Annotated in this window: 48 protein-coding genes and 1 riboswitch (1 of these 49 cut by a window edge); of the genes, 12 read left to right on the forward strand and 36 right to left on the reverse strand. The window is 73.3% G+C overall.

Annotated elements, in window-relative coordinates:
• Positions 1 to 140 precede the first annotated feature (140 nt).
• The 7 genes from mnhG to OG990_RS21845 form a co-directional block, all read right to left on the reverse strand.
• Positions 141 to 500 (reverse strand): monovalent cation/H(+) antiporter subunit G, encoded by a 360-nt coding sequence (mnhG, locus tag OG990_RS21815; protein WP_355608492.1) that lies wholly within the window; start codon positions 498 to 500, stop codon positions 141 to 143.
• Positions 500 to 763 carry a monovalent cation/H+ antiporter complex subunit F gene (locus OG990_RS21820; protein WP_355608247.1) on the reverse strand — a complete coding sequence of 88 codons (264 nt, stop codon included), beginning with the start codon at positions 761 to 763 and terminating at the stop codon, positions 500 to 502. The genes mnhG and OG990_RS21820 overlap by 1 nt, the downstream gene beginning before the upstream one ends.
• Positions 760 to 1,368: a Na+/H+ antiporter subunit E gene (locus OG990_RS21825; protein ID WP_406076990.1), complete on the reverse strand. Its 609-nt coding sequence runs from the start codon at positions 1,366 to 1,368 to the stop codon at positions 760 to 762. The genes OG990_RS21820 and OG990_RS21825 overlap by 4 nt, the downstream gene beginning before the upstream one ends.
• On the reverse strand, positions 1,365 to 2,870 hold the full coding sequence (locus OG990_RS21830; RefSeq protein WP_355608241.1) for a Na+/H+ antiporter subunit D: 1,506 nt from the start codon (positions 2,868 to 2,870) through the stop codon (positions 1,365 to 1,367). Before OG990_RS21830 ends, OG990_RS21825 begins: the two co-directional genes overlap by 4 nt.
• The gene (locus OG990_RS21835) at positions 2,870 to 3,349 is read right to left on the reverse strand and encodes a Na(+)/H(+) antiporter subunit C (RefSeq protein ID WP_406076991.1); all 480 of its coding nucleotides are present in this window, start codon (positions 3,347 to 3,349) and stop codon (positions 2,870 to 2,872) included. Before OG990_RS21835 ends, OG990_RS21830 begins: the two co-directional genes overlap by 1 nt.
• Positions 3,346 to 6,180, reverse strand: a complete 2,835-nt coding sequence (locus tag OG990_RS21840; RefSeq protein WP_406076992.1) for a Na+/H+ antiporter subunit A — start codon at positions 6,178 to 6,180, stop codon at positions 3,346 to 3,348. Before OG990_RS21840 ends, OG990_RS21835 begins: the two co-directional genes overlap by 4 nt.
• A 170-nt stretch (positions 6,181 to 6,350) precedes the next feature.
• Complete coding sequence (locus OG990_RS21845) at positions 6,351 to 6,737, reverse strand: hypothetical protein (RefSeq protein ID WP_328424727.1); 387 nt, start codon at positions 6,735 to 6,737, stop codon at positions 6,351 to 6,353.
• A gap of 178 nt (positions 6,738 to 6,915) precedes the next feature.
• On the opposite strand from OG990_RS21845, the gene OG990_RS21850 reads away from it, so the two are divergent.
• On the forward strand, positions 6,916 to 11,598 hold the full coding sequence (locus OG990_RS21850) for a DEAD/DEAH box helicase (protein ID WP_406076993.1): 4,683 nt from the start codon (positions 6,916 to 6,918) through the stop codon (positions 11,596 to 11,598).
• A gap of 35 nt (positions 11,599 to 11,633) precedes the next feature.
• Here OG990_RS21850 and OG990_RS21855 read toward each other — a convergent pair whose 3' ends face one another.
• A complete protein-coding gene (locus OG990_RS21855) occupies positions 11,634 to 12,233 on the reverse strand; it encodes a hypothetical protein (RefSeq protein ID WP_406076994.1) in 600 nt (199 codons plus the stop codon).
• A 154-nt stretch (positions 12,234 to 12,387) separates the two neighbouring features.
• Here OG990_RS21855 and OG990_RS21860 point away from each other — a divergent pair, with 154 nt between their 5' ends.
• A complete protein-coding gene (locus OG990_RS21860; protein WP_278138018.1) occupies positions 12,388 to 12,630 on the forward strand; it encodes a CPCC family cysteine-rich protein in 243 nt (80 codons plus the stop codon).
• 25 nt (positions 12,631 to 12,655) lie between these two features.
• Here the strand turns inward: OG990_RS21860 and OG990_RS21865 are convergent, their stop codons facing one another.
• Positions 12,656 to 13,855, reverse strand: coding sequence for a hypothetical protein (locus OG990_RS21865; RefSeq protein ID WP_406076995.1), 1,200 nt, complete (start codon positions 13,853 to 13,855; stop codon positions 12,656 to 12,658).
• A gap of 109 nt (positions 13,856 to 13,964) precedes the next feature.
• Between OG990_RS21865 and OG990_RS21870 the strand changes: the two genes are divergently transcribed.
• Both OG990_RS21870 and OG990_RS21875 read left to right on the forward strand, forming a co-directional pair.
• The gene (locus OG990_RS21870; protein WP_406076996.1) at positions 13,965 to 14,843 is read left to right on the forward strand and encodes a DNA-formamidopyrimidine glycosylase family protein; all 879 of its coding nucleotides are present in this window, start codon (positions 13,965 to 13,967) and stop codon (positions 14,841 to 14,843) included.
• Positions 14,844 to 15,014: 171 nt separating this feature from the next.
• Entirely contained in the window at positions 15,015 to 18,677 is a 3,663-nt protein-coding gene (locus tag OG990_RS21875; protein ID WP_406076997.1) for a hypothetical protein, read from the forward strand.
• Positions 18,678 to 18,716: 39 nt separating this feature from the next.
• On the opposite strand, the gene OG990_RS21880 is transcribed toward OG990_RS21875, so the two are convergent.
• From OG990_RS21880 to OG990_RS21920, 9 genes are all read right to left on the reverse strand, one after another.
• Complete coding sequence (locus OG990_RS21880) at positions 18,717 to 19,529, reverse strand: hypothetical protein (protein WP_406076998.1); 813 nt, start codon at positions 19,527 to 19,529, stop codon at positions 18,717 to 18,719.
• Positions 19,530 to 19,552: 23 nt separating this feature from the next.
• Complete coding sequence (locus OG990_RS21885; RefSeq protein WP_328424704.1) at positions 19,553 to 20,443, reverse strand: PspA/IM30 family protein; 891 nt, start codon at positions 20,441 to 20,443, stop codon at positions 19,553 to 19,555.
• A gap of 198 nt (positions 20,444 to 20,641) precedes the next feature.
• Positions 20,642 to 21,103: a helix-turn-helix domain-containing protein gene (locus tag OG990_RS21890; RefSeq protein ID WP_386989612.1), complete on the reverse strand. Its 462-nt coding sequence runs from the start codon at positions 21,101 to 21,103 to the stop codon at positions 20,642 to 20,644.
• 151 nt (positions 21,104 to 21,254) lie between these two features.
• Positions 21,255 to 21,857 (reverse strand): CinA family protein, encoded by a 603-nt coding sequence (locus OG990_RS21895; RefSeq protein WP_406076999.1) that lies wholly within the window; start codon positions 21,855 to 21,857, stop codon positions 21,255 to 21,257.
• A 155-nt stretch (positions 21,858 to 22,012) separates the two neighbouring features.
• Entirely contained in the window at positions 22,013 to 22,603 is a 591-nt protein-coding gene (gene pgsA, locus OG990_RS21900) for a CDP-diacylglycerol--glycerol-3-phosphate 3-phosphatidyltransferase (RefSeq protein ID WP_328426368.1), read from the reverse strand.
• 77 nt (positions 22,604 to 22,680) lie between these two features.
• A complete protein-coding gene (gene rimO, locus OG990_RS21905; RefSeq protein WP_328424698.1) occupies positions 22,681 to 24,240 on the reverse strand; it encodes a 30S ribosomal protein S12 methylthiotransferase RimO in 1,560 nt (519 codons plus the stop codon).
• 100 nt (positions 24,241 to 24,340) lie between these two features.
• Positions 24,341 to 26,218 carry a DUF2207 family protein gene (locus tag OG990_RS21910; RefSeq protein WP_406077000.1) on the reverse strand — a complete coding sequence of 626 codons (1,878 nt, stop codon included), beginning with the start codon at positions 26,216 to 26,218 and terminating at the stop codon, positions 24,341 to 24,343.
• An 8-nt stretch (positions 26,219 to 26,226) separates the two neighbouring features.
• Complete coding sequence (locus OG990_RS21915; RefSeq protein ID WP_406077001.1) at positions 26,227 to 26,793, reverse strand: LemA family protein; 567 nt, start codon at positions 26,791 to 26,793, stop codon at positions 26,227 to 26,229.
• Positions 26,794 to 26,944: 151 nt separating this feature from the next.
• Positions 26,945 to 27,868: an ornithine cyclodeaminase family protein gene (locus OG990_RS21920; protein WP_406081842.1), complete on the reverse strand. Its 924-nt coding sequence runs from the start codon at positions 27,866 to 27,868 to the stop codon at positions 26,945 to 26,947.
• A gap of 120 nt (positions 27,869 to 27,988) precedes the next feature.
• Positions 27,989 to 28,061, forward strand: a riboswitch (guanidine-III (ykkC-III) riboswitch).
• Between the two features lie 59 nt (positions 28,062 to 28,120).
• On the opposite strand from OG990_RS21920, the gene OG990_RS21925 reads away from it, so the two are divergent.
• Positions 28,121 to 28,435 carry an SMR family transporter gene (locus tag OG990_RS21925; protein WP_328424692.1) on the forward strand — a complete coding sequence of 105 codons (315 nt, stop codon included), beginning with the start codon at positions 28,121 to 28,123 and terminating at the stop codon, positions 28,433 to 28,435.
• Positions 28,436 to 28,514: 79 nt separating this feature from the next.
• Entirely contained in the window at positions 28,515 to 28,760 is a 246-nt protein-coding gene (locus OG990_RS21930) for a hypothetical protein (RefSeq protein WP_328424690.1), read from the forward strand.
• 81 nt (positions 28,761 to 28,841) lie between these two features.
• On the opposite strand, the gene OG990_RS21935 is transcribed toward OG990_RS21930, so the two are convergent.
• Positions 28,842 to 31,298, reverse strand: coding sequence for a DNA translocase FtsK 4TM domain-containing protein (locus tag OG990_RS21935; protein WP_406077002.1), 2,457 nt, complete (start codon positions 31,296 to 31,298; stop codon positions 28,842 to 28,844).
• Positions 31,299 to 31,411: 113 nt separating this feature from the next.
• Between OG990_RS21935 and OG990_RS21940 the strand changes: the two genes are divergently transcribed.
• Positions 31,412 to 31,891 (forward strand): YbjN domain-containing protein, encoded by a 480-nt coding sequence (locus OG990_RS21940; RefSeq protein WP_328424687.1) that lies wholly within the window; start codon positions 31,412 to 31,414, stop codon positions 31,889 to 31,891.
• On the forward strand, positions 31,888 to 33,618 hold the full coding sequence (locus tag OG990_RS21945) for a YbjN domain-containing protein (RefSeq protein ID WP_406077003.1): 1,731 nt from the start codon (positions 31,888 to 31,890) through the stop codon (positions 33,616 to 33,618). Before OG990_RS21940 ends, OG990_RS21945 begins: the two co-directional genes overlap by 4 nt.
• A 99-nt stretch (positions 33,619 to 33,717) precedes the next feature.
• Here the strand turns inward: OG990_RS21945 and OG990_RS21950 are convergent, their stop codons facing one another.
• From OG990_RS21950 to OG990_RS21970, 5 genes are all read right to left on the reverse strand, one after another.
• Positions 33,718 to 35,406, reverse strand: a complete 1,689-nt coding sequence (locus OG990_RS21950; protein WP_355610930.1) for a ribonuclease J — start codon at positions 35,404 to 35,406, stop codon at positions 33,718 to 33,720.
• A gap of 52 nt (positions 35,407 to 35,458) precedes the next feature.
• Positions 35,459 to 36,385 carry a 4-hydroxy-tetrahydrodipicolinate synthase gene (gene dapA / locus OG990_RS21955; RefSeq protein ID WP_355610933.1) on the reverse strand — a complete coding sequence of 309 codons (927 nt, stop codon included), beginning with the start codon at positions 36,383 to 36,385 and terminating at the stop codon, positions 35,459 to 35,461.
• A gap of 47 nt (positions 36,386 to 36,432) precedes the next feature.
• Positions 36,433 to 37,173 (reverse strand): FAD-dependent thymidylate synthase, encoded by a 741-nt coding sequence (gene thyX, locus OG990_RS21960; protein WP_355611054.1) that lies wholly within the window; start codon positions 37,171 to 37,173, stop codon positions 36,433 to 36,435.
• 704 nt (positions 37,174 to 37,877) lie between these two features.
• The gene (locus OG990_RS21965) at positions 37,878 to 38,552 is read right to left on the reverse strand and encodes a DUF2752 domain-containing protein (protein WP_406081843.1); all 675 of its coding nucleotides are present in this window, start codon (positions 38,550 to 38,552) and stop codon (positions 37,878 to 37,880) included.
• A 43-nt stretch (positions 38,553 to 38,595) separates the two neighbouring features.
• Positions 38,596 to 39,825, reverse strand: coding sequence for a winged helix-turn-helix domain-containing protein (locus OG990_RS21970; protein WP_406077004.1), 1,230 nt, complete (start codon positions 39,823 to 39,825; stop codon positions 38,596 to 38,598).
• A gap of 79 nt (positions 39,826 to 39,904) precedes the next feature.
• Between OG990_RS21970 and OG990_RS21975 the strand changes: the two genes are divergently transcribed.
• Positions 39,905 to 40,456, forward strand: a complete 552-nt coding sequence (locus OG990_RS21975) for a GNAT family N-acetyltransferase (protein ID WP_355610939.1) — start codon at positions 39,905 to 39,907, stop codon at positions 40,454 to 40,456.
• On the opposite strand, the gene OG990_RS21980 is transcribed toward OG990_RS21975, so the two are convergent.
• Positions 40,355 to 41,629 carry a glycosyltransferase 87 family protein gene (locus OG990_RS21980; protein WP_386989635.1) on the reverse strand — a complete coding sequence of 425 codons (1,275 nt, stop codon included), beginning with the start codon at positions 41,627 to 41,629 and terminating at the stop codon, positions 40,355 to 40,357. The two genes, OG990_RS21975 and OG990_RS21980, sit on opposite strands and share 102 nt — an antisense overlap.
• Positions 41,630 to 41,664: 35 nt before the next feature.
• Between OG990_RS21980 and OG990_RS21985 the strand changes: the two genes are divergently transcribed.
• Positions 41,665 to 42,249, forward strand: coding sequence for a GNAT family N-acetyltransferase (locus OG990_RS21985; RefSeq protein ID WP_355610945.1), 585 nt, complete (start codon positions 41,665 to 41,667; stop codon positions 42,247 to 42,249).
• Between the two features lie 46 nt (positions 42,250 to 42,295).
• Here OG990_RS21985 and OG990_RS21990 read toward each other — a convergent pair whose 3' ends face one another.
• From OG990_RS21990 to OG990_RS22005, 4 genes are all read right to left on the reverse strand, one after another.
• Positions 42,296 to 43,183, reverse strand: coding sequence for a carbohydrate ABC transporter permease (locus tag OG990_RS21990; protein WP_406077005.1), 888 nt, complete (start codon positions 43,181 to 43,183; stop codon positions 42,296 to 42,298).
• Between the two features lies 1 nt (position 43,184).
• Positions 43,185 to 44,306, reverse strand: coding sequence for a carbohydrate ABC transporter permease (locus OG990_RS21995; RefSeq protein WP_406077006.1), 1,122 nt, complete (start codon positions 44,304 to 44,306; stop codon positions 43,185 to 43,187).
• 77 nt (positions 44,307 to 44,383) lie between these two features.
• Entirely contained in the window at positions 44,384 to 45,637 is a 1,254-nt protein-coding gene (locus OG990_RS22000) for an extracellular solute-binding protein (RefSeq protein WP_328424671.1), read from the reverse strand.
• Positions 45,638 to 45,662: 25 nt separating this feature from the next.
• Entirely contained in the window at positions 45,663 to 46,652 is a 990-nt protein-coding gene (locus tag OG990_RS22005) for a LacI family DNA-binding transcriptional regulator (RefSeq protein ID WP_386989641.1), read from the reverse strand.
• 146 nt (positions 46,653 to 46,798) lie between these two features.
• Between OG990_RS22005 and OG990_RS22010 the strand changes: the two genes are divergently transcribed.
• Positions 46,799 to 48,901 carry a glycogen debranching N-terminal domain-containing protein gene (locus OG990_RS22010; protein ID WP_406077007.1) on the forward strand — a complete coding sequence of 701 codons (2,103 nt, stop codon included), beginning with the start codon at positions 46,799 to 46,801 and terminating at the stop codon, positions 48,899 to 48,901.
• Positions 48,902 to 49,030: 129 nt separating this feature from the next.
• Here the strand turns inward: OG990_RS22010 and OG990_RS22015 are convergent, their stop codons facing one another.
• From OG990_RS22015 to truB, 7 genes are all read right to left on the reverse strand, one after another.
• Entirely contained in the window at positions 49,031 to 49,501 is a 471-nt protein-coding gene (locus tag OG990_RS22015) for a GNAT family N-acetyltransferase (protein ID WP_406077008.1), read from the reverse strand.
• Positions 49,502 to 49,594: 93 nt separating this feature from the next.
• Entirely contained in the window at positions 49,595 to 50,368 is a 774-nt protein-coding gene (gene dapB, locus OG990_RS22020; RefSeq protein ID WP_328424667.1) for a 4-hydroxy-tetrahydrodipicolinate reductase, read from the reverse strand.
• Positions 50,369 to 50,484: 116 nt separating this feature from the next.
• The gene (locus tag OG990_RS22025; protein ID WP_355610963.1) at positions 50,485 to 51,882 is read right to left on the reverse strand and encodes a pitrilysin family protein; all 1,398 of its coding nucleotides are present in this window, start codon (positions 51,880 to 51,882) and stop codon (positions 50,485 to 50,487) included.
• Positions 51,883 to 51,929: 47 nt separating this feature from the next.
• On the reverse strand, positions 51,930 to 54,326 hold the full coding sequence (locus tag OG990_RS22030; protein ID WP_406077009.1) for a polyribonucleotide nucleotidyltransferase: 2,397 nt from the start codon (positions 54,324 to 54,326) through the stop codon (positions 51,930 to 51,932).
• A 226-nt stretch (positions 54,327 to 54,552) separates the two neighbouring features.
• Complete coding sequence (gene rpsO / locus OG990_RS22035) at positions 54,553 to 54,822, reverse strand: 30S ribosomal protein S15 (protein WP_074317913.1); 270 nt, start codon at positions 54,820 to 54,822, stop codon at positions 54,553 to 54,555.
• A 201-nt stretch (positions 54,823 to 55,023) separates the two neighbouring features.
• Positions 55,024 to 55,953, reverse strand: coding sequence for a bifunctional riboflavin kinase/FAD synthetase (locus OG990_RS22040; protein WP_406077010.1), 930 nt, complete (start codon positions 55,951 to 55,953; stop codon positions 55,024 to 55,026).
• Positions 55,954 to 56,028: 75 nt separating this feature from the next.
• The gene (gene truB / locus OG990_RS22045; RefSeq protein ID WP_406077011.1) at positions 56,029 to 56,952 is read right to left on the reverse strand and encodes a tRNA pseudouridine(55) synthase TruB; all 924 of its coding nucleotides are present in this window, start codon (positions 56,950 to 56,952) and stop codon (positions 56,029 to 56,031) included.
• Positions 56,953 to 57,011: 59 nt separating this feature from the next.
• On the opposite strand from truB, the gene OG990_RS22050 reads away from it, so the two are divergent.
• On the forward strand, positions 57,012 to 57,671 hold the 5' portion of the coding sequence (locus OG990_RS22050) for a hypothetical protein (protein WP_406077012.1). Its footprint extends 363 nt past the window's final position; the window shows 660 of its 1,023 coding nt (coding positions 1-660); the start codon lies at positions 57,012 to 57,014; its stop codon lies beyond the right edge, outside the window.

The following is a 57,671-nucleotide window of genomic DNA, read 5'->3' on the forward strand; positions in this document are numbered from 1 at the left end:
GGGCACAACCCGGCTGGCTACTGCTGCCCTCCTGGGCAGACGAGTCGATCATGTCGCTATTTTATCGGCGCTGTCTGGGACTCCGCTGGGGGTGGGCCGAAGGGGCCTGATCGTCCGGTTCACACGCCACCGTTCGATCGTCACGCCGGTCCTGCCCGGCCGCCACCCGGGTTACGTCCGGCCAGTTCGTCCGCGTCGAGCAGATTTCGGTCCAGCCGGCCGGACCGGTACGCCGCGCGGCCGACCATCTGCGCCGCGACCGGCACGGTGGCCAACTGGAAGACCCCCACCAGCAGGATCATGCCGAGATCCGCCGGGCTACGCAGCCGCAGCGCGATGCCGAGCAGCAGCAGGAGCACCCCGAGCACCTGCGGCTTGGTGGCCGCGTGCATCCGGGACAGCGCGTCCGGAAAGCGCAGGGCGCCGATCCCGGCGGCCAGGCCGAGCAGCGCGCCGGCCACCAGGCAACCGGCACCGAGCCAGTCCGCGATCGTCCCGATCACGGCTGCTCCCGGACGGCGAAGCGGACCATTGACACCGTGCCGACGAAGCCGAGCAGGGAGAGCACCACCAGCACGGGCAGCGTGGTGGCGTGCCGGTTGACCGCCGCCTCGGCGCCCACCGCGCCGACCATGGTGGCGAGCAGCACATCCGCGGCGATCACCCGGTCCAGCAGCGATGGGCCCCGGTAGAGCCGAGCCAGCGCGAGCAGCGCGGTCACCGACAGCAGGGCGGTGAGGACGACGGCTAGGAACGTGGTCACGGGCGGGTACCCCTCTCGACGGGATCGGACTGGACGCGGCGCAGCTCGGCGGCGGAGCCCACCGCGCGGATGATCCGCCGCTCGACGGCGAGGGTGCGCTCCCGGGCGGCGGTCAGGTCCGCCGGCCCGTGGGTGTCCAGCACGTGCAGGTAGAGCGTCCCGGAATCCCGGTCGAGCTCGAGGATCAGCGTGCCGGGCACCAGCGAGACCGCCTCGGCGGTGAGCGCCAGGTTCAGGTCGGTGGGCACCCGCAGCTGAACCGCGATGATCGCCCCGCGCGGCCGGTAGCCGGGCTGCACGGCGATCCGGGCGACGTGCAGGCTCGCGCTCACCAGTTCCGTGCCGAAATTGACCGCGAACACCAGCAGCGCCCAGGGGCGCAGGCGGCCGCCGAAGGTGACCGGCGGTAGCGGGAAGAACAGCAGCACCGCACCGCCCACCAGCAGGCCGCCGGCCAGGTTGGCCCAGTTGACCTCGCCCCAGAGCAGGTTCCAGACCACCACCAGCCAGCCGAGCGCCAGCGCCTGGTCCCGCCAGCGCCCGAGCCGACCCCGCCGTGGGGGTGGGCCGGCGGCCGCCGGAGCCGTCCCGCGCGGGCCGGTCACGGTGCGCCACCCGGCAGCACGGCCCGCACGTACGGGGTACGCGAGATCAGGTCGGCGGCCGAGTCGGCGGTGACGTCGAAGATCGGGCCGGCCAGCACGGTCAGCGCCAGCCCGAACGCGACCAGGCCCCCGGTGGCCCCGAGCATCAGCGTGGGCACTCGGACGGCGGGCTCGGCGGTGGCCAGCCGGGGCGACCGCCAGAAGGCGATGTTCCACACCCGGGAGGCCACGTAGAGGGTGAGCAGGCTGGTCAGCGTGCCGGCCGCGACCAGCGCCCAGGGCAGCGGACCGCCGGCTGCCGCCCCGGCCTGGAGCAGGCCGAGCTTGCCGAGGAAGCCGGAGAACGGCGGCACCCCGGCGAGGTTCATCGCCGGGACGAAGAACAGCACGCCGAGCAGCGGCGCCATCCGGGCCAGCCCGCCGAGGCGGCGCAGGTCGGTGCTGCCGGCCCGCTCCTCGACCAGCCCGGCGACCAGGAACAGCGTGGTCTGGATGGTGATGTGGTGCACCACGTAGAAGATCGCGCCGGCGAGGCCGGCGGCCGTGCTCAACGCCACCCCGAAGATCATGTAGCCGATGTGGCTGACCAGGGTGAACGAGAGGAGCCGCTTCAGGTCCGACTGGGCCACCGCGCCGAGGATGCCGACCAGCATGGTCAGCCCGGCGACGACCATGAGCAGCCCGTCGACCTGCCCGCCCGGGAAGAGCAGCGTCTCGGTGCGGATGATCGCGTAGACGCCCACCTTGGTGAGCAACCCCGCGAAGACGGCGGTGACCGGGGCTGGCGCGGTGGGGTAGCTGTCCGGCAGCCAGGCCGACAGGGGGAAGACCGCCGCCTTGATCGCGAAGCCGAGCAGCAGCATCAGCTCCAGGGTCAGCCGGACGCTGTCCGGCAGGTCGTCGAGGCGCTGGGCGAGCTGGGCCAGGTTGAGTGTGCCGGTGGCCGCGTACACCAGCCCCACCGCGGTCAGGAAGATCATCGAGGAGAGGATGCTGACCACGACGTACGTCGAGCCGGTCCGGATCCGGGTCTCGGTGCCGCCCAGCGTGATCAGCACGAAGCTGGCGGCCAGCAGGATCTCGAAACCGACGAAGAGGTTGAACAGGTCACCGGCGAGGAACGCGTTGGTGACGCCGGCGGTGAGCACCAGGTATGTCGGGTGGAAGATGGCCACCGGCGCGGTCTCGTCCCTCTCGCTCCCGCCCTGGCCGATCGAGTAGAGCAGCACGCAGAGGGTGACCGCCGAGGAGACCACCAGCATCAGTGCGGCGAGTTGATCGGCGATCAGGACGATGCCGACCGGTGCCGGCCAGGCGCCCACCGCCATCACCACCGGCCCGTGCCGGTACGCCTGCACCAGCAGCAGAACCGCCACGGCGAGGGTGCCGCTCAGGCAGAGCGTGCTGACCGCCCGCTGGAGCCGGGGCCGGGCAGCCAGCAGCAGGGTCAGCGCCGCACCGAGCAGCGGCACCACCACCGGCAGCGGCAGCAGCGCGCTCATCACGCCTCGTCCCCGCGCCGCAGCCGACGCCGGGCGGGCTCGGGATCGACCTGCTCCGGGTCTTCGTCCGGGCCCTCCCCGCCGACGTCCATGGCGCCCGGCTCGTTGCGCTCGGCCCGGCGGATGATCTGCTGGTCCTCAAGGTCGTCGGGCACCTCGTCGTCGCCGCTGAGGTACCAGCTGCGGTACGCCACGGCGAGCAGGAACGCGGTGAACCCGAAGGTGATCACGATGGCGGTCAGCACCATGGCCTGCGGCAGCGGATCGCTCATCCGGTCCACCGGGCCGGTGCCGACGATCGGCGCCCCACCGGACCGGCCGCCCAACAGGATCAGCAGGTTGACCCCGTTGCCGATCAGGATCACGCCGAGCAGGATCCGGGTCAGGCTGCGCTCCAGCAGCAGGATCACCCCGCACCCGACCAAAACCCCGACGGCGAGCACCAGCACCAGCGTGGGCCCCGCGCCGCCGGTGGTCATGCCCGGTCCCCCTTGTCGACGGCGAGCCCGCCGGTGGCGGTTCCGGTCGCCTCGATGTGCCGGTCCACCTCGGCTCCCAGGCTGCGCAGGACGTCCAGCACCAGCCCGATCACGACCAGGTACACGCCGACGTCGAAGAAGAGCGAGGTGACCAGGTGGGTGTCGCCGACCAGCGGTAGGGACTGATCGACCTTGGCGCTCTCCAGCACCGATCCGCCGGCCAGCAGCGCCACCACGCCCGTGCCCACCGACACGGCCAGCCCGGTGCCGAGGACCGTGCCGGCGCCGACCGGGGCCGCCTCGGCCAGCTCGTACCGGCCGCCGGCCAGGTAGCGGACCACCAGGGCTAGACCCGCCACCAGCCCACCGGCGAAGCCGCCGCCCGGCGCGTTGTGCCCGGAGAAGAGCAGGAACAGGGAGAACAGCACCACGGTGTGGAAGATCAGCCGGATGACCACCTCCAGGACGATCGACCGCCGCTCCTCGTGCAGGGTGGGCCCTCCGCGCAGCCACACCGGCCGTCCGGTTCGGGTGGCCCGACTGTCCGGCCCCGGTCGGCGCGGCCGTGGCCCGCCGCGGGACCGCTCGAAGACCAGGCTGGCCACCCCGGTCGCGGCCACCACCAGCACCGACAGCTCCCCCATGGTGTCCCAGGCCCGAATGTCGACCAGGGTCACATTCACCACGTTCCGGCCGTACCCCTGGGCCACCGCCAGGTCCGGAAAGGCGGCGGAGATCTCCGGTGCCCGGCGGGCGCCCGCCGCGACGAGGGCCAGTCCGGCGGCCACCACGCCGGCCGCCACCCCGATCGCCCGGCGGGCCCACCGGCTGCGGCGCAGCGGGCGGGCCGAGAACCGTTCCGGCAGGCGGCGCAGCACCAGCACGAAGACCGCGATGGTCGCGGTCTCCACCAGGAACTGGGTGAGCGCGAGGTCGGGCGCGCCGTGCAGGACGAACAGCAGGGCGATGCCGTAGCCGGTCATCCCGACCAGCAGCATCGCGGTCAGCCGGCGGCGGGCGCCGACCGCCAGTACCGCGGCCACCGCGATCACCACCACGACCACCGGTTGCAGCGGGGAGTCCCAGAGCGGGATCCGAGCGTGCCACGGGCCTGCGGCGAGCATCGCCCCGCCGGGCAGCAGCACCAGGACGACCAGGATGATGCCCAGATACTGCGGCAGGGAGCCACGTTGGGTCGCTCCGGTGACCTCGATGGCCATCCGGTCGAACCGGCCCACGATCCACTCGTACCCCTGGCTGCCGGTGATCGGCGAGTGGGTCCGGGCCAGCACCGGGGCGAGCGGTCCGCGCAGGGCGAAGAGCAGGCCGCCGCCGGCGAGCGCCAGCACGGTCAGGCCGAGCGCCGGGCTCGGTCCGGACCAGAGCGCCAGATGCGCGTGCACCCCGCCGAGCAGATCGGCGTACGGGCGCAGCAGGCCGTCCAGCACGCTGGCGGCCGGGCCGGCGAGCAGGCTGGCGGCGGCCAGCACGGCCGGTGGGACCAGCAGCGACCCGGCGACCCGGCCTGCCTGGATCGGCTCCACGCCGGGCCGGTCGGCGAACGCGCCCCAGACGAACCGGGCGCTGTACGCGACGGTGAGCACCGTCCCGGCAACCAGACCGGCGAGGACCACCGGCTGGTCGGTGAACGCCGCGAACACCGCCTCCTTGGCTACGAAGCCGACCAGCGGCGGCACCCCGGCCATCGACGCCGCGGCCAGCACAGCGACCACGAACAGCGGCCGGGACCAGTGCCGCAGCCCGGACAACTGGCGCAGGTCGCGGGTGCCGGCGCTGTGGTCGATGACGCCCACGACCAGGAACAGCGCCGCCTTGAACAGCGCGTGCGACAGCAGCATCGCGGTGCCGGCCAGGGCGGCGTCCGGGGTGCCGGCCCCGGTCACCGTGACCAGCAGACCGAGCTGGCTGATCGTCCCGTATGCCAGCAACAGCTTCAGGTCGGTCTGCCGCAGCGCCGCCCAGCCGCCGAACAGCATGGTGGCCAGGCCGGCGACCTGCACCACGGGCCGCCACGGGCCGACCGTGGCGAGCACCGGCGCGAGCAGCCCGATCAGGTAGACGCCGGCCTTGACCATGGCGGCGGCGTGCAGGTACGCGCTGACCGGGGTGGGTGCCGCCATCGCGGCCGGCAGCCAGGTGCTGAACGGCAGCACCGCCGACTTGGACAGCGCGCCGGTCAGGATCAGCAGCACTGCGGTGACCAGGTACCCGCCGCCGGGCAGCGGCTGTGCGGCTATCTCGGACCAGCGGTAGGTGCCGGCGTGCTCGCCCAGCATGATGAACCCGACCAGCATTGCCAACCCGCCCAGCGTGGTGACGGTCAGCGCGTGCGCCGCCGCCCACCGGCTGGACCGCCGTTCGGTGCTGTGGCCGATCAACAGGTACGAGAAGATCGTGGTCAGCTCCCACCCCACGTAGAGCAGCAGCAGGTCGTCGGCGAAGACCAGAACCAGCATCGCGCCGGCGAAGGCGACCAGGACCCCGGCGAACTGCGCCAGCCCGGTCGAGCCGGCGGAGAAGTACCGGGCGCAGTAGACCAGCACCAGCGCGCCGATGCCGCCGATCAGCAGGGTCATCAGCCAGGACAGCGTGGTGAGCCGAAGCGCGATGTCGAGGCCCAACTGCCGGATCCACGGGTACGTCTCGACCACCGCCCCGCCGTGGCTGACGGCCGGGGTGCGGGCCACCGCCCAGCAGAACGCGGCGGCCGGCGCCAGCGCCAGCGGGTAGCACGCTCGTGGCCCCCACCACCGGACGAGCAGCGGCGCGGATAGGGCCGCCACGAGGTGGAGGATGAGCAGTACCAGCACTCGCGCTCCCGATCGAGGTGGCCGACGCCGGACAGCGGTGGCGCCTAGCAGCGATCAGACGTCAGTTCGTCGCTCGCCGGGCCGTTTTGCCGGAATTCGTGCGCTGTCGGCGACGGGCGGGTGCGCCAGGCGTGCGAGGTGCGGCAGCAGGCCGCGGACATCGTCGGCGGTCAGCGCAGCAGGGCGTCCTCGACGGGCACCGTGTCGTCGCTGGCCGGGCGGCCTCGTGCCAACTCGGCGAGCAGATCGACGCGACCCAGCTGACGCGCGACCTTGTCGACCACCCGCTCCGCTGCGGCCAGCGACCGCACCGAGAGCAGCCGGCCACGGCTCTCCCGGCGCAGCACGAAGTAGTGGACGGCGACGCGGACCTGGCCGCGGTCGGCGGCGCTGGCCTGGGCGGTCGAGACGACCAACTCGCGCAGGCAGCGGGCGAGGCGTTCGGCGAGCTGCAGCTCGGCACCGTGCAGGCCGCCGCGGAGCGTGGCGAGGTGGCTGTCGACCTTGCGGATCAGCACATCGGTGCCGGGTTCGACGTTGCGCTGCTCGCCGGCCATCCGATCCCCCCACCCCGGTTCGCGTTGCGAGTGAAGTTACTTTATGTTGCTCCTCAGAAGCAAGCAGTTAAGTGAGACTTAACGTATTAAGCGCGCGTTCGGTGCTTATGCCGTTCAGCCGGACACATTCCACCGTGGATCGTTCGTGGTTGTCGTACCAGCGGGGCACGATGGACCGGTGACCGGCGCAGACGCAGACACCGGCGCGGCGCTCGCCGGGTTCGGCCCGGCCACCCGCGCCTGGTTCGACGCCGCCTTCGCCGCGCCCACCGCCGCCCAGGCCGGAGCCTGGCGATCGGTCGCCGCCGGCCGCAACGCCCTCGTCGTGGCACCCACCGGCTCCGGCAAGACGCTCGCGGCCTTCCTCTGGTCGCTGGACCGGCTGGCCCGCGAGCCGGCTCCGGCCGAGGCCCGACAGCGGTGCCGGGTGCTCTACGTCAGCCCGCTCAAGGCGCTCGCCGTCGACGTGGAGCGCAACCTGCGCGCCCCGCTGGCCGGCATCCGGCAGGCGGCGACCCGGCTCGGCGTCGCCCCGCCCGACATCACCGTCGGGATGCGCACCGGCGACACCCCGGCCGACGAGCGCCGAGCCTTCGCCCGCACTCCACCGGACATCCTCATCACCACGCCCGAGTCGCTGTTCCTGCTGCTCACCTCCGCCGCCCGGGATTCACTGCGCGGCGTCCAGACGGTGATCGTCGACGAGGTGCACGCGGTGGCCGGCAGCAAACGCGGCGCCCATCTCGCCCTCTCACTGGAACGTCTCGACGAGCTGCTGCCCGCCCCGGCACAGCGGATCGGCCTCTCCGCGACCGTCCGGCCGATCGACGCCTGCGCCCGCTTCCTCGGCGGCGCCCGGCCGGTCGACGTCGTGCAGCCGGCCACGCCGAAGACCATCGAGGTCAGTGTGCAGGTCCCGGTGGAGGACATGACCCGCCTGGACGAGCAGGAGCAGCCGTCGGAGGACGCCTTCGGCGGTCCCGGGCCGCGCCGCGCCTCGATCTGGCCGGCCGTGGAGGAGCGGGTCTTCTCGCTGATCGGGGCGCACCGCTCCACCATCGTCTTCACCAACTCCCGGCGCAGCGCCGAGCGGCTCTGCGCGCGCCTCAACGAGTTGGCCGCCGAGGAGGTGGCCAGCGCGCAGGCCACCGCACAGGCAGGCGACGGCGCGGTCGGCGTACCGGACGGGTGGTCGCCGGGCGACGGCCCGGTGGGCGACGACGGCCCGGTGGGCGACGCGCCGCGGTGGGGCGGCCCGGCCGGTCCGGTCCGCAGCCGGCCGCCGGCCGAGGTCATGGCCCAGTCCGGCGCGGCCACCGGCGCGACGCCGGTGATCGCCCGGGCGCACCACGGCAGCGTCTCCCGGGAGGAGCGCAAGCACATCGAGGAGGCGCTCAAGTCCGGCCAGCTCCCGGCGGTGGTGGCCACCTCCAGCCTGGAGCTGGGCATCGACATGGGCGCGGTCGACCTGGTGGTGCAGATCGAGGCGCCGCTGAGCGTGGCCGCCGGGCTGCAACGGGTCGGCCGGGCCGGGCACCAGGTGGGCGCGGTCTCCCGCGGGGTGGTCTTTCCCAAGCACCGCGGCGACCTGCTCTCCTGCGCGGTCGTCGCCGAGCGGATGACCGACGGCGCGATCGAGGAGCTGCACTACCCGCGCAACCCGCTGGACGTGCTGGCCCAGCAGATCGTCGCCATGGTGGCACTGGAGCCGTGGCGGGTCGGCGACCTGGCCGTGCTGGTCCGCCGGGCCGCGCCCTTCGCCGAGCTGCCCGACTCCGCGCTGCACGCCGTACTGGACATGCTCTCCGGCCGCTACCCGTCCACCGCCTTCGCCGAGCTGCGCCCCAGGCTGGTCTGGGACCGGGCCACCGACTTGCTCACCGGCCGCCCCGGCGCGCAGCGGCTCGCGGTGACCAGCGGCGGCACCATCCCCGACCGGGGCCTGTTCGGGGTCTTCCTGGCCGGCGCCGAGCGCGCCGCCCGGGTCGGCGAGCTGGACGAGGAGATGGTCTACGAGTCGCGCGTCGGCGACGTCTTCCTGCTCGGCTCGTCCTCCTGGCGGATCGAGGAGATCACCCCGGACCGGGTGCTGGTCTCGCCGGCCCCCGGGCAGGCGGCCCGGATGCCGTTCTGGAAGGGCGACCAGCTGGGCCGGCCGGTCGAGCTGGGCCGCGCCATCGGCGCCCGGGTGCGCACCCTGCTGCGCCAGACCGACGAGGCGGCGCTGGCCGCGCTGCGCGCCGGCGGGCTGGACGACTGGGCAGCCGCCAACCTGATGGCGTACCTGCGCGAGCAGCGGGAAGCCACCCGCTCGCTGCCCGACGACCGGACGATCGTGGTCGAGCGGTTCCGCGACGAGCTGGGCGACTGGCGGCTGGCCGTGCACAGCGTCCTCGGCGCGCGGGTCAACGGGCCGTGGGCCCTCGCGGTGGGCCGCCGGCTGGCCGAGCGCTACGGGGTGGACGCTCAGGTGATGCCCTCCGACGACGGCATCGTCGTGCGCCTGCCGGACACCGCCGACGAGCCACCCGGCGCCGACGTGGTGGTCTTCGAGCCCGACGAGATCGCCCAGCTCGTGGAGGAGTCGGTCGGCACCTCGGCGCTGTTCGCCGCTCGATTCCGGGAGTGCGCCGCCCGGTCGCTGCTGCTGCCCCGCCGCGACCCGCGCCGCCGCCAACCGCTCTGGCAGCAGCGGCAACGTGCCGCGCAGTTGCTCGACGTGGCCCGCGAGTACGCCGACTTCCCGGTCACTCTGGAGGCCGCCCGGGAGTGCCTCCAGGACGTCTTCGACCAGCCTGCGCTGGCCGGGCTGATGCGCGACCTGGCCAACCGCAAGGTGCGGCTGGTCGAGGTGGAGACCAGCCAGCCGTCCCCGTTCGCCCGGTCACTGCTCTTCGGCTACGTCGGGGCGTTCCTCTACGAGGGCGACGCCCCGCTCGCCGAGCGGCGCGCCGCCGCGCTCGCCCTGGACTCGACGCTGCTCGGCGAGCTGCTCGGCCGGGTCGACCTCCGCGAACTGCTGGACCCGACGGTGCTCGCCGAGACCGAGCGGCAGCTGCGCTGGCTGACCGAGCAGCGCCGCCCACGCGACGCCGAGGACGTGGTCGAGCTGCTGCGGGTGCTCGGCGACCTGAGCACCGCGGAGCTGGCCGAGCGGGGCGCGCCGGAGACCTGGCTGACCGAGCTGGAGGCCGCCCGCCGGGTGCTGCGGGTCCGGATCGCCGGCCAGCAGCGCTGGGTCGGCGTCGAGGACGCCGCCCGGCTGCGCGACGCGCTCGGCGTGGCACTGCCGGTCGGGGTGGCCGAGGCGTACCTCGCCCCGGTGACCGACCCGCTCGGCGACCTGGTGGCCCGCTACGCCCGCACCCACGGGCCGTTCGCTGCGGCGAGTTGCGCGGCCCGGTTCGGCCTCGGCGTGTTCGTGGTGGAGCAGACGCTGCGCCGGCTCGGTGCCACCGGGCGGGTCGTCTCCGGGGAGTTCACCCCGGATTCGGCCGGTGCCCAGTGGTGCGACGCGGAGGTACTGCGGCTGCTACGCCGCCGCTCGCTCGCGGCGCTGCGCCGGGAGATCGAGCCGGTGCCGCCCCGCGCGCTGGCCACCTTCCTGCCCCGCTGGCAACAGGTCGGCTCGTCCGCCCGGGGGGTGGAGGCGCTCGCCGCGACCGTGGAGCAGTTGCAGGGCGCGGCGGTGCCGGCGTCCGCCCTGGAGCGGCTGGTGCTGCCCGGCCGGGTCGCCGACTACTCCCCCGCCCAGCTCGACGAGCTTTGCGCCAGCGGGGAGGTGCTCTGGGCCGGGTCGGGGGCGATCTCCGGCGGCGACGGCTGGGTCACCCTGGCGTACGCGGACTCCGCGCCGCTGCTACTCCCGCCGCCCGACGAGGCGCTGACCCGGACCCCGCTGCACGAGGCGGTGCTCGACGCACTCGGCGACGGGCAGGCGCTGTTCTTCCGGCCGCTGGCCGACCGGGTCGGCTCGACCGACGACGCGGCGCTGACCGCCGTGATCTGGGACCTGGTCTGGGCCGGTCACCTCACCAACGACACCCTCGCCCCGCTGCGCGCGGTGCTCGGCGCCGGCGGTGCGCACCGCTCCCGACCGTCCGCGCCGCGTACCCGCTACCGGCGGCCGGGTCGGGTGGCGCTGCCCAGCCGGGGCGGTCCGCCGACGGTCGCCGGCCGCTGGTCGCGGCTGCCGGAGCGGGACCTCGACCCGACCCGGCGCGCCGCAGCCCTCGCCGACGTGCTGCTGGAGCGGCACGGGGTGGTCACTCGCGGCGCGGTGATGGCCGAGCAGGTGGTCGGCGGTTTCGCCGCCGTCTACCCGGTGCTGTCGGCGTTGGAGGAGCGCGGCGCGGCCCGCCGGGGCTACTTCGTGGAAGGGCTGGGCGCAGCGCAGTTCGCGGTGCCCGGCGCGGTCGACCGGCTGCGCGCACTGGCCGAGCCTGCCGACGGCGCCCGGGGCCGGGGCACCCCGGCCACGGTGCTCGCCGCCACCGACCCGGCCAATCCGTACGGGGCGGCGCTGCCCTGGCCGGAACGGGTGGTCGACTCCGGCGACGGGGCCGTCCCCGCGACCGGGCACCGGGCCGGCCGTAAGGCGGGCGCCCTGGTGGTGCAGGTCGGCGGCGACCTGGTGCTCTACGTGGAGCGCGGCGGCCGGACGCTGCTCTCCTTCACCGACGACATCGACACGCTCGCCGCAGCCGGCAAGGCGCTCGCCGACGCTGTCCACTCCGGAGCGTTGGGCGCCATGTCGGTGGAGCGGGCCGACGGCGAGGCGGTGCGCTCGTCGGCGCTGCGCGACGCGCTGACCGCCGCCGGCTTCCGGGCCACCCCACGCGGCCTGCGCCTCCGCGGCTGACCCCGCCTGCCGAACGGCCGACGCCGGCTCGGTGCTCAGCGCAGGTTGGCGAGGACCTTCTCGTAGCGCGGGCGGTCGGCGGCCGGGGTCTTCGCCTCCAGGTAGTTGAGCACCACCGCGCCGCGCTGGTACGACTGGCCGCTCCAGGTCGCCGCGATGTCACTGGCGCTGATCTCGTCGGGGAACACGTACACCGTGACGGCGTCGGTGGCGATGAGCTCGGAACAGCCCAGGCCGAGCCCGTCCGGGCCGCAGTCGACCGAGCGGTCCTTCGGGTGCGTCGCCTTCAGACCGGCGGCGACGAACGCGTCGACGACCTGCTTCGCGCCGGGCGCCCCGGCCGGGCGCTGGGGCAGCACCACCGGCGGCGGGCTGGATCGGCGCTCAGTCGGCTCCTGCGGAGCGGCGGGCGGCGGGGCCGGCAGGACTGGCCGGGCTGACGGAGCCGACGAGGGCGCGGCACTGCCGGCGCTGGGCGCGACTGTCGAGGGCATCGGCGCCGCCGGCAGCCCGGTGGCCGCCGGAGCCGAGACGGACGAGGCGTCCGGCCGGTCGGCGTCGTCGCTGCCACAGCCGGCGGTGAGGGCGACGGCGACCATGAGTGCTCCGACGGCCGGCATGCTCCGATATGTCACCAGGGCAGTCTCCCCAACGGCACTCGGCGGCGGGAGTGGCCGGTGGGCCAGTGCGCCTGTCCCATATCCGCCAGCCGGCGGTGGGCCTTTGGGATGGCTCCGGGCGACCTCCTGCGGGTCGCCCGCTGATATTCAACTGTGGAATGCTTCCCCGGTGGGTGAACACGTAGTTCCCGTGGGTTGTCCCTGCTGCGCCTCCCGGACCGGCGGCGGGACGTGCCCGGTCTGCTTCTGGACCGACGACGGTCAGACCGATGCCGATGCCGACGCCGTCCGGGGCGGCCCCAACGGCGATCTCAGCCTCTCGCACGCCCGCCTCAACTACGCCGTCTACGGTGCCAGCCACCCGCGCTACCAGGACATGGTGCGCCAGGCCCGCCCCGACGAGCGCCCCTGACGGCGCCCGACGGAACGAACTCGGCTCAGCAGACCGGCACCGCGCCTCCGTACAAGCTGGAGATGTACGCGTGGCTGACGTACTGCCCGCTGGCCAGGCGGTTCCACCGGGTGGTGGTGCGGTAGGGGCCGGCCACCGACTGGCCGGTGACGTAGCACTGGATCGGCACGTTGGCGAACCGGGCGGCGAGGCCCCGGATCGGGGACGACGTGCTGGCGGCGGTACGGATGTTGAGCGGCCCGTCGCCCACCACCCCGCGCGGCCCGCCACCGGTCCACAGGTAGGCCACGTCCACCCAGGCGTTGGTGGTCAGCTTCAAGCCGTCCCAGAAGGTGCCGTCGGCCAGGTCGACGCCGGCCGGGTTGAGCACGGTGCGGCCGAACTGGTCCCGCCCGCCGTTGTAGCCGGACTGGTACGCGGCCTGCGCCTCGGGTCGACCCTGCGGCAGGTACGGCCCGACGTCCCAGACCGGGGCGTACTCGCACCGGGAGCCGGTGGTGGTGCAGACCCGCACCGTGTAGTCGCCGCTGTTGAGCGGCGACAGGCCACGCCGCGACGGTAGCGCCACGAAGTGGTCCCGCGGCTGCACGGTGCGACCGTTGGCGGTCTGCTCGCCGACCAGGCCGATCCGGGTGGCGTACACCCGGTAGGTGAGGCCGGGCGTGGCGGCGGAGACGGCGGCGGCCGCGTCGGCGGTGAGCTGGACACCGCGTACCGTCGCGGTGGCCCCGCCGGCCGGCGCGGTGAGCACCACCCGGGTCTGCACCCGACTGACCGGACGGTCGAAGACCGCGCCGGCGGTGGCGGCCCGCCACTCGGTCCAGCCGTTGACCCGCCAGCCCCGGACCTGCGCCTCTACGGTGGCACCGGCGGGGACCTGGGCGGTGATCTCGGCGCGGACCCGGGTTGCCGGCCGGCTGAGGGTGCGCGGGGCGGTCAGCAGCATCCCTTCGGCGACCGCGCTGCGAGGGCTGCGCCCGGCGGACCGGGCCTCGCGCAGCCGCAACCCGGCGGCGGTACGCCGGACGTTGACGTCGTCGCGGTCGACGACCGACAGATCAGCGTTCCAGCGTTCGCCGGCCGGGGCGGCGACGAGGGTGAGCGAGTGGCCGGCGGCGGAGGTGGCCGGGACTGCGGTGACGGCGGGTATGAGCGCGACGGTGAGCCCGAGGGTGAGGGTGGCGACGAGGGCGACCGATCGGATACGACAACGCGGTCCCATCATGGGCATTCTCCTCAGAACCTCCTGACCCTCGCATGTCGGGAGATCATGAGGAACCAGAGTACAAATAGCGACACATGCGAATGCCGCTCTAAAGAGGGAGAATGGCGGGGTGCCCGAAGGCGACACTGTCTGGAACACCGCGCGCGTGCTGCACCGTGCGCTGGCTGGCACGCGGCTCACCTCCAGTGACTTCCGGGTGCCGCAGTTGGCCACCACCGATCTCACCGGATGGACCGTGCGCGAGTCCGCCAGCCGGGGCAAGCACCTGCTGCTCCGCCTCACCGCCCCCGCCCGGCCGCGCGGAGCCGCCCCCGCCGACGGGCCGCGCGGAGCCGCCGCCAGCGCGAGCGCCGGGGCCGATGAGCCGCACTGGACGTTGCACTCGCACCTGCGGATGGACGGCGCCTGGCGGGCGTACGCGCCGGGGGAACGCTGGAGTGGTCGACCGGCGCACCTGATCCGGGTGGTGCTGCGCAGCCCCGGCGCGGTCGCCGTGGGCTACCACCTGCACGAGCTGGCCCTGGTGCCGACCGCCGAGGAGGACCGCCTGGTCGGCCACCTCGGCCCCGACCTGCTCGGCCCGGACTGGGATCCGGCCGAGGCGGTGCGCCGGCTCGCCACCCACCCGGAGCAGACGATCGGCGAAGCGCTGCTCGACCAGCGCAACCTGGCCGGGGTGGGCAACCTCTACAAGTCCGAGCTGCTCTTCCTGCGCGGCGTGTCACCGTGGGCGCCGGTGGGCGCGGTGCCCGACCTGGACGGGATGGTGGCCCTCGCCCAGCGACTGCTGGCCGCCAACCGGGGCCGCTGGACGCAGAGCACCACCGGATCGCTGCACCGCGGCCAGACCAGCTATGTGTACGGCCGCCGCGCCCAGCCCTGCCGCCGCTGCGGCACCGCGATCCACAAGCGGGAGCTGGGCGAACGGGTCACCTACTGGTGCCCGGTCTGCCAGCCGGAGCACCCGGCCGCCCCGTCGCCCGGCTGACCATCCCTCGTGAACCGAGGTCATCCCAGATACGGACGATTGGGTAATTCCTAACCGGCCGTCCGAGTCTCATGCTGCGGTTGGGTGCTCACCGACCGTCAGCAGAGTGCCGGGCTCGACCAGGTCGCCACGCCGGGGTGGCGGCCCTCGTGCCCCGACCCCGGGAGAGTCATGGCGATGTTCCGCAGACTCCGCTCCACCTTCTTCGAGCGGACAGCCCGCGACAACAACAGCCGCGCCAACGGCTGGACCGCGTCCGCGCCGGCCGCCCGGACCGCCGAGGAGGCCGCCCCGACGGCCAGCCTGGACCCGGCCGTCCTGCCCCGCTGCTTCGGCCCGGTGCCGAACTTCGCGCACAGCCCTCGCCCGGCGCGTGACCCCGACGGGCGCGTGGTGCGAGGCACCGGGCTGCGGAAGTTCGTCGACGCGCTGCCGATCCCGGGCCAGCAGGGCCGCACCGAGCTCGGCGGGTACCTCCCGGTGGCGGTACCGGACACGATCAGCTACCCCGGCTGCGACTACTACGAGATCGGTCTGCAGGAGTACGCCCAGCGGCTGCACCGCGACCTGCCGGCCACCCGGCTGCGCGGCTACCGCCAGCTCAACCTGGGCACCGACGCGTCGGGCCACAACACCGTGGCACCGCCGGAGCGGCCCTGGCACCTCGGTCCGATGATCCTCGCCCGCCGGGGCCGACCGGTCCGGGTGAAGTTCATCAACCAGCTCCCCACCGGCCGGGCCGGCGAGTTGTTCCTGCCGGTTGACGACACGGTCCCGGGGGCCGGCATTGGCCCGCTGGACGGCCCGGCGCCGTACCCGCAGAACCGGGCGGTGCTGCACCTGGCCGGGGCGCGGACCGGCTGGACCAGCGCCGGCAACCCGGGGCAGTGGATCACCCCGGCCGGGGAGATCACCCCGTACCCGACCGGGCCGGGCCTGACCCACGTGCCGGACATGCCGCCGCCCGGGACCGGCGCCACCACGCTCTACTACCCGAACGAGCAGAGCGGCCGGCTGCTGTGGTTCCACGACAACACCCTCGGCCTGGCCCGCCTCACGGTCTACGGCGGGCAGCTCGCGCTCTACCTGCTGACCGACCCGGCCGAGGAGCAGCTCGTCGCGGACGGGGTGCTGCCGCCCGACCAACTGCCGCTGGTGATCGAGGACAAGACGTTCGTGCCGGACGACACCCAACTGGCCGCCGAGGACCCGACCTGGGACCGGGAACGCTGGGGCGCTCGGGGCAGCCTCTGGCATCCGCACGTCTACCAACCCCGGCAGAACCCGTACCGGTCCGGCGGGCGCAACCCCACCGGCCGGTGGGACTACGGTCCCTGGTCCCGCAACCCGGCCCCGGACGGCACCCGTACCGACGGCTGGCCGACGGCGGACGGTGCTGGACCGCCGCTGACCGGGCCCGGCCCGGTCCCGAACCCGCACCACGACCCGGTCGGCGCACCCGACGAACCCCCGCTCAGCCCCGGGGTGCCGCACCCGTCCGCGGTGCCCGAGGCGTACGGCGACACCCCGCTGGTCAACGGCGCCGCCTACCCGTACCTGGAGGTGCGGCCGCGCGCGTACCGGTTCCGGATCCTCAACGCCTGCCTGGACCGCAGCCTCAACCTCCAGCTCTACCGTGCCTGCTCGGACAGCCCCATGTGGACCGACGACGGCGACCTGGTCGACGCCGACGCCGGCGAGGTGCCGATGGTGCCCGCCGTCCGGGCGGCGGACCGGCCGGCGAGCTGGCCGACCGACGGGCGGGACGGCGGGGTGCCGGACCCGCGCGCCGCCGGACCGGAGTTCATCCAGATCGGCAACGAGGCCGGCCTGCTGCCCGCCCCGGTGGTGCTGCCAAACCAGCCGATCGGCTACCGCTACGACCGCCTCGACCCGACCGTGCTGAACGTCGACGGGCACGCGCTGCTGCTCGCCCCGGGCGAGCGGGCCGACGTGCTGGTCGACTTCTCCGCCGTGCCACCGGGCAGCACGCTGATCCTGTACAACGACGCCCCGGCCCCGCTGCCCGGCTTCGACCCGCGCTACGACCAGCACACCGACGCGCCGGACCGGACCGCCGAGGGCGGCCCGCCCGCCACCGAGCCGGGGTACGGCCCGAACACCCGCACCCTGCTCCAGTTCCGGGTGACCGGGGCGCCGGCACCGCCGTACAACCTGGCCCGGCTGCGCGACCGGCTGCCCCTGGCGTACGTGGCCAGCCAGCGCCCGCCGATCGTGCCGCAGCCGGCGTACGACCCGGCGTTCGGCACCCGGACCGCGCGGGAGACGACCGTGCCGGTGCATGCCAGCACGGTGACCTTCACTCCGGCGGGCAGCTCCGGCCCGGTCACCCTGCCGGTCGCGGTCAAGGCCGCGCAACAGGTCTTCGAGCCCGACCACGGCCGGCTGGCCGGCCGGCTCGGCGTCGGGCACCCGCACGCCGGGCCGCTCACCCCGGCGACCCTGCCTCTCGGGCCGACCGACCCGGTCACCGAGGTGCTCTTCGCCGCCGACCCGGCCGTGCCGGTCGGCGCGCCCACGGACGGGACGCAGCTCTGGCGGATCAGCGGCAACGTCCGGCAGACCGAGCCGCTGCGCTTCGGCGGCTGCGACGTGCAGCTGGTCAACCGGGTCGGTTGGGACGGCACGCTGCGACCCCCGCACGGTGCGGAGCTGGGCTGGAAGGAGATCGTCCGGGTCAACCCCCGGGAGGACGTGGTGGTGGCGCTGCGCCCGGTCGCCCCGACGCTGCCGTTCAAGCTGGGCGACAGCGTCCGGCTGCTCGACCCAGGTCGCCCGGCCGGGGCACGGACCGGGTCGACCCCGGTCAGCCCGGCCGACGGGCGACCCGCGGTGGTGGTGAACCAGCTGGTCAACCTGGGCTGGGAGTACCGCTTGCACAGCCAGCTCGCCGGCCACCGCGACCTGGGGATGAACCGGCCGTTGGTGCTGCGGGTGGCACCGAAGGCACCGACCGGGCTGACCGCCACGCCGGCGCCCGGCTCGGCCACCGCCCTGCCCGCGATCGCGCTGGCCTGGACCGGCAACGGCGGCCGCCCGCCGGCCACCAGCCACCTGCTCCAGCGGGCCACCGACGCGACCTTCGGCGGCGAGGTCACCACGATCACCGTCGCGGCCGCCGCCACCCGGTACACCGACGCGACGGTCACCCCCGGAGTCACCTACCACTACCGGATCCGGGCAGAGAACGCGGTCAGCTACTCGTCCTGGTCGAACAGCGTGCCGGCCTCCGTACACCTGGCCGCTCCGGGTGGGCTGATCGGGGCGATCCCGCCGGCCGCGCCGCTACGGGTGGCACTGCGCTGGACGAACCGTTCCTTCGCCACCGGCATCGACGTGCAGCGGGCCACCAACCCGACCTTCACCAGCGGCCCCGGCACCACCGCGATCGGGGTCGGCGACAACCACCTGGACGTCACGGTCGCCCCGGACACGACGTACTACTACCGGGTGCGGACCACGTACCTGGGCGCCGCCTCGGCCTGGTCGACGGTGGCCGCGGTGAGCACCCCACCCGCGCCGGGCGCCCCGAGCGGGGTGAGCGCCACCGCCAGCGCTCCGGCACCGGACACCGCGACGGTGATCCTGGGCTGGGCGGTGACCACGCCCGCCGGCCCGGGGTCCGGATTCATCGTTCAACGGGCGCTGGACCCGGCGTTCGGCCGGGAGGTGGCCACCTTCACGGTGACCGGTCGCGGATTCACCAACACCGGGCTGGCGCGGGGCGTGACCTATCACTACCGGATCCGGTCGTTCAACGTCGTGGGCAGCTCGGCGTACACCGGCCCCATCCCGGTCACCACCCCGCCGTGACCGGCCGGAGTGCGCGGCGCGGTCAGCGGTGGGTTGTGCTCAGCGGGGCGCGCGCAGCGGCGGGTTGTGCTCCGCGGAGGCGCGCAGCGGCGTGCCGACGGCGCGCAGCTCGGCCAGTGCCGAGGCCACCCCGTGCAGCAGGTCGGTCGCCTCGGTGAGTCGGGCAGCGGCCGGGTCGGCGGTCTCCGGGCGGGCGTCCTCGGCCAGGTAGCCGGCGGCGGCGACCACCAGCCGTTCGTAGGCCGCGACCCCGCTCTCCAGTTGGGCGGTCAGCGCGCCGTGCGCCTCGGCCAGCGGCGCCCGGGCGTCGGTCGGGGCCAGCCGCAGCGCCCGTTCGACGCTGGCCACCCGGCCGACCAGGTCGCGTAGCGACCGGTCGGCGGCGGTGGCCTCCAGAACCGCTGGTTCGGCCAGCCCGGTGAGACGGGGGGCCATCCCGGCCAGGGTGAGCGCGGCCCGGTCCAATCGGGCCCACTGCTGCCCGGCGCTGGTGCCGCGCAGTGCGACCCGGGTGCGGACCCGACGTACCTCGGCCAGCACGCCCGGACCAATCGGCAACCGCTCGACGGCGGCGACCAGACGGGCCCGCGACCGTGCCGCGGCCTCGGCCGGGTCCAGCGCCGGGGGCGCGGGGCGGGCGGCCAGTGCGCGCAGGTCGACCCAGCGCCAGGCGGCCAGCGCCACCGCACTGCCGGCGGCGCCGGCCCAGGCCGCGTCGGGCAGACCAAGGCCGGCGTACGGAGTCAGGACCGCCGCCGCGCCGCCGAGTCCACCGGCCAGCACACTCCACCGCCGGGCGGACCGGCGCAGCCGATCCAGCCGGCGGAAGTACCGCGTCCGCTCGTCTGCCACCCTGACCTCCTCGGACCGGTCGTTCAGCCGGCGGCGGTCGGGTCGCCGGTGCCCCGCTCGCGGGCCATGCTGGCCCGGAGCTCGTCCAGCCGTGCAGCCGCAGCCGGGTCACTGGCCGGGCTGGCCGAACTGGCCGGGCTGGGCGTCCCGGCCTGCGGCACGGCCGGTCGCTGCGCCGCACCGCCGAGCTGCTCTCCGGCCATGCTCGACCGGATCTGCTCCAACCGGGCCGAGCCCGCCGAGTCGATGGTCGCCTTCTGAATCTCCAGCATCCGGCCCTCGACCGAGTTGCCGGCCAGCTCCGCGCGGCCCATCGCGTTGGCGTACCGCCGCTCGATGCGGTCGCGGACCTCGTCCAGGGACGGGGTGGTGCCCGGCGCGGTCAACGACGACATCGACTCCAGCGAGCGGGCCACCGTCTCCTGCATCTTGGCCTGCTCCAGCTGGCTGAGCAGCTTGGTGCGCTCGGCCAGCTTCTGCTGGAGGATCATCGAGTTGTTCTCCACGGCACGGCGGGCCTGCGCGGCGGCGCCCAGCGCCTGGTCGTGCAGGGTCTTCAGGTCCTCGGTGGCCTGCTCGGCGGAGACCAGCTGGGTGGCCAGGGTCTGCGCAGACTGCTCGAATCGCCCGGCCTCGGCCTCGTCACCCTTGGCCCGGGCCTGGTCCGCCAGCACCAGGGCCTGCCGGGCGTTGCCCTGCAACCGCTCGACCTCGGTCATCTGCCGGGACAGCTTCATCTCCAGCTGACGCTGGTTGCCGATCACCGCGGCAGCCTGCTGGACCAGCGCCTGGTGCTGACGCTGGGCATCCTCGATGGCTTGCTGGATCTGCACCTTGGGGTCGGCGTGCTCGTCGATCTTGGCACCGAAGAGCGCCATCAGGTAGTTCCAGCCCTTGACGAACGGGTTCGCCATCTCCGCGGTATCCCCTCAGTAGCGTCGCTCCGTCGCGCTCGGGCCGGATGGACCGACCCGAACGTGACCCGGCCGATCTCCATCGTCCCAGCCGGACGCCAACAAGGCATCCGTACCGGACGGTCGAGAGCACCGCCAGCTCCTGAAGGCAACCCTACGCGGCTGGTGCCACCTCGCCCATGGTCCACACGAAGGACCTCAGGCGGCGCAGACCACGTCCCGGTCGCGCTCGGTGGGGCGGACCCGGGTGCTGCGCAGCGTGGCCTTGAGCGGCGAGTCCTGACGGACCGAGACCGCGACCTTGCCGTCGGAGGTGACCTGACGTACGCCCCGGTTGGGGGTGTTCCTGCGCACGGCGGACGCGGCACCGACGGGAGCGGCCTCGGCCTGCTCGTCCGGCATGGGAACCAGCACCCCGGGCATCTGCTCGGCCAGCGCCACGGTGTCGCTCACCTCGCGCAGCAGCTCGGACAGGCGGGCCCCGAGCGCGTCGCAGATCGCGGCGAGCAGCTCGCTGGACGGCTCCTTGTGCCCCCGCTCGATCTCGGAGAGGTAGCCGAGGCTGACGTTGGCGGCGGTGGACACCTCGCGCAGCGTGCGCTGCTGCCCCTGCCGGCGCGCCCGCAGTGCGTCACCGATCACCCGGCGTAGCAGGACCATCGCACCTCCCCCTGAGGGATACCTCTCACCCGGTGCCGGGCTACCAGTCGCGGCGAACCGCGCCAGCCCCGAGCGCCGAAGTCTTCCCGCAACCGTACCCGGTGCGGGCCCGGGCGACATCCCGCCCCGCCCGTCGGTTCGCCGGATCGGCTCACCGCCGCCCGGCCCCGGCCGTCCCCGCCCCGTCCCAGGCGGTCCCGGCGGCGCCGGCGTCGTCGGCCGCGTCGTCGGCCCGGTCGTCAGCGTCAGCGTCGGCGGCGTGGATCCGCTCGGCGAGCAGCCGCAGCGCCTCGATCACCGCGGCCGAGCGGATGTGCTCCCGCCCACCATTCAGGTCGAGCTCGCGGACCTCACCACCGTTCGGCCCGGCGACCGCGACGTAGACCAGGCCGACCGGCTTGCCGTCCTGCGGCTCGGGACCGGCGACCCCGGTGGTGGCCAGCCCCCAGTCCGCGCCGCAGCGCTGCCGGCCGCCCTCGGCGAGCGCCTCCGCGACGTCCGGGTCCACCGGCCCGCGCTCGGCGAGCAGGTCAGCCGGTACGCCGGCCAGCGCGGCCTTGAGGTCGGTGGCGTAGACCACCAGCCCACCCCGGTAGATCTTGCTGACCCCGGCGATCTCGACGATCGATGTGGCGAGCAACCCCCCGGTCAGCGACTCGACCGTGGCCAGGGTCTCGTGCCGCTGCGCCAGCCTGTGCACCACACCAGCCGCCGGGCTGCCAACCGGCCGCTCAACATCCGCATCCCGCTCCATAAAAAGGTCCTTCCCCACCCATCCCCACCTAACCTTCGCGACATTCCACGTTGACCATGAAGTCATTGCCCCGACACGCCGCGCCGGACGGCAACAACTTCATGATCGACGGGGTGGCGGGTGGGTTGGGCCCGGGGTGGGTGGGCCGGTGGGGGTTAGCGGGTGCGGCGGAGGCGGAGTGCCTGGGATATGTAGTCGAAGCCGGTGGCGACCGTCACCAGCACGGCGGCGCCCATGATCCAGGGGCCGACGGCGGCGAGAGCGGCCGGCATCGGCCAGAGGTACCAGGCGATGGCCAGGATCTGGAGGGCAGTCTTGATCTTGCCGCCCCGACTGGCGGCGATCACCCCTTGCCGGATCACCCAGAATCGCAACCCGGTGATGCCCAGCTCGCGGACGAGGATCAGCGCGGTCACCCACCAGGGCAGCCGGTCGTACCAGGAGAGCAGCACCAGGGCCGCTCCGGTGAGCGCCTTGTCGGCGATCGGGTCGGCCACCTTGCCGACCGAGGTGACCAGCCCGAACCGGCGGGCGATCCAGCCGTCGACCAGGTCGGTCGCCGAGGCCACCGCGAAGATCAGGCAGGCCGCCATCCGCCAGCCGGCGTGGCTCATCTCGGACATGATCACCGAGGCGCCGAAGACCGGCACCAGCACCAGCCGCAAAGCGGTCAGCGCGTTGGCCGCGTTGAGCACGGGCACCCCGGGCACCACCCGGGCGGGCGTCGACTCCGTCGCCCCCGTCACCGCCTCGCCCCGCTCCGGCCGCCGTGGCGTTCCGGGCACCGCACCACCTGGCTCCCCCGCTCCGCTCGGGCCTGGCGTCACCGTGCCGCGCCGGGCGCCGCCGAGATCATCTCATCCGGCACAGCGAGCAGGTCCACCCCTTCGGTGCCGGTCACCGTGGCCCGCACCAGGTCACCCGGGCGCAGAGCGGCCAGGTCGACCCCACCCTCGGCCGGGGCGACCAGGGTGGTGGAGCCGTCCACCTCCGGCGCCTGGTGCGCCGCCCGGCCCTCCACCACACCGTCGGCGACCGAGTCGACCAGCACCTCGACGGTCGAACCGAGCCGGTCCTCGGCCCGCTGCGAGCAGAGCTCGTCGGCGAGCGCGCTGAGCCGGTCGTAGCGACGCTTGATGGTCGCGGCCGAGACCTTGCCGGGCAGCCCTGCGGCCTCGGTGCCGTCCTCGTCGCTGTAGTCGAACATGCCGATCGCGTCGAGCCGGGCCTCGGTCAGGAACCGGACCAGCTCGTCGACGTCGGCGCGGGTCTCGCCGGGGAAGCCGACGATGAAGTTGCTCCGCGCGCCCGCATCCGGGGCCAGCGCGCGGGCACTTGCCAGCAGCTCCAGGAACCGGTCGGTGGAGCCGAAACGCCGCATCCGGCGCAGCACAGGCTCGCTGGAGTGCTGGAACGACAGGTCGAAGTACGGGGCCACCCCGGGCGTGCCGGCGATCGCCTCGACCAGCCCGGGCCGGGTCTCGGCCGGCTGGAGGTAGCTCACCCGGACCCGGACAATGCCGGTCACCGCGGCAAGCTGCGGCAGCAGCTTCTCCAGCGCGCGGGGGTCACCCAGATCCTTGCCGTACGAGGTGGAGTTCTCGCTGACCAGCACCAACTCCCGTACGCCGGTCTTGGCCAGCCACTCCGCCTCGGCGAGCAGCTCGTCCGGGGTACGCGAGACGAACGCCCCACGGAAGGCGGGGATGGCGCAGAACGCGCAGCGACGGTCGCAGCCGCTGGCCAGCTTCAGCGAGGCGACCGGGCCGGTGTCCAGCCGGCGGCGCAGCACCTGACGCAGGTGCGCCGGCGTGTGCTCGTCGGTCTCGACGGCCGAGCGGGTCGGGGTGCCGTGCCCGGGCAGCGACACCGCAGCCTCGCGCCGCTTCACCGGGGTGAGCGGCAGCAGCTCCCGGCGGTCGCGGGGGGTGTGCGCGGTGACCTGCTCGCCGGCGACGACCGCGTTCAGCCGGGCGGCGATCTCCGGGTAGTCGTCGAAGCTCAGCACCGCCTGCGCCTCGGGCAGGCTGTCGGCCAGCTCCCGACCGTACCGCTCGGCCATGCAGCCGGCGGCGACCACCTTGGCGCCGGTCTCGGCGGCCGCCAGCAGGGTCTGGATGGAGTCCTGCTTGGCCTTCTCCACGAAGCCGCAGGTGTTCACGACCACCACGTCGGCGCCCTCGCCATCGGTGGTCACCTGCCAGCCGTCGGCGTGCAGCCGGGCGGCCAACTCCTCCGAGTCGACCTCGTTACGGGCACAGCCCAGGGTGAGCAGGGCCACGCGACGGCCCTCGGCGGCGGGCGACAGCTCCAGGTCGCGGCGCGGCGTCAGAGACGCCGAGCTGGAGCTGTCGGAAGGGGCGGTGGCAGAGGCAGACACCATCCGAGGGTACCGGGCCGATCGGGGGAGCCCACGCACGCGGGCGGGCTGGCGGCCCCGGCACGCCTGCACTCGTGCCCGGGGCCCGCTTCAGAACGGAGGCTCAGCCCGCCCCGCTGTGCTGCGGTGCGGACTCGTTCGGCAGCCGGGACAGGGCGGTGGCGAGCAGTCCAGCGAGCTGGGCGACCTCGATCCCGCCAGCGCCCGACCGGCGGACCAGCAGCAGCACGAGATCCCCCCGCCGGCCGACGACCCGGTCCGGCCCTGCGTACGCCTCGTCACCCACTCCGGGCAGCGGGACACCCGTGCTCCGGCCGACGGTCAGGTTGAACCGGGCCATCGTCCCCCGGGTGACCTGGAGCGCGAGGACGGTCGCCCCGCTGCCGTCGACGAACGAGGCCAGTCCCCGTACCTGGCCGGTGCTTCCGGCCGGCCGCGCCAACGACACCCGTCGACCGGTCGCGGCGCCCACCTCCGCCGCGCTGAGCAGGCGGTCCGGCTGGACGGCGCCGCGGGTCGCGGTGGCGGGCAGGGCGCTGCCGGACGGCGGCTCGTCGTCGTCGTACGGATCGGGGTCGGGTGCGGCGCGCTGGACGGTCACCCCGAGCACCCGGCGGCTCCACGGCCGGACCCGTGCGGTGACCACGTCGCCGAGCCGGCACTCCCCCGCCACCTTCTCCGGAATGATCCAGGCGCGGAGCCGCTCGGCGTGACCGTCGTCGATGACGAGGTGGTGGTTGATCGGTCGGCCCGGCCCCTCGTCCGAACTCTGTCGCTGCCAGACCTGGTGCCAGAGCACCTCGCCGGTGACCGTGGCCGGGGCCACCAGGTCCAGGAGCGCCCGGAGGAGGAGGTACCCGGCGAGGCCGAGCAGCGCGAACCCGAGCAGGACGATGCCGAGCGTCACCGGGCCGAGGTCGGTGAGCCGCGTCCCGCCGGCCGACGAGCCGCCGGTCGAGCCGAGGAACGCCCCGCCGGCCACCCGCGCGAACGTCCAGCCCAGCAGTCCGGCGATGAGCGCCCGGAAAACGACCCAGCCCAGCGCCTGGCCGTACCGGGGCAGCCCGCCGGGATAGCTGACGCTGACCCGGCGCCACCTGCCCCCGTACGACGACCAGAGCCGCCTCCGGTCGGCCATGCCCAGGTCGATCACCTGCGAGGCCGTGCGGGTCACCCCGAGCGCGGCGCCGTAGGGCAGGTAGCGGTCCCAGACCGTGACGGATGCGGGCGGCAGGTCGGCGAAGCTCTCGTGCCCGGCCAGCCAGGCGCGCAGCCCGAGCCAGTGTGCGGCGGCGGCCCGGCCGGCGGGGGTGTCCCGTTCCCCGAGGTCCCGGCCCGCGAGGCTGGCGAGCGCGGCGGTGGTGACGACGAACACGGCGACGGCGCCGAACGAGTCCCCGTCGGTGCGGGCCACGTAGTGCCAGGCGCCGGCCGCGGCGCCGGCGGCGGCCACCCCGCCGAGCAGGCCCAGCAGGACGACCAGCGGACGGGAGAACCGTGGGCGGGAGAGCCCGAGCCGATTGGCGTCGGCCACGACCGCCCGGCGCAGTCGCTTGGACCAGGCGGCGGCCTGGCCGCCGTCGGAGAAACTCAGCGCGGTCAGCGGCACCACCCCGTCCACTGCCCGCGCGGCCACCCGGTCGTAGACCTGCCGCTCGTACCGGTTGAGGTCGTCGGCGGCGCGGCCCGTCACGTGCACGGTGGTGTGACGGGGATCCGGGCCGGCCTGGCGCAGCTCCAGGTAGTGGCGCGCGGCGAGGTCGAGCAGGGTGGACTCGGCGGCGTCCACGGTGATCTGCCACCGGTTTGCCAGCAGGCTGACGATCGCCGGGGGCTCCTGGCCGGGGAGGTCCATGGCGGCGGACGCCGGGGTGACGGCGGCGGGTCGCCTGGCCAGCCGGATGATCCCGTAGACCAGTGCCCAGAGGGCGAGACTCGCGACCGGCAGGCCGATCTCGACGATCGGGTCGGAGAATTCCATTGCGGCGGCTAGAACCGGACGGAGACGTCGGTGCGCTCCGGGCCGGTGGCCTCGAAGTACGACTCCGTCCGGAAGCCGCCCAAACCGGCGATGACGTTGGTGGGCAGGGTCTGCACGGCGGTGTTGAGCGACTGGACGGCGCTGTTGTAGAACTGCCGCGCGTAGGCGATCTTGTCTTCGGTGGCGGTCAGCTCACGCTGCAGCTCGGCGAAGTTCTCACTCGCCCGCAGTTGCGGGTACGCCTCCGAGACGGCGAACAGCCGGCCGAGCGCCTCGGTCAACGCGCCCTCGGCGTCGACCCGGGCCTGGCCACCGCCCGCCACCGTCGTGGCCGCGACCCGGGCGGTGGTCACCGCCTCCAGAGTCGCCCGCTCGTGCCCGGCGTAGCCCTGCACCGTCGACACCAGGTTGGGGATCAGCGAGTGTCGTCGTCTGAGCTGGACGTCCACCTGCGCCCAGGACGCCTGGACCTGTGCCCGCAACCGGACGAGCCGGTTGTAGCCGCCGATCGCGACGACCAGCAGCACGACGACGAGCACCACCAGGACAGCTACCAGCACCAGTCCGAGGTTCATGGCACCTCACGTTCGGGTTGCTCCGCCGGCCCCGTCGCGACGGACGCTCCCATGATGATCGGTTCCTGGAGCCGGCAACTCCGCTCGGTCGCCGATGCGACCGTCCACTGTTCGGTCAGTCCCGACCGCGGCGGCCCGCGAACCGAAGCGGTCAGCGCGTCGCGGCGGCCACCCGGGTCAGCCGGTCGAGCAGGAAGACCTCGGTGCCGGCCAGGCCGGTGGAGCAGAAGACGGAGAGCTGGTCCGCGGTGGTCCGGCCGGGGACCGCGCCGGCGAGGATGCCACCCAGGTCACGCAGCCGCCCGGCGTACGGGGGCGAGGCGGCGAGCATCGGCGGTTGGTAGTCCGCCGCCTGGGCCGGCGAGTCGGTGACCAGCAGGTCGGCGGCGTCCAGCAGGTCGGCGCCGAACTCGCTGCGGTCGCGTTGCTTGAAGCCGACCGCGTTGACGTGCGTGCCGGGGCTCAGGTCGGCGGCACAGAGCACCGGCGTCGGGCTGGTGGTGGCGAGCACCACCATGTCCCGCCCGGTCACCGCCGCACCGGGGTCGCCCACCGCACGAGCCGGGACGCCCAGCTCGGCGCGGACCCGGGCGGCGAAGGCGTCCCGCCGGGCGGCGGAGCGGCTGTGCACCACCACCTCGCGCAGCGGGCGGACCGTGGCTGCGGCCCAGACCTGGGTCCACGCCTGGCGGCCGGAGCCGATCACGCCGAGGGTGGCCGCGTCCGGCCGGGCCAGCGCGTCGACCGCGACGCCACCCAGCCCGCCGGTACGCCGGGAGCCCAGCTCCTCGCCGACCGCGACCGCTCGGATCGCCCCGGTCCGGGCGTCGTGCAACACCACCAGCTGCTCGCCCTGCGGGTGGCCGAAGGTGTCGTACGAGCGGAATCCGTACCACTCGTCGACCAGGTGACCGGCGGTGAGCACCATCCGGCCACCGCCCAGCGGGGCGGTGGCCCGGGGCGGGGCGACGAGCCGCCCGTCGTACGCGGCCAGCAGGGCAGCGCGCATGGCGTCGACCGTGGTGGCGGCGTCCAGTACGGCGGCGACCTCGGGGTCGGCGTAGAGCAGGGTCATGACGGCCATACTGCAAGTTGAAGTGAGGTACAGGTCAACGTGGGGTGGCGGGGGTCACCAAGCCATCGGCAGACGCGCCAACCACATCGCCTCCGGCGGCGTCCGGTGCTAGCGTCGGTGCTGGTGGCCCGGTTCGTCCGTGGCCACTCCGGACGAGTGGTGGGCGTACCCGGTAAGGCCAAGACGCCCCGCGTGACGTGCAGACTCCACTCGTCCCGGCGCGACAGCCGGGCGCTCCTCGTGAGGTGAATGATGGCCTGGCTGGTATTGGTGATCTCGGGACTGCTGGAGACGGCCTGGGCGATCGCCCTGGACCGCAGTGCCGGCTTCAGCCGACTGGTTCCGTCGCTGGTGTTCGTGGTGACCCTGGTGCTGAGCATGGGCGGGCTGGCGTACGCGCTGCGCGACATCCCGGTCGGCACCGGGTACGCGGTCTGGGTCGGCATCGGCGCGGTCGGCACCACCCTGGTCGGGATGCTGGCGCTCGGCGAGTCGGCGAGCCTGCCTCGGATCCTCTGCCTGCTGCTGGTGGTCGCCGGCGTGATCGGACTGAAGATCTTCCACTGACCTGCTGCAGCACGCGTGGCCTGCACCCACAGTGGGTAGTGATCGATCCGTCACGACAGGCTCTCAACCGGAGGCAGACATGGCCGACATGCCCAGCACCGCCCGCCCGCGCAGCAACGCCGCCCGGATCCTCACCATCGTGGGCTTCGTCTTCGCGGTGCTCGCCCTGTTACTCAACCCGATCATCTTCGGCGTGCTCGGCGTGATCGCGGGCATCGTCGGCGCCGTGCTCGGCGACAAGCCACTCGGCTGGTACGCCGCCGCCGCCAGCGTCGTCGCGGCGGTGATCAGCCTGGTGATCATCTCCGCGCTGATCAACAACTGACCACTGTTCCGTCACGGGCCCGCCGGTCAGCGGCGGGCCCGTCGCGTTTCCCCAGACCGGTCGTGCCGTCGAGCTAGCCGCTCAGTCCTCGTCGCCGCGCAGGCCGGCGAGGACCTCCTCCAGCTCGTCCGGCTTGACCAGCACGTCGCGCGCCTTGGAGCCCTCCGACGGCCCCACCACGCCGCGGGTCTCCATCAGGTCCATCAGCCGTCCCGCCTTGGCGAACCCGACCCGCAGCTTGCGCTGAAGCATCGAGGTGGAGCCGAACTGCGAGGTGACCACCAGCTCCACCGCCTGCACCAGCAGGTCGAGGTCGTCGCCGATGTCCTCCTCGACCTTCTTCTTGGTGTCCTGCGCGGGGGCGAGCACGTCCTTGCGGAACTCCGGCTCGCGCTGGTCCTTGCAGAACTTCACCACGTCGGCGATCTCGCGCTCGGTGACCCAGGCGCCCTGGATCCGTACCGGCTTGGAGGCGCCCATCGGCAGGAAGAGACCGTCACCGCGGCCGAGCAGCTTCTCCGCGCCCGGCTGGTCGAGGATGACCCGCGAGTCCGCCAAGGACGAGGTCGCGAACGCGAGCCGGGACGGCACGTTGGCCTTGATCAGACCGGTCACCACGTCGACCGAGGGCCGCTGGGTGGCCAGCACCAGGTGGATGCCCGCGGCCCGGGCCAGCTGAGTGATCCGGACGACCGAGTCCTCCACGTCGCGCGGCGCCACCATCATCAGGTCGGCCAGTTCGTCCACGATCACCAGCAGGTACGGGTACGGGCGCATCTCCCGCTCGCTGCCCGGCGGGGCCTTGATCTCGCCGTTGCGCACCTTGCGGTTGAAGTCGTCGATGTGCCGGACCCCGTTGGCGGCGAGGTCGTCGTAGCGCATGTCCATCTCGCGGACGACCCAGTCCAGTGAGTCCGCCGCCTTCTTGGCATTGGTCACGATCGGGGTGACCAGGTGCGGGATGCCCTCGTAGCCGGTCATCTCGACCCGCTTCGGGTCGATCAGCAGCAGCCGCACCTCGTCCGGGGTCGCGCGGGTGAGGACCGACACCAGCAAGGTATTGAGGCAGCTCGATTTCCCGGCTCCGGTGGCACCGGCAATGAGAATGTGCGGCATCTTGGCGAGGTTGGCCACCACGTAGCCGCCCTCGATGTCCTTGCCGAGCGCCACAACCATCGGATGGTGGTCGCTGGTCGCCGCCCGCGAGCGCAGCACGTCGCCGAGCGCGACGTTTTCCGGGTCGGTGTTCGGGATCTCCACGCCGACCGCGCTCTTGCCCGGGATCGGGCTGAGGATCCGCACGTCCGGCGACTTCACGGCGTACGCGATGTTGCGGGAGAGCTGGGTGATCCGTTCGACCTTGACCCCGTGCCCCAGCTCCACCTCGTACCGGGTGACCGTCGGGCCCCGGGTGAAGCCGGTGACCGCGGCGTCCACATCGAACTGGTCGAACACGCCGGTCAGCGCGGCGATCACCTCGTCGTTGGCCTTGCTGCGGGTCTTCGCAGCGGCACCGGCGCTGAGCATGTTGGCCGGCGGCAGGGTGTAGTCGCCGGCCAACCCGGTCAGCGCGAGCTGCTCGGCCCGGGTAGGCGCAGGCGAGTGCTCCGGTGGCTCGGCCGGTTTGCGGCTGGCCGGCACCTTCCGCGCCGCCTTGCGCGGCAGGACCATCGTCTCCTGGAGGTCGACACCGTCCAGATCGTCGAAGTCGTCCGGGTCCACCGGCGGCGGCATCCGCTTCGCCGGTCGCTTGCGCGCCGGCCGGGCGGCCGTCTCGTCCGCCTCCTCCGCGGTGGCGTCCGGCGGGGCGACCAGCCCACCGGCGAGCAGGCCCAGCCGCTCGGGGATCTTGTTGATCGGCGTCGCGGTCACCACAAGCAGGCCGAAGAGCAGCAGCAGGATCAGCAGCGGCACCGCGACCCAGGCGGTGACCGCCCGCTCCAGCAGCCCGCCGATGCCAGCGCCGACCAGGCCGCCGGCGAAGTCACGTTGCACCGGGTCGACCGGGTCCTGGCCGATCTGGAGCAGCGCGGCGGTGGACACCAGCAGCGAGCCCCAGCCGATCAGCCCTCGGCCCCGGTGCGCGGGATCGGCCGGCTGGCGCATCAGCCGCCAGGCACCGATCATCAGCAGCACCGGCACCACCACGGAGATCGCGCCCAGGAACAGCCGGATCGAGTCGGCCAGCCGCGCGCCCACCGGGCCCGCCCCGGAGAACCAGAGCGCGACGGCGCTGAGCAGGGCGAGCCCGAACAGCAGCAGCCCGCCGCCGTCGCGGCGGTGCTCGGGGTCGAGGTCACGGGCGGAGGCGGCCTGCCGACCGGCGGCCCGCACCGCCCAGCCCATCCCGTGCGCCAGCCCCATCCACAGTGCACCGACCGCGCGGCCGACGTAGACGGCGGGGCCCGGACGGGCGGGTGTCGTGCGGCGCCGGACCGGCGCCCGGGGCTTCTTCGCCGGTTGACGGGCACGGCTGTTGGAGCCACCGCGCGGCGACGCGCCGCGCCGTCGGCTCGCCTGAGAGGTACGGCCCGCCATAGAGTCACGGTAACGGTGGGGGCCCGCAGATCCCCGCTTTTCCGGGTCGTGTCCGCGCGTCGCAGCGTGGACACCGCCGCCGGTCGTGATATCCGCCTCAGAAGGGATGCCCGATGGCGTCGCCGGGATTCGAGGACGGTCCGGACGATCCCCTGGCCGGGCACCCGGGTGCGTTGCGCCCGCTGACCGGCGAGCTGGTCGCCGCGGTGCTCGCCGCCCGCGGCCGGCGGGTCGGTCGGTCGGTGAACGGCGACCTGGTGGGCCGCTTCGACGACAACCTGATCTGGTTCCTGCGTCTCGGCGGGGACGGCGAGCTGCTCCAGGTTCGCACCATGGTCGCGCCCACCTTCCCGATCGAGCAGGTGCCCGCGCTGTACGCCTTCTGCAACTCGTGGAACCACGACCGGCTCTGGCCGAAGGCGTTCGTGCACGTCGACGATGACGGCCGGGCCCGGGTCTACGGCGAGGTGATCACCGACCTGGAGCGTGGGGTGACCCCACACCAGCTCGACCAGCTACTCGACTGTGGCATCTCGGCCGGCTGCCAGCTCGCCGTGGCGGTCGGCCGGTTGCCGGGTGCGGTGCCGGCGTGACCGGCCGGGAGGAGTCCACGGGCAGCCGGACCGACCGGGCGGTCGACCCCGGCACGCCGCAGGCCGGTCCCCGTGACCGGGTCGCCGACCGTCGCGTTCCCGCGCTGGTGGCCGCGCTCGCCGACGCCCGGGACCTGCCCGACGGTCCGGGCCGGCTGGTAGCCCTGGAACGGCTCGCCGAGCGGGCCGACGCGGCCGGGGACGTGCGGTCCGGGGTGGACGCCCGGTTCGCGCTGATCGAGGCGTACCTGCTGCACGGGGAGCGGTGGCGGCTGGTGGAGCCGGTGCGGCGCTGCCGGGCCGCTGCCGACCACCGTCCCGAGCTGCTCACCGACGCCGACGCCGGGCTGCTGCTGCGCTACCAGCGGTACGCGGTGGAGGCTCTGCTCGGCACCCCCCGGGTCGGGCTGGACCAGACCCGGTCCCTGCTGGACGGTCTGGCCCACCGGGTCGGGGCGGACGGGCCCGACGCGCCGACCGTCGCGGAGCTGCGCACCCGGATCGCCGATCACCTCGGCGACGAGCCCACCGCCCGCCACTGGTACGGGCGCTGGGCGGGCACCCGCCCCGGACCGGCCGGCGGTTGCCCCGGCTGCGCTCCCGCCCGGCGTGCGGAGCTGCTGGCCGGTTGGGGCGAGTGGCGAGCCGCGCTCACCGAGTTGCGGGAGTCCCCCGGCGACCTGGAGGCCTGCACCGACCAGCCCGAGCGGGCACTGGTCGCCGGGCTGCTGCCCGCGCTGCGGGCCGGCGAGCCGGAGCGGGCGGCGGCGGCGCACGTGCGGTCGTACCGCCGGCACCGGCGTGAGCGCGCCGCGTTCCCGCACCTCGCCGCGCACCTGCGGTTCTGTGCGCTGGGCGGGCACCTGGAACGCGGGCTGGCCATCCTGGCCGAGCAACTGCCCCGGCTGGACCGGCCCACCGACGACCTCGCCGCGATGGAGTTCGCCGCCGCTGGCGCGCTGGTCTGCGGGCTGGCCGTCGAGGCCGGGCTGGGCGGGCGGCCCGTCCAGCGCCCGGCGTACGGCGGGCGGGCGGCCACCGAGCTGGACGTGGCCATGCTCGGCGCGCTGCTGGTCGGGGTGGCCAGCGAACTGGCCGGCAGCTTCGACGCCCGCAACGGCACCGGCCACCACTCCGGTCGGATGGCCGCCTGGTTGGCCGAGCGCCCTCTCACGGCACCGGTCCCGCTGCCCACCGACGCCACCGACGCCGAGCACGTCGACGACGCCATCGACGACGGACGCTCCGACGAGTCCGACACGGACCCGGGTGGCGACGGTCGGGCCGACGCTGGCCAGCCCGGTGCCGGCCTGGGCGACCAGGAGCTGGTGGCGCTCACTCTCGATCTGATCACCTCGGTGCTGGACCGGCGCGGCGACCAGTACCTGGTGGACGAGGGCGGCACGGTGGTCGGCCGGTGGGGTGACGCGGTGATCCAGTTCCGCCAGGCCGGGGAGCGCGGCGAGGTGCTGCACACCCGGGCGATGGCCGTCCGCCGGCTGCCGGCGACCCGCCGCGCCGAGGCGTACGCCTTCTGCAACGCGTGGAACCACGACCGGCTGCTGCCCAAGGCGTACGCGCACGACCTCGGCGAGGAGCTGATGCTGGCCGGCGACGTGGCCACCGACCTGGCGCACGGGGTGGCCCCGGCACAGTTGCTGGTGCTGGTGGAAGCCGCGATAGCCACCGGCGTCGCGTACGCCGAGGCGGTCGCCGCGCTGCGCTGACCCGCATGCCGGCCGACCCGCCGGTCGGCACCCCGGTCCGGTCCGTGCACGGCGACGCCCGCCGCACCTGGGGTGCGGCGGGCGTCGGAACGCGCGGTGTCAGACCTCGACGACGGTGGGCACGATCATCGGCCGACGACGGTACGCGTCGTTGACCCACCGCCCCACGGTCCGCCGGACGATCTGCTGGAGCTGGTGCGGGTCGGTGATGCCGTCCGCGGCGGCCCGGTTGAGTGCCTCGGTGACCAGCGGGATCACCGGGTTGAACGCCTCCGGGTCCTCGGAGAAGCCCTTCGCGGACAGGGTCGGGCCGGCGACCACCTTGCCGGTGACCGAGTCGACGACCACGGTGGTGGCGATGAAACCGCCGTCGCCGAGTATCCGCCGCTCGGTGAGCAGCGACTCACTCACGTCACCGACCGCGAGGCCGTCGACGTAGACGTACCGGCTCTTCACGTGCCCCACCAGGGTGGCCCGGCCCTCGACGAGGTCGACCACGTCGCCGTCCTCGCAGATCACGACCCGGTCGGCGGCCACCCCGGACTCGATGCCCAGCCGGGCGTGGGCGCGCAGGTGACGCCACTCGCCGTGCACCGGCATCAGGTTGCTGGGCCGGACCACGTTGAGCAGGTAGAGCAGCTCACCGGCCGGAGCGTGCCCGGAGACGTGCACCTTCGCCACGTCCTTGTGCACGACCACCGCGCCGGCCCGGGCCAGCCGGTTGATCACCCGGTAGACCGAGGTCTCGTTGCCCGGCACCAGCGAGCTGGCCAGCACGACGGTGTCGCCGGGCGCGATGGTGATGTGCCGATGGTCCCCGCTGGCCATCCGGCCCAGCGCGCTCATCGGCTCACCCTGCGAGCCGGTGGACATCAGCACGATCTGATCGGGCGGCAGCGTGGTCGCCTCCTCGATCCCGACGACCAGGCCGGCCGGGATGTTGAGCAGGCCGAGGTCCCGGGCGATGCCCATGTTGCGGACCATCGACCGCCCGATCAGCGCGACCTTGCGGTTGTGCTCTGCAGCGGAGTCGAAGACCTGCTGCACCCGGTGCACGTGCGAGGCGAACGAGGCCACGATGATCCGGCCCTTGGCCTTCGCGAAGATCGAGTCGAGCACCGGCCCGATCTCCCGCTCCGGGGTGACGAAGCCGGGGATCTCCGCGTTGGTGGAGTCGGACAGCAGCAGGTCGACGCCCTCGGCGCCAAGCCGGGCGAAGCCGGCCAGGTCGGTGATCCGGCCGTCCAGCGGGAGCTGGTCCATCTTGAAGTCGCCGGTGTGCAGCACCAGGCCGGCCGGGGTGCGGATGGCCACGGCGAGCGCGTCCGGGATCGAGTGGTTGACCGCGAAGAACTCGCACTCGAACGGGCCGAGCCGCTCCCGGCCGCCCTCCCGCACGGTCAGCGTGTACGGCTGGATCCGCCGCTCGGCCAGCTTCGCCTCGACCAGGGCGAGGGTGAACTGTGAGCCGACCAGCGGGATGTCCGGCTTGTGGGCGAGCAGGTAGGGCACCGCGCCGATGTGGTCCTCGTGGCCGTGGGTCAGCACGATCGCCTGGACGTCAGCCAGCCGGTCCAGGATCGGACCGAAGTCGGGCAGGATCAGATCCACGCCCGGCTGCTCGACGTCGGGGAAGAGCACCCCGCAGTCGACGATCAGCAACTTGCCGTCGTACTCGAAGACGGTCATGTTGCGACCGATGGCGCCAAGCCCGCCGAGCGGGATGATCCGCAGGCCACCTTCCGGCAGCGGCGGGGGCAGTTCCGCCTCGATGTGCGCCTCGGTCACGCGTCCACCTCATTCTGCGACGCCGTCAGTCGGCGCCCATCGTGTCGTTCGATCATTCGGGCAGCTCCAGGCCCGCCGCCGCGAAGTCCGCGCGCAGCTGGGCTATCTCGTCGTCGGTGGCATCCACCAGCGGGGGTCGCACCGGGCCGGCCGGCAGGCCCAACGCCGCCAGGCCCGCCTTTACCAGGATGGTGCCCTGGGTGCGGAAGATGCCGGTGAACAGCGGCAGCAGCCGCCGGTGCAGCGCCAGCGCGGCCGGCATGTCCCCCGCGTCGTACGCCTCGATCATCTGTGCGGTCAGCGCCCCGGTGAAGTGCGTCGAGGTGCCGACCACGCCCACGCTGCCGACGGCCAGCGCCGGCAGGGTGAGTGCGTCCTCGCCGCTGTAGAAGGCGAGGGCGGTCCGGCTGGTCACCCAGCTGGTGGCGGTCAGGTCGCCCTTGGCGTCCTTGACCGCGACGATCCGGCCGTGCTCGGCGAGCCGGACCAGCGTCTCGGTGTCGATCGGCACACCGGAGCGGTGTGGGATGTCGTACAGCATCACCGGCAGGCCGGTGGCGTCGGCCACCGCGGTGAAGTGCCGCAGCAGACCGCTCTGCGGCGGCTTGTTGTAGTACGGGGTGACCACCAGCAGGCCGTGCGCGCCCGCCTTCTCGGCGGCGGAGGCCAGCTCGATGGTGTGCCGGGTGTCGTTGGTGCCTACCCCGGCGACCACCTTGGCGCGGTCACCGACGGCCTCCACCACTGCCCGGATCAGGCGTTCCTTTTCCGCGTCGGTGGTGGTCGGCGACTCGCCGGTGGTGCCGTTGACCACCAGCGCGTCGTTGCCCTGTTCGTCGACCAGGTGGCTCGCCAGCCGGACGACGCCGTCGAGGTCGAGCGAGCCGTCGGGGGTGAACGGGCTCACCATGGCTGTGAGCAGCCGCCCGAAGGGGCGGGACACCGGCCGGGCGGCCGCGTCAGGGTGGTCGTGCGTCATACCCTCCAACCTAGCGGACGACCAGTCGGCACCCGCCGGGGAAGGGCTCAGGACGCCTCGTGCGGGCTGGCCGCCACCTCGGTGCCGTCCGGCAGCGTGGAGATCACGAAGTCGGCGAAGACATTCGGGGCGACCGCCAGCAACTGGCGCAGGCACTCCACGGCCAGCTCACGGATCTCCACGTCGGCGTGCTCGGTGGCCCGCATCGAGATGAAGTGCCGCCAGGCGCGGTAGTTGCCGGTGACCACGATCCGGGTCTCGGTGGCGTTGGGCAGCACGGCGCGGGCCGCCTGCCGGGCCTGCTTGCGGCGCAGCGTCGGGTTCGGCTCGTCGGAGAAGCGCTGCTCCAGCCCCTCCAGCAGTTCGTTGTACGCCCGCACGCTCGCCTCGGCGGCCTCGACGAAGCGCTTGTGCAGCTCCGGGTCGTCGGCGATCACCGCCGGCTCGACCATGGCCGCGTCCCGCTCCGGGACGTACCGCTGGGAGAGCTGGGAGTACGAGAAGTGCCGGTGCCGGATCAGCTCATGGGTGAAGGAGCGGGACACCCCGGTGAAGTAGAAGGTGACCGAGCCGTGCTCCAGCACCGAGAGGTGCCCGACCTCGAGGATGTGCGCGAGGTAGCCGGCGTTGGTGGCGGTCGCCGGGTTCGGCTTCTTCCACGATTGGTAGCAGGCCCGGCCGGCGAACTCGGCGAGCGCCTGGCCACCCTCCGCGTCGGTCGACCACGGCACGTCGTCCGGGGCCGCGAACTGGGTCCACGCGATCAACTTGACCTGGGGCTGCACCATCTCCGGCATGCCTGGGACTGTAATGGTCGCCGGCCCCGCACCCAACTCGGGCTCGCGGTGGCGAAACCGCCCAGCCGCCGCCAAATCACCGACACGTCCCGGCCCATCGGGCCCGCAGGTGTCCAAGATCTCGACGATCGGGACCCGCAACCCGCCGCCCCCCGGCCGGGTCCCGCACTGCCTGTCGAGCTGCCCCAAATATGGGACACGGCACAGCCCTGAACCGACAGATCACCGCGACACGACGGCAACCTCGACACTCACCCAAGCGGCCCAACGCTCCCCCACCGCCTGTCGAGCTGCCCCAAATATGGGACACGGCACGACCCTGAACCGACAGATCACCGCGACACGACAGCGACCTCGACGCCCACCCAAGCGGCCCAACGCTCCCCCACCGCCTGTCGAGCTGCCCCAAATATGGGACACGGCACGGCGCTCGACCGGCGGATCGCCGTGACACGAGTGGGACGTGGCACGGCGCCCGACCGGCGGATCGCCGTGACACGAGGTCGGTCTCGCGCTACCCAAGCGGCCCGAAGACCTGGCTGCGGGTCAGCCAGAGCGCACGGCGGCGGGTCAGCCAGAGCGCACGGCGGCGGGTCACCCACGACGCGGCGCAACCGCCCCATATCTGGGGCAGCTCGACAGGCACGACAAGGGACCTGGCGGGCCCAGGCGGAGACACCGCCAGCGGCGGCGGGTCAGACGTAGAACGCGGTGAACGGCGCCCAGGGCAGGTTGCGCAGCACCGAGAAGGCGAGCCACGCGGCCAGGAAGCCACCGATGACCTTGGAGCTGATCCGCAGCTCGGGCAGCCGCCAGCCGAACGCCTGGTTGCCCGCCCAGGCCACGAAGAGGTACGCCAGGAACGGCAGCGCGAAGATGAACAGGAAGTGGTGCCGGGCAGCGGCTGGCAGGTCGCCGTGCAGCACGTACCAGAGCGCGCGGGTGCCGCCGCAGCCCGGACAGTCCAGCCCTGTCGTCAGCTTGAGCAGGCAGGTCGGCGCGGCGTCGGGGTCGGCGTGGGTCGGGTCGCTGACCAGCGCGTAAGCCATGCCGATGGCGACGCAGCCGACCGCGGCCAGCGGCACCGCCCAGCGCGGCGAGCGCTCGTAGAGCCGCAGCACGAACCGGGTGAGCCGGTCCGGCTCGGTGACCGGGTAGCCGCCCTGTGGGCTCGCCGGCCAGCCATCCTGCGGGCTTGTCGGGTAGCCGCCCTGTGGGCTCGCCGGCCAGCCGCCCTGTGGGCTCGTCGGGTAGCCGGCGGGGCCGGTATCGGCAGCGCCGGCCGGGAACCCGCCCGGCGGCTCGGCGGTGACCGCCACGGTCGGCGACGCCGGCTGGCCGTCCGGCCAGGCCGGGGCCGCCCCGGGCACGGGCTGCGGTTGGTCGACCGGTCCGGGAGCGCTCGTCACGCGCTCACGGTACACCGGACACGCCGGCCAACGCGGCGGTGAGCGGACCGGCCAGGTCGCCGGCCGCGGGCGGCGCCACCGCGTCCAACCCGAGCCAGCCGGCGAGCCGGTACAGCTCGGCGGCGAGCGCCACTGCGGTCTCCCCCGGGTCGGCCCCGGGCTCGATCCACGCGGCGGGCACCAGCAGCACCCTGGCCTTGCGGTCGGCCTTCAGGTCGACCCGCGCGGTGAACCGATCACCTTGGAGGAAGGGCAGCACGTAGTAGCCGTACACCCGCTGCGGCGCCGGGACGTAGATCTCGATCCGGTAGCTGAAGTCGAAGAGCCGTTCGGTGCGGCTGCGCTCCCAGATCAGCGGGTCGAACGGGCTGACCAGCGTGTTGCCCCGGACCCAGCGCGGCAGCCGGGCGCTCGTGTGCAGCCAGGTCGGCTGCCGCCAGCCCGGCACGGTGACCGGCACCAGCTCACCGGCTTCGGCCAGCTCCGCCACGGCCTGCCGGGCACCGGCCAGTGGCAGCCGGTAGTAGTCGCGCAGCTCCGGCTCGGCGGCCACCCCGAGCGACCGCGCGGCGAGGGCGACCAGGGTCCGGTACGCCTCGGCGTCGGTCGGGGTGGACGCGGCCAGCACGGCCGGCGGCAGCACCCGCTCAGGCAGGTCGTAGCGGCGGGCGAAGGAGGTGCTGCGCTCTGCGGCGGTCACCTCACCGGCCCAGAACAGGAACTCCAGCGCCCGTTTCACCGCCGACCAGTTCCACCCCCAGTTGCCGGTCTCCCGGGGTGCGTCGTGTTCGATCTCAGCGGCGGTCAGCGGGCCACGGGCGGCCACCTCGTCGCGCACCCAGGCCACCAGCTCCGGCTGCTCCTGAGCGATCCGCCGCATGCCACCCCAGGACTCGCTGTGCGCCCGAGCCATCCGCCAGCGCAGTGTCGGATGCAGACCGACCGGGACCAGCGACGCCTCGTGGCCCCAGTATTCGAACAGCTCGCGGGGGCGGCGGTAGGCGGCCTGGTCGAGCAGGGTGGTCGGATAGGGCCCGAGTCGGCTGTACAGCGGCAGGTAGTGCGCGCGTTGCAGCACGTTGACCGAGTCCATCTGGATCAGCCCGACCCGGTCGAGCACCCGGCGCAGATGCCGACGGGTGGGCAACCCGGCCGGGGCCGGGTCGGCGAAGCCCTGGGCGGCGAGCGCCACCCGCCGGGCCTGGGCAAGCGAGAGTGATTCCGGTGCGGCCATCGTCGGGGACCCTAATTCATTGGTACGACGCCGGTGCGGGAAGCTGGACGGGACGGCTACCGGGGCATAGAACGGTGCAATGCTGACCATCCGCCGGGAGGAACCGGACGACGCCGAGGCGGTCGCCCGGGTACACGTGCACGGCTGGCAGGCGGGCTACGCCGGGTTCATGCCGGACGAGGTGCTCGGGCGGCTCAACGTGCTGGCCTGGGCGCAGCGCCGACGCGACATCGGTACCGCCGACCCGGAGCATCCGTTCACCACCCTGCTCGGCGAGGTGGACGGGCTGGTGGTCGGCTTCACCACCTTCGGGCCGTACCGCCGCAACCAGGACCGGGACGACCTCGACCCGGCGGTCGGCGAGGTGCTGGCGCTCTACGTGGAGCCGGCCTGCTGGGGCGACGGGACCGCTGCCGCGCTGCTGGCCGCCGCCCGAGCCGGGCTCACCGAGCGGGGCTGGACCGGCTACCGGCTGTGGGTACTGGCGGAGAACCTGCGGGCCCGCCGGTTCTGTGAGCGGGCCGGACTGTCAGCGGACGGTGAGCGGTCGACCTACCACGTGCCGCTCGCCGGTGGGAGCCCGCCGGTCGGACTGGTCGAGCTGCGGTACGCCGGACGACTCGACGGCTGACCCGCCCGGGGTCAGCCACCGGCGCACCGGCAGGAAGGCCAGCAGCGCCAGGCTGATCCAGACGTAGGCGTTGCTGCCCACGAAGCCGTCGACGCCGGTGAAATCCTTCTCCCAGAACCAGACGGTCCGGCTGATCAGCAGCACGTACCCGACGGTCGCGGCTACCAGCAGGATCCGGCGGCGGCCACCGGCCGGAGCGGCCATCGCGTTGTCGACCAGCAGGATCAGCGCGGGCAGCAGCCAGACCAGGTGGTGCACCCAGGTGACCGGGCTGACCAGGCACATCACCGCGCCGGTCAGCGCCAGGCCGGTCGCCTCGTCGCCGGCCGCGACGGCGGCCCGGGACCGCCAGGCCCAGAGCGCCAGGGTGCCGAGCACCAGCAGCAGCCAGAGCAGGGTGCTCGGGTGCTCCGGGTTGAGCCGGGCGACCACCCCGCGCAGCGACTGGTTGGAGACGAACGCCAACTCGCCCACCCGACCGGTGTTCCACAGCGCTTCGGTCCAGAACTCGCGGGAGGCGTCCGGGAAGAGCGCGCCGGCCAGCAGCGAAACCCCGGCGGCGGCGCCGCTGGCGGTGAGCGCCGCCCGCCAGCGCCCGGTGACCAGCAGGTAGACGATGAAGATGCCCGGGGTCAGCTTGATCGCGGTGGCCAGCCCGATGCCCACCCCGGCCCACCGGTTGCCGGCCGGCAGCAGTCGCAGCAGATCCACCGCCACCAGAAAGAGCAGCAGCGTGTTGACCTGGCCGAAGTTGACCGTCTCCCGCATCGGCTCGAACGCGGCGGCCAGGCAGAGCGCCACGGCGAGGGCGAACCACCCGGTCCAGCCGGCCCGCCGGGCGATCGGGTCGACCAGCCACCAGATCAGCACCGTGGTGGTGACCACGCTGGCGAGCACGCTCACCACGATCGCGGCCGACCACGGCAGGTACGCCATCGGCAGCATGACCAGCGCGGCGAACGGCGGGTAGGTGAAGCCGTACTGGGTGCCGGGCTTGAGGTAGTCGTAGATCTCCCCACCGTCGTGCACCCACCACGTCAACGCGCCGTAGTAGACCTTCAGGTCGAAGAAGCCGTGTCGCACGGCCGCGACGGTGAGGAACGCGGTGACCGCCGCGGCGAGCACCACCACGCCGACGACCTGCGCGGCCGTCCTGTTGGCACCCTGCGCCACCGTCGCCTCCCTGGCCCTGCGTAGGCTTCCGTCCCATGGCTCTCGGGTACGTCCGCCCGGCGCGTCCTGAGGACGCCGGCGAGATCGCACGCATCCAGCTCGCGACCTGGCGGGTCGCGTACCGCCGGATCCTGCCTCGGCACGTGCTCGACAACCTGGACGAGGCGTTCCTCGCCCGGCGGTGGAGCGCCGCGGTGCTGGAGCCGCCCTCTGGCGCACACCGGGTGCTGGTCGCCGTCGAACAGGCCGAGCAATCGTATCTGGTGGGGTTCGCCGCCTCCGGCCCGGCCGACGCCGAGGCGCTGGCTCCGGGCGAGCCGGCCGACGCGCTCGGCCCGGACGTGGCTGCGGTGACCGACCTGCTGGTCGAGCCGCGCTGGGGTCGGCGTGGGCATGGCAGCCGGCTGCTCGCCGCCACCGTCGACCTGTGGCGGGAAGACGGCCTGAGCCGGGCGGTGGCCTGGGCGTTCGAAGGTGACGAGGCGACCCGGAAGTTCCTCACCAGCACCGGTTGGGAGCCCGACGGCTCGGCTCGGGCGCTGGACGTCGACGACATGCTGGTGCCCCAGGTGCGCCTGCACGTGGGTGTTCCGCCCGAGAAGGTGCCAGCGGACGACTGACGTGACCGATGTGGCGGCCCGCGCCGGGGCCGCCACACCTGTCGGGTCAGCCCTTGTCGGAGCCGTCGTTGGCGTCCCGGACGAAGTACCGCTGGAACACCACGAAGATGATCGCCACCGGGATGGTGGCCAGCAGCGCGGCGCCCAGCTTGAGCGGATACTGGGTGCCACTGCCGAGCGACCCGCTGACCAGGTCGGCCAGGCCACGCGGCAGGGTGAACAGGTCCGGGTCCTGCACCGCCACCAGGCTGTGCGGAAACTCGTTCCAGGAGCCCTGGAACGACAGGATGGTCAGGGTGATCAGCGCCGGTTTCGCCATCGGCAGCACCACCGACCAGAAGGTCCGGAAGATGCTCGCCCCGTCGACCCGGGCGGCCTCCTCCACGCTCAGCGGGATCGACTCGAAGAACTGCTTCATGATGAACACGCCGGCCGCGTCGGCCAGCAGCGGCACCACGAGACCGGCGTAGCTGTTGTAGAGGCCGAGCTGGTTGAGCACCAGGAACTTCGGGATCAGCAGCACCACTCCGGGCACCGCCATCACCGCGATGACCGCGGCGAACAGCCCGCCGCGACCCCGGAACCGCAGCCGGGCCAGCGCGTACCCGGCCAGCGAGTCGAAGAACACCCGACCGATGGTGACCAGCACCGTCACCAGCAGCGAGTTGCCCAGCCAGAGCGGGAAACTGGTGCCCGCGAAGATCCGTTCGAAGCCGGCCAGCGAGAGCGGGTCCGGGAACGGCGAGAGCGGGTTGGCCGCCGCGTCCGACTCGGTCTTGAGCGCGTTGCCGATCTGGATGACGAACGGGTAGAGGAACACCAGCCCGAAGAAGACCAGCGTGGCGTACCCCAGGAAGCGGGTGGCCAGCGTGCGGGCCGCGCGCTGGTCGCGCCGCGCGGGCGCCGCCGGCGGGCGGTCGGTCAGCACGGCCATCTCAGGACCTCTCCGGTACGCGCCGACGCCACCAGCCGCGGCGCGGCCGGTCGGTGTCCCGTTCGGCCAGCGCCCGGCGCTGGATCAGCGTGAGCACGATGATGATCAGGAACAGCACGAACGAGATCGCCGCGCCGGAGCCGTAGTCGAAGTCCCGGAACGCGGTCCGGTACGACAGGTAGGCCGGGGTGAGCGTGGTCTTGGCCGGGCCACCCTGACTCATCACGTACACCTGGTCGAAGACCTGCCAGGAGCCGATCAGGCCGAGGGTGAGCACCAGGAAGGTGGTCGGCCTGATCAGCGGCAGGGTGACGTGCCGGAACCGCTGCCACCGGGACGCGCCGTCGAGGGTGCTCGCCTCGTCGAGGGCGACCGGCACGTTCTGCAACCCGGCCAGGAACATCAGCATGAAGGTGCCGGAGGTGGTCCAGACCACCAGAGTGATGATCGATATCATCGCCACGCTGGGCCCGGCCAACCAGTCCCACCAGCTCAGCCCGAACGGGCCGCCGTCGGTCAGCGCCGCCGGGGGCGAGTCGACACCGACCGCGCCGAACAGCAGGTGCAGCACGCCCCGGGAGTCCGCGAACCACTCCGGGCCGTCGATCCCGAGGAAGCCGAGCAGCGCGTTGACCGCCCCGGAGTTGGCGAAGAGGAACAGGAACACCACGCTGATCGCGACCGAGCTGGTGACCGAGGGGAAGTAGAAGGCGCTGCGGAAGAAGCTCTTGCCCTTGAGCATCCGGTTGTTGACGACCAGCGCCAGCCCGAGGGCGAGGGCGGTCTGCGCCGGCACCACGATCGCCACGTAGTAGATGTTGTTGCGGATGCTGGTCATGAAGTCGCGACGGGCCAGCCCGTCCTCGGTGAACAACTGGGTGTAGTTGTGCCCGCCGACGAACGGCACCTCACCCGTGAACGGGCTGCCCTGACCGTTCCAGTCGGTCAGGCTGACCCAGAACGCCATCAGGATCGGCAGCAGCAGGAACAACCCCAGGATGACGATCACCGGTGCGACGAAGAGCCAGCCGGCGAGGTTCTCGTTGCTGCGGATGCCGCCCCGGCCTCGGCGAGGGCTCCTCCCCGGCGTGGTCGCCACGGCGGCCAGTGTCTCGGTTGCCATCTTCCTTCCCTCCCTCCCTGTCTCGGGCCGAAGGTGAAGCGGGGGCCCCGGGTGCTACCGGGACCCCCGCCGTCACCTCAGCTGCCGCCGAGTGCCGCCTTGGCGTTCTTGTCGAAGTTCTGCAGCACCGTCTTCGGGTCGCCGTTGGTCAGGCCCTGCAGACCGGTGTCGAGCTCACTGAGGACGCTGTCCATCTTCGGGGCGTTCACCGGACCCTGGGCGTACGCGGCGCCGTCGATGAACGGCTTGTCCGCCGGGAAGGCGGCGGTGTACTGGTCGCGCACCGACTGCCGGGACGGCATCACGCCGAACGCCTTGGCGAAGGCCATCTGCTGCTCGCCGCTGGTCATCGCCTCGACGAACTTGATCGCCTGGTCCTTGAACTTGCTCTTCGCCGCGATGCCCCAGCACTGGGTGAAGGAGAGCGTGCCCTGGCCCTTCGCGCCGGCCGGCAGCGGGACGACCTTGTACTTGACGTTCGGGAAGTCGTTCTGCAGGGCGCCCTTGATCCAGTTGCCCTCGATGGTCATCACGGCCTTGCCCTTGCCGAACGCCTCACCGGACCAGCCGGCGTCGAGCTGCTTCGGGAACTTGGCCAGGCCACCGGTGAGCATGGTCTTGACGTACTGAAGGGCGGCCAGGTTCTCCGGAGTGTCGGCGGTGGGCTGCTTGCCGTCCTTGCTCAGCAGCCAGCCACCGTTCTGCACCATGAAGGCGCCGATCCGGTCCCGGGTGTCGCCGAGGGCCAGCGGGACCTGCCCCTTGGCCTTGATCTTCTGGGCGGTCGTGGTGAGCTGGTCCCAGGTGGTCGGCACGTCGGCGTCGGTCAGCCCGGCCTTGGCCCACAGGTCGGTGTTGATCTGCAGGGCCAGGGTGGAGAAGTCCTTCGGCGCGCAGTAGAGCTTGCCGTCGTAGGAGAACGTGGTGCGCAGGCTCTCGTAGAAGTCGCCCGAGTTGCTGACCTTGTCGCCGTACGGCTCCAGCGCGCCGACGCTGGCGTAGTCGGCGAACCGGGCCGCGTCGACGTAGAAGACGTCCGGCGGGGTGCCACCGGCGAGGGCCTGGCCGAGCTGCTGGGTGAGGTCCTGCGCGGGGGTGACCGTTGCGGTGTTGCCGGAGCTGCCGGCCCACTTCGCCGCGGCGTCCTGGACGGCCTTGGTCTCGGCCTCGCCCGAGGAGCCGATCAGGATCTGCAGGCTGGCGGGCCCGCTGCTGGACTGGGCGGCGTCGCCGGACGAGTCGTCGAAGCCGCTGCCGCAGGCCGCGGAGCCGAGGAGTGCGACGGCGGCGAGGCCGGCCACCGCCGCCCGGGTGAGGGTTCGAGGTGCCATGGTTTCTCCTGGTGGGGGGAAGGGACTAGGCGGTGTGCCGGAGCGCCAGCGCGGGCTGGAGCAGCACGTGGGTGGGCGTCTCGTGGTTGCCGTCGAGGACCCCGGTGAGCAGGTCCACGCAGCGGGCGGCGGCCTCGCCGAGCGGCTGGCTGACGCTGGCCAGCCCCACCGCCGCGGCCACCGGCGTGTCGTCGAAGCCGATCACCGACACGGGCGGGTCGGTGCCGCGGATCGCCTGGAGGGCGCCGAGGGCTAGCGAGTCGCTGGCGCAGACCACGGCGGTCGGCGCCACGGCGACGAGCAGGTCGCGCATCAGCCGCTCGCCCTCAGCGATGCCGTCCTCGGTCTCCCGGTGCAGCCCGGTCGGGTCGACGCCGGCCGCGCGCAGCGCGTCGCGCCAGCCGGCCCGGCGGTCGTCGCCGACGCCGGAGCCGAGCGGCCAGCCGATGAAGGCGATCCGCCGGTGCCCGGCGGCCAGCAGGTGCCGGGTGGCCTGGGCGGTGCCGGCGGCGCCGTCCACGTCCACCCAGGGGTGGGCGTCGAGTGCGTCCCACGGCCGGCCGAAGGTCACGAACGGCACGTCCCGGCCGGCCAGCCAGGCGGTACGCGGGTCGCCGTACTTCGTGCCGACGAGCACGAACGCGTCCAGCTCGTACGTCCCGAGCAGGTCGTCGTAGCTGGCGATCTCCCGTTCGTCGTCGGTGGCGGTGTAGAGCAGCACCCGATAGCCGGCGGCGTCGGCGGTCTCGGTGAGGCCGTGCAGGAAGCGGTCGAGCACCGAGCCGTTGATGCCATCGCGGGTGGGCTCGATCCGGGCGGCGATGAGACGGGACCGGCCGGTGCGCATCTGTCGGGCGGCCTGGTTGGCCCGGTAGCCGAGCGCGCTGATCGCGTCCTCGACCCGCAGCCGGGTCTCCTCCCGCACGATGTGCGGGGCGTTGAGCACGTTGGACACCGTCTGCCGGCTCACTCGGGCGTGCTGGGCCACCGTGGCGATGGTCACCTTTTCAGCCACTAAATCCCTCTCGCCATCTTGAACGATCCAATCTGGATAAGGCAGGATTAGATCGTTCAAGTTTCTGGAATGTTTCGCACTTTGCACCGCCGGGGGCCGCGTTGTCAAGACGTCCGCCCCGCACCCTCAGGATCTGGAGCCACACCGTGATCGAACGCCAGCTGCAACCCCTCCTGCACGAGTTGGTCGGGGTGGTCCTCGCCCCGACCAGCGCGCTGGGGGACGCGACCGGGCAGATCCGCCCGACCGGCGTCCAGGGCGTCTTCCACGCCGACGCCCGCGTGCTCTCCCGGGCGGAGCTACGCGTCGACGACCGGGAGCTGGAAGGGCTGACCCGCGGCGACGACAGCCCGCACGGCGTCCGCTTCGTGAGCCTGGCGCGCTGGCTCGGCGACCCCGTGCCCGACCCCACCGTCCGGATCGACCGGCTCCGCCGGGCCACCCGCAACGGCCTCACCGAGGAGCTGCGGATCGTCTCCACCGCCACGGTCGGAGTACGCGCCACCGTCAGCGTCGACCTCGGCTGCGACCTGGCGCCCATCGAGGTGGTCAAGTCCGGTGCCGCCGCGACGCCACTGGAGGCCAAGACCGGCCAGCCCGGCGTCCTCACCTGGTCGGCGGAGGGGATCACCGTCACCGTCACCGGCGCGGGCGCCGACGTGCTCGCCACCGATGAGCGGGTCACCGCACCCCGGCTGGCCTGGCCCGTCGAGCTGCCCCCCGGCGGCGAGACGGTGCTGCGCTGGCACCTGACCGTCGAGGACCCGCGCGCCGTGGTCGTCGGCCCGGCCGGCGAGCCGGACTGGTCCCGACCCGAGGTGACCGCGGACGATCGGCGGCTGGTCCGGCTGCTCGACCGCAGTCTGGACGACCTGCGCGGGCTGCGACTGGCCGAGACCGGCGCCCCACGGGACGTCTTCCTCGGTGCCGGGGTGCCCTGGTTCCTCACCCTGTTCGGCCGGGACAGCCTCTGGGCCGCCCGGATGATGCTGCCGCTCGGCACCGACCTGGCCGCCGGCACCCTCCGGGTGCTCGCCCGCCGACAGGGCACCCGGATCGACCCGGCCACCGGCGAGGCCCCCGGCAAGATCCTGCACGAGCTGCGCCGGCACGAGTTCGCACTGCCCGACGACGGGCTGCGCCTGCCACCGGCCTACTACGGCACCGTCGACGCCACCATGCTCTGGGTCAACCTGCTGCACGACGCCTGGCGCTGGGGTCTGCCGGCCGAGCAGATCGAACCGCTGCTGCCGTACCTGGAGGCGGCACTGCGCTGGCTCGGCGAGCACGCCGACCCCGACGGCGACGGGCTGGTCGAGTACGTCGACACCACCGGCCACGGACTCTCTAACCAGGGCTGGAAGGACTCCGGCGACGCCGTCCGGTTCCACGACGGCTCCCTGGCCACCGCACCCATCGTGCTGGCCGAGGTGCAGGGGTACGCGCACGAGGCGGCGGTGAACGGCGCCGCGCTGCTGGACGCCTTCGGTCGCCCAGGCGGGGACCGCTGGCGCGAGCACGCCGCCGCGCTGGCCCGCCGGTTCCGGGACAGCTTCTGGGTCGACGGCCGGTACGGCCCGCAGCCAGCGCTGGCCCTCGACCGGGACAAGCGCCCGGTCGACTCGCTGACCAGCAACATCGGCCACCTGCTCGGCACCGGCCTGCTCAGCGGCGACGAGGAGGACCAGGTCGCGCGCCTGCTCACCACCGACGCGCTCGCCGGCGGCTTCGGGCTGCGGACCATGTCCACCGACGACGCCGGCTTCAGCCCGCTGTCGTACCACTGCGGCTCGATCTGGACGCACGACACCGCGATCGTGCTCGCCGGGCTGGCCCGGGCCGGGCACCGCGACGCCGCGCTCAGCCTGGCCGAAGGTCTGCTCACCGCGGCCGAGGCGTTCGACTACCGGCTGCCCGAGCTGTACGGCGGAGACGACCGGTCGCTGCTGAACCGCCCGGTGCCGTACCCGGCGGCGTGCCGGCCGCAGGCCTGGGCCGCGGCCAGCGCGGTGCTGCTGCTCCAGGCCGCCACCGGGCTCTACCCCGACGTGCCGGCCGGCACGGTCCGGCTGGCACCGCTGGCCGGAGCCGAACTCGGCGCGCTCACGGTCAACGGCCTCCGACTGGGCGGCGCACCGGTGAACATCACCGTCGACCGAACCGGCCACCCCACCCTCACCGGCCTACCCACAACCCTGACCCCGACCGTCCCCACCCAACGCCGCCCCACCACCCCCCTCCCCCACTGACCCCACCCCGCCCCACCCTCCGCCCCGGTCGATCATGGACTTGTGGTGGGCATTAGCTCCGCATACGCGCCTTCTGCGAGGCACCACAACACCATGATCGACCGGGCAGGGGGGTGGGGCGGGGGTGGGTCAGCGGGTTCGTTCGGCGATCAGTTCCTCGTCGTCCATGGCGCCGGTGGGGTGGAAGTCCAGGGCTGTGTAGAGGCGGGCGGCCTGGGTGTTGTCGGGGTGGTACGAGAGGCGGACCGGGGGGTTGCCGTCCCTGCTGGCCAGCCAGGTCGCCAGGGTCTGCACGGTGGCCCGGCCAACGCCCCGGTTCTGCTCGGCGGCGTCGATCATCATCCCGCCGATCCAGTGCGAGCCGTCGTCGTCCACGCCCCACATGACGTGGCCGACGACGGTCTCGTCGGCGTACACCGCGAGCGAGGTCCACACCTCGGAGCGGGTGCTGAGCAGCAGGTAGCGGGCGGCCAGCGCGGCCACGAACCGACGCTGGTCGTCGCGCGGGGCGACGTCGGCCACCGCCCGCCAGTTGTCGTCGTCCACCGGGCGCAGGGTGACCCGGCGTCCGGCCCGGTCCAGGTGCCCACTATTGATCATGGAGGCAGCCTAGGATCGGCCCGCCCCACCCGCGACCAGGTTTCCGCCCCGGACGACCGGCCACCGGGCGCCGGCGCACCCGTCGAACGGCGGTCAGTCGAGCAGGGCGTCCAGGGCGACGGTGAGGCCGGGACGGTTGGGCACCGCGCGGACGGCCAGCAGCACGCCCGGCATGAACGACGCCCGGTCGTACGAGTCGTGCCGGATGGTCAGCGTCTCGCCGGTGGTGCCGAAGAGCACCTCCTGGTGGGCGACCAACCCGGTGGCGCGCACGGCGTGTACGCGTACCCCGTCGATCTCGGCGCCCCGCGCGCCCGGCACCTCGTCCTTGGTGGCGTCCGGCACCGGCCCGAGGCCGGCCTCGGCGCGGGCCCGGGCGATCTGTCGGGCGGTGTGCGTGGCCGTGCCGCTGGGGGCGTCCAGCTTGCGCGGGTGGTGCTGCTCGATGATCTCAACGGACTCGAAGTGCCGGGCGGCCCGCGCGGCGAACTGCATCATCAGCACCGCGCCGATGCCGAAGTTCGGTGCGATCACGACGCCCACGCCGGGCTTGCGGGCCAGCCAACCGCGCACCCGCTCCAGCCGCTGCTCGGTGAAGCCCGTGGTGCCGACCACGGCGTTGATGCCCTGATCGATGCACCAGTGCAGGTTGTCCATGACGACGTCCGGCGTGGTGAAGTCGACGACCACCTCGGCGCCGGCGTCGGAGGCGGCGAAGAGGCCGTCACCCTGGTCGATCATCGCCACGAGCTCAAGGTCGTCGGCGGCGTCCACCGCCTTGCACACCTCGATGCCCATCCGGCCCCGGGCACCCAGCACACCGACCCGCAGCGGCTCGGCCGGGTTTCTCTCCTGCTCGTCAGTCACGGGGCACAACCTATCCCAATCGGGACGCGCACCCCCGGCCGGATCGGGTCCCCACCAGGTGCCGGGACGCCCCCACCCAGCGGCGGGACCACCCGCCCGACGGACGGCGGCAGCCCTCAGTTGGTGAAGTCGCTGGCGCCGAACGGGCCGACCACGGCCAGCGACATCGGCCGGCTGAGCAGCTCCGCGGCGAGGGAGTTCACGTCCGCCACGGTGACCTCGTCGACACGGCGGAGCAGCTCGTCCACCGGCATCAGGTCGCCGTAGAGCAGCTCCCCCTTGGCCAGCCGGCTCATCCGGGAACCGGTGTCCTCCAGGCCGAGCACGAACGAGCCCTTGCTCATCCCCTTGCCCCGGGCAACCTCGGCCTCGGTCAACCCGTCGGCGGCCACCCGGGCCAGCTCGGCGCGGGTCAGGGCCAGCACCTCGTCCACCTTGCCCGGCGCGCAGCCTGCGTAGACGGCGAACAGCCCGCTGTCGGCGTACTGGCTGGCGTAGGAGTAGACCGAGTACGCCAGGCCGCGCTGCTCCCGGATCTCCTGGAACAGCCGGCTGGACATGCCGCCGCCGAGCACGTTGTTGAGCACCCCGAGGGCGAAGCGCCGCTCGTCGAGGCGGTCGATGCCGGGGCAGCCGAGGATGACGTGCGCCTGCTCGGTCTCCTTCGGCTCCACCAGGGTGGTGGCCGGTCGGGTTCGTACCGCCGGGGTGGCCTCGCGGTGCGGCGCCGGGGTCGCCGGGTCGCTGTCCAGCGGGGTGCCGCGCACCGCCTGGCGGACCAGCTTGACCACCGCGGCGTGGTCGAGGTTGCCGGCCGCGGCGATGACGATCTCCGGCGCGGTGTAGCGGCGCCGGTAGAAGCTCTGGATCTGCCGCCGGGTCATCGGCGTGACGGTCTCCTCGGTGCCGGAGATCAGTCGGCCCAGCGGGTGGTCGCCGTAGACGGCGCGGGCGAAGAGGTCGTGCACCTCGTCGCCGGGCTCGTCGTCGTGCATGGCGATCTCTTCGAGGATCACGCCGCGCTCGGTCTCCACGTCGGCCGGCTCCAGCAGCGAGTCGGCGACCAGGTCGCACATCACGTCGATCGCCAGCGGCAGGTCCTCGTCCAGCACGCGGGCGTAGTAGCAGGTGTATTCCTTCGTGGTGAAGGCGTTCGTCTCACCACCCACCGCCTCGATCTGCGACGAGATCTCCAGCGCGGTGCGCTTGTGGGTGCCCTTGAAGAGCAGGTGCTCCAGGAAGTGCGCGGCGCCGGCCTGCGGGCCGGTCTCGTCCCGCGAGCCGACCGACACCCAGATGCCGAAGGAGACGCTGCGCATCGCCGGGATCGCCTCGGTGAGCACGCGCAGGCCGCTGGGCAGCACGGTACGTCGTACCGTGCCGCCCAGCGGGTCGTCGCTGAGCGTCCGGGTCACCGCCCGGGCGGTGCCGCCGGAGCGGCCCGCCCCGGTGTCCCGAGACGCAGCCACCCCCCGTCGATCCGGTGGAAACGGCGCACTGAAGGCCCGACTCACGTACTGCTCCCGGTTCGACGAGGGGTGGGTGATGCGATGTACGACGATCAGCTGTGCCGGGTCCGGCGGCGCGGACGCTCGCCGCCCTCGCCACCCTCGCCGCCGCCGTTGCCGCCCTCGCCGCCTCCGGCGCCGCGCTCCGGGCCACGCCCGCCCCGGTCGCCGCCACGCTCGCGGTCACCACGGTCACGCGGGCCACGGTCGCCCCGGTCCCGGCCAGCCGGACGGTCGCCACCGGCGGCCTCACCGGCGGCCGGCGCCTCGGCGCCCTCCGGACGGACCTTGTCCAGGTAGATCTTGCCGCGGGCGTCGATGTCCGCGATCTCGACCTCGACCCGGTCGCCGACGTTGAGGAAGTCCTCAACGCGCTCGACCCGCTTGCCGTCGCCCACCTTGGAGATGTGCAGCAGGCCGTCGCGACCCGGCAGCAGCGAGATGAACGCACCGAACGCGGCGGTCTTGACCACCGTGCCGAGGAACCGCTCGCCCTGCTTCGGCAGCGTCGGGTTGGCGATCCCGTTGATCCGGTCGACGGCCGCCTGGGCCGACGGGCCGTTGGTGGCGCCGACGTAGATCGTGCCGTCGTCCTCGATGGAGATCTCGGCGCCGGTCTCGTCCTGGATCGCGTTGATGGTCTGCCCCTTCGGGCCGATCACCATGCCGATCTTGTCGACCGGGATCTTGACGGTGGTGACCCGCGGCGCGTAGTCCGACATCTCGGCCGGAGCCTCGATCGCCGCCTTCATCACGCCGAGGATGACCTGCCGGGCCTCGTTCGCCTGCTGCAACGCGGCGGCCAGCACGTCCGACGGGATGCCGTTGAGCTTGGTGTCGAGCTGGAGCGCGGTGACGAAGTCCGGCGTACCGGCGACCTTGAAGTCCATGTCACCGAACGCGTCCTCGGCACCGAGGATGTCGGTCAGCGTCACGTACTGGGTCTTGCCGTCCACCTCGTCGGAGATGAGGCCCATGGCGATGCCGGCGACCGGCGCCTTCAGCGGCACACCCGCGGAGAGCAGGCCCAGCGTCGAGGCGCAGACCGAACCCATCGAGGTGGAGCCGTTGGAGCCGAGCGCCTCGGACACCTGCCGGATGGCGTACGGGAACTCCTCGCGCGACGGCAGCACCGGGATCAGCGCCCGCTCGGCGAGCGCGCCGTGGCCGATCTCGCGCCGCTTCGGCGAGCCGACCCGGCCGGTCTCACCGGTCGAGTACGGCGGGAAGTTGTAGTTGTGCATGTAGCGCTTGCGGTTCTCGGGGGACAGCGTGTCCACCATCTGCTCCATGCGGAGCATGTTCAGCGTGGTGACGCCCAGGATCTGGGTCTCGCCCCGCTCGAACAGCGCCGAACCGTGCACCCGGGGCAGCACGCCGACCTCGGCGGTCAGCGACCGGATGTCACGCGGGCCGCGGCCGTCCATCCGGACCTGCTCGCGCAGCACCCGGTTGCGCACCTCGGACTTGGTCAGCGACCGGAAGGCGGCGCTGAGCTCCTTCTCCCGACCCTCGAACCGACCGCCCAGCTCCTCGGCAACCCGGGCCTTGACCCGGTCCAGGGCCTCCTCGCGGTCCGCCTTGCCGGCGATGGTGATCGCCTCGGACACGTCGCCGCGGGCCAGCTCGGCCACCGCGTCGTACACGTCGTCCTGGTAGTCCAGGAACACCGGGAACTCGGTGACCGGCTTGGCGGCGACCTCGGCCAGCTCGCTCTGCGCGCGGCACAGCTCGCGGATGGCGGGCTTGGCGGCCTCCAGACCGCTGGCCACGATCTCCTCGGTCGGCGCGACGGCGCCGCCCGCGATCAGGGCGACCGCGTTCGGCGTGGCCTCGGCCTCGACCATCATGATCGCGACGTCGCCGTCCTCGAGCGTGCGGCCGGCCACGACCATGTCGAAGGTGGCCCGGGCCAGCTCCTCCAGGGTCGGGAAGGCAACCCACTGGCCGTCGATGTGCGCGACCCGGGTCGCACCGATCGGGCCGGAGAACGGCAGACCCGACAGCTTGGTCGACATCGAGGCGGCGTTGATGGCCACGACGTCGTACGGGTGCTGCGGGTCGAGCGCGAGGATGGTCTCGACGACCTGGACCTCGTTGCGCAGGCCCTTGACGAAGGACGGGCGCAGCGGCCGGTCGATCAGCCGGCAGGTGAGGATCGCGTCCTCGCTGGGCCGGCCCTCACGACGGAAGAACGAGCCGGGGATCCGGCCCGCGGCGTACATCCGCTCCTCGACGTCGACGGTCAGCGGGAAGAAGTCGAACTGCTCCTTCGGGTGCTTACCGGCGGTGGTGGCGGAGAGAACGACCGTCTCACCCAGCTGGGCGATGACGGAACCGGCGGCCTGGCGGGCCAGCCGGCCGGTGGAGAAGGTGATCTCACGGGTGCCGAAGGACCCGTTGTCGATCACAGCGGTACGGGATTCGGTGCCGAGTGTGGTCTCGGTCATGTGCTGTCGTGCTCCTTCGCGTCGTGGGCCCACGACATTGGGGAGCTGCTCAGCCGGCCGGTCTTCGATCGAAGCGCCCGGGTGGCCGGCATGATGCCGGGGTTCCCGGGGGCCACTACCGGAGACCGGTACGCTGACCGGCTCCCTCTCGGGTGGTCGCGCGGCCCGTGTTCTTCAGGTGGGACGCCGATCGGGGGAGCGGCCGGTCGGCCACTCCCCCGTCACGTCACCGGCGCAGGCCGAGCCGCTCGATGAGCGACCGGTAGCGGGCAATGTCCTTCTTCTGGACGTAGTTGAGCAGCCGACGGCGCCGGCCGACCAGCAGCAGCAGCCCACGGCGGCTGTGGTGGTCGTGCTTGTGCACCTTCAGGTGCTCGGTCAGCTCAGCGATCCGCTTGGTGAGGACCGCAACCTGGACCTCCGGCGAACCGGTGTCGCCCTCGGCGGTCGCGTACTCCGCACGGATCGTGGCCTTGGCTTCCTGGTCGAGCGCCATGTTCTCCCTGTTTCGGTGGGTTGATCAAGTAGGTGTCCGTCGTCCCGGTGGACCGGGAACGGACCGGTACCTCGCACCCGCGGCGTCGAGCAGGCACGCGAGGCCCCACGCCGGTCACCCGACGTCTCCGCAAGACTACCAGCACTCGCCGATAGCACCCGGTCAAGGGCTCGGCCGAGGCCGCATCGTCTCGCGCGACGATCAGGCCAGAGCGCGCCGGGTGCGTACGACGTCCTGTTCCATCTGGGCGATCAACGGCTCGACCGAGTCGTACCGGATCTGTCCGCGCAGGTGCGCCACGAAGTCCAGGGCCAGCCGCTCACCGTAGAGGTCGCCGTCGAAGTCCAGCGCGTACCCCTCCACCCGCCGCTCCCGGCCGGAGAAGGTCGGGTTGGTGCCCACCGACACCGCTGCCATCAGCGGCTCGCGCTGCCCGCGACGGACCAGCCGGGCCGCGTACACCCCGTCGGCGGGCACCGCCGCGTGCCGGTGGCAGAGCAGGTTGGCGGTGGGGAAGCCCAGCTCCCGCCCACGCTGGTCGCCGCGGACCACCACGCCCTCCAGCCGGTGCGGGCGACCCAGTGCGGCCGCAGCCGCGCCCACGTCGCCCGCGTCGACGCAGGAGCGGATGTAGGTGGAGGAGAAGACGGTCCCGTCCTCGGCGACCAGCGGGCCGCCCTCCACGCCGAAACCGAAGGTGCGGCCCAGCCGCTCCAGAAGTGCCACGTCGCCGGCCGCCCGGTGCCCGAAGCGGAAGTTGCTGCCGACCACCACCAGCGCCGCGTGCAGGTGCTCGACCAGGATGTCGTGCACGAACTGTTCGGCCGGCAGCCGGGAGAACTCCGGGGTGAACGGCACCACGCAGAGCACGTCCACGCCGAGCGCCTCGATCAGCTCCGCCTTGCGGGCCGGCTCGGTGAGCACCGCCGGATGCGAGCCGGGGCGGACCACCTCGGCCGGGTGCGGGTCGAAGGTGACCACCACCGACTGCACGCCCAACTCCCGGGCCCGGGCCACCGCGTGCCCGATGGTCGACTGGTGCCCCTTGTGCACGCCGTCGAAGACGCCGATGGTGACGACCGAGCGCCCCCACCCACCGGGCGCCGCGTCGTACCCCCGCCATCGCTGCATGCCGCTCCTCCCTGCTGGCCCGCCGACCGGCGGGTGAAACCGCCGGCCGCTGGCCGGCGGACCTGCGCCCCGCCGTCAGGCCGGGGCGAGCACGATCTCCGCGCGGGCCCGGCCGTCCCGCTCGCTGACGATAGCGATCAGTCCGCCGGCCGGCCCGAAGACGGCGTACGGCCCGGCGAGGCCGGTCGGGTCCAGCGGACCGCCATGGGCGAGCACCCGAGCCTCGTCGGGCGTGGCCTCCCGGCGCGGGAAGAACCGGTCGGCGGCCGCGTCCAGCGGCAGGTTGACCACGTCCGGGGCGCGCTGCGCCAGCTCGTCGAGGGTGGCCGCCTCGGCGATGGTGAAGCCGCCCACCGCGGTCCGGCGCAGCGCGGTCAGGTGGCCACCGACCCCCAGCGCGAGGCCCGCGTCCCGGGCGATGGCCCGGATGTACGTCCCGGAGGAGCAGGTCACGTCCACGTCCACGTCCACCACGTCCGGCTCGGTGCGGCGGATCGCCAGCACCTCCAGCCGGGAGATGGTGACCCGCCGCGCCGGCAGCTCGACGGTCTCCCCGTCGCGCACCCGCTTGTACGCCCGCTGCCCGTCGATCTTGATGGCGCTGACCGCGCTCGGCACCTGGTCGATCTCACCGGTCAGCGCGCTCAGCGCGGCACGGATCGCGTCGTCGGTGACCTGACCCGCCGGGGTGCTGGCGATCACGTCGCCCTCGGCGTCGTCGGTGATGGTGGCCTGGCCGAGTCGGATGGTGCCGGTGTAGCTCTTGCCGGCGCCGATCACGTAGGTCAGCAGTCGGGTGGCCCGACCCACCCCGATCACCAGCACACCGGTGGCCATCGGGTCGAGGGTGCCGCCGTGCCCGACCCTCCGGGTCTTCGCCAGCCGGCGGATCCGCGCCACCACGTCGTGCGACGTCATGCCGCCGGGCTTGTCGACCACGATCAGACCATCGGTGCTCACGACGCCCAAGCCTGCCAGACCGGCCCGGCGACGGGGCACCAGGGCGGCGTGCCGGATGCGAAGATCACTCGCCCGCTCCCGTCGACCCAGGACGACAGATGACCAGCGAAGACCCCGCCAGCCCGCCCACCACCGCGGCCCGATACAGCGTCGCCACCGAACCCGAGCGGATCCGGGTACCGGACTGGATGCGGGAGCCCGCGACGGAACACGCGTTGACCCGGCGGGATTGGCTCCGACTGCTGTGGGAGCGGCACGCCGGAAAGCTGCTCGGCGGCGTCGGCGCGGTGGTCGCCCTGGTGCTGGTGGCCATCCTGGGCTGGAGCGGATTCAGCGCCGTGCAGCGGATCCACAACGGAGAGCCGCTGCGGCCGGGACTGGCCAGGTCACCCTCGCCGGCGCCGCGGCCGGTCGACGAGAGTGGCAACAGCCTCGGGCCGTTCGTCGCCACGCCGGCCGAGAAGTACGCCGTGGGCGAGGCCGCCATCACCCTGCCTGCGGCCCGGGCCGCCGCCCCGTTCACCGCCAAGCAGGTTGCCGACGCGCTGGCGATGGTCAAGCAGGCGCTGGTCCAGGGTCGGCTCGATGTCTCGATGCTCCTCGGTAAGCCCGACAAGTTCCTCGCCCTGCTGGCGCCGGAAGACCGGGACCACGTGCGTAAGGAGTTCGCGGAGGGCGCGAGCCTGGGCTACGCCACCCGGACCGACCGCGACGCGTCCCCAGAGTTGGAGTTCAGGGACGGCATTCGGGCCAGCGGC

This window comes from Micromonospora sp. NBC_00858 (assembly GCF_045207365.1).
In the GTDB taxonomy this organism is placed as follows: domain Bacteria; phylum Actinomycetota; class Actinomycetes; order Mycobacteriales; family Micromonosporaceae; genus Micromonospora.

Bases quoted from the DNA above. Each gene is read 5' to 3' on its own strand.
- OG990_RS21830 (WP_355608241.1), bottom strand. From the start codon at position 2,870: ATGAGCGCGCTGCTGCCGCTGCCGGTGGTGGTGCCGCTGCTCGGTGCG.
- OG990_RS21835 (WP_406076991.1), bottom strand. From the start codon at position 3,349: ATGACCACCGGCGGCGCGGGGCCCACGCTGGTGCTGGTGCTCGCCGTC.
- OG990_RS21845 (WP_328424727.1), bottom strand. From the start codon at position 6,737: ATGGCCGGCGAGCAGCGCAACGTCGAACCCGGCACCGATGTGCTGATC.
- OG990_RS21865 (WP_406076995.1), bottom strand. From the start codon at position 13,855: ATGATGGGACCGCGTTGTCGTATCCGATCGGTCGCCCTCGTCGCCACC.
- OG990_RS21875 (WP_406076997.1), top strand. From the start codon at position 15,015: ATGGCGATGTTCCGCAGACTCCGCTCCACCTTCTTCGAGCGGACAGCC.
- OG990_RS21885 (WP_328424704.1), bottom strand. From the start codon at position 20,443: ATGGCGAACCCGTTCGTCAAGGGCTGGAACTACCTGATGGCGCTCTTC.
- OG990_RS21890 (WP_386989612.1), bottom strand. From the start codon at position 21,103: ATGGTCCTGCTACGCCGGGTGATCGGTGACGCACTGCGGGCGCGCCGG.
- OG990_RS21895 (WP_406076999.1), bottom strand. From the start codon at position 21,857: ATGGAGCGGGATGCGGATGTTGAGCGGCCGGTTGGCAGCCCGGCGGCT.
- rimO (WP_328424698.1), bottom strand. From the start codon at position 24,240: ATGGTGTCTGCCTCTGCCACCGCCCCTTCCGACAGCTCCAGCTCGGCG.
- OG990_RS21910 (WP_406077000.1), bottom strand. From the start codon at position 26,218: ATGGAATTCTCCGACCCGATCGTCGAGATCGGCCTGCCGGTCGCGAGT.
- OG990_RS21915 (WP_406077001.1), bottom strand. From the start codon at position 26,793: ATGAACCTCGGACTGGTGCTGGTAGCTGTCCTGGTGGTGCTCGTCGTC.
- OG990_RS21920 (WP_406081842.1), bottom strand. From the start codon at position 27,868: ATGACCCTGCTCTACGCCGACCCCGAGGTCGCCGCCGTACTGGACGCC.
- OG990_RS21925 (WP_328424692.1), top strand. From the start codon at position 28,121: ATGGCCTGGCTGGTATTGGTGATCTCGGGACTGCTGGAGACGGCCTGG.
- OG990_RS21930 (WP_328424690.1), top strand. From the start codon at position 28,515: ATGGCCGACATGCCCAGCACCGCCCGCCCGCGCAGCAACGCCGCCCGG.
- OG990_RS21935 (WP_406077002.1), bottom strand. From the start codon at position 31,298: ATGGCGGGCCGTACCTCTCAGGCGAGCCGACGGCGCGGCGCGTCGCCG.
- OG990_RS21940 (WP_328424687.1), top strand. From the start codon at position 31,412: ATGGCGTCGCCGGGATTCGAGGACGGTCCGGACGATCCCCTGGCCGGG.
- dapA (WP_355610933.1), bottom strand. From the start codon at position 36,385: ATGACGCACGACCACCCTGACGCGGCCGCCCGGCCGGTGTCCCGCCCC.
- thyX (WP_355611054.1), bottom strand. From the start codon at position 37,173: ATGGTGCAGCCCCAGGTCAAGTTGATCGCGTGGACCCAGTTCGCGGCC.
- OG990_RS21970 (WP_406077004.1), bottom strand. From the start codon at position 39,825: ATGGCCGCACCGGAATCACTCTCGCTTGCCCAGGCCCGGCGGGTGGCG.
- OG990_RS21975 (WP_355610939.1), top strand. From the start codon at position 39,905: ATGCTGACCATCCGCCGGGAGGAACCGGACGACGCCGAGGCGGTCGCC.
- OG990_RS21985 (WP_355610945.1), top strand. From the start codon at position 41,665: ATGGCTCTCGGGTACGTCCGCCCGGCGCGTCCTGAGGACGCCGGCGAG.
- OG990_RS21990 (WP_406077005.1), bottom strand. From the start codon at position 43,183: ATGGCCGTGCTGACCGACCGCCCGCCGGCGGCGCCCGCGCGGCGCGAC.
- OG990_RS21995 (WP_406077006.1), bottom strand. From the start codon at position 44,306: ATGGCAACCGAGACACTGGCCGCCGTGGCGACCACGCCGGGGAGGAGC.
- OG990_RS22000 (WP_328424671.1), bottom strand. From the start codon at position 45,637: ATGGCACCTCGAACCCTCACCCGGGCGGCGGTGGCCGGCCTCGCCGCC.
- OG990_RS22015 (WP_406077008.1), bottom strand. From the start codon at position 49,501: ATGATCAATAGTGGGCACCTGGACCGGGCCGGACGCCGGGTCACCCTG.
- OG990_RS22030 (WP_406077009.1), bottom strand. From the start codon at position 54,326: ATGACCGAGACCACACTCGGCACCGAATCCCGTACCGCTGTGATCGAC.
- rpsO (WP_074317913.1), bottom strand. From the start codon at position 54,822: ATGGCGCTCGACCAGGAAGCCAAGGCCACGATCCGTGCGGAGTACGCG.
- OG990_RS22040 (WP_406077010.1), bottom strand. From the start codon at position 55,953: ATGCAGCGATGGCGGGGGTACGACGCGGCGCCCGGTGGGTGGGGGCGC.